Annotated in this window: 49 protein-coding genes, 1 tRNA gene and 1 pseudogene (1 of these 51 running past the window's edge); 39 read left to right on the forward strand and 12 right to left on the reverse strand. The window is 40.1% G+C overall.

Annotated elements, in window-relative coordinates; genetic code table 11:
* From G574_RS0107645 to G574_RS0107710, 14 genes are all read left to right on the forward strand, one after another.
* A partial coding sequence (locus tag G574_RS0107645; protein ID WP_051130554.1) for an LPXTG cell wall anchor domain-containing protein occupies positions 1-318 on the forward strand: 318 nt, incomplete at its 5' end.
* A 122-nt stretch (positions 319-440) separates the two neighbouring features.
* A complete protein-coding gene (secY2, locus tag G574_RS0107650) occupies positions 441-1,697 on the forward strand; it encodes an accessory Sec system protein translocase subunit SecY2 (RefSeq protein WP_029691681.1) in 1,257 nt (418 codons plus the stop codon).
* A gap of 9 nt (positions 1,698-1,706) precedes the next feature.
* The gene (gene asp1, locus G574_RS0107655) at positions 1,707-3,302 is read left to right on the forward strand and encodes an accessory Sec system protein Asp1 (RefSeq protein WP_051130556.1); all 1,596 of its coding nucleotides are present in this window, start codon (positions 1,707-1,709) and stop codon (positions 3,300-3,302) included.
* Positions 3,268-4,848: an accessory Sec system protein Asp2 gene (gene asp2 / locus G574_RS0107660; protein ID WP_029691683.1), complete on the forward strand. Its 1,581-nt coding sequence runs from the start codon at positions 3,268-3,270 to the stop codon at positions 4,846-4,848. Before asp1 ends, asp2 begins: the two co-directional genes overlap by 35 nt.
* Before the next feature lie 9 nt (positions 4,849-4,857).
* Positions 4,858-5,424 (forward strand): accessory Sec system protein Asp3, encoded by a 567-nt coding sequence (gene asp3 / locus G574_RS0107665; protein WP_156828120.1) that lies wholly within the window; start codon positions 4,858-4,860, stop codon positions 5,422-5,424.
* The gene (gene secA2, locus G574_RS0107670) at positions 5,393-7,768 is read left to right on the forward strand and encodes an accessory Sec system translocase SecA2 (RefSeq protein WP_029691685.1); all 2,376 of its coding nucleotides are present in this window, start codon (positions 5,393-5,395) and stop codon (positions 7,766-7,768) included. The genes asp3 and secA2 overlap by 32 nt, the downstream gene beginning before the upstream one ends.
* A 10-nt stretch (positions 7,769-7,778) precedes the next feature.
* Entirely contained in the window at positions 7,779-9,296 is a 1,518-nt protein-coding gene (gene gtfA, locus G574_RS0107675) for an accessory Sec system glycosyltransferase GtfA (RefSeq protein WP_029691686.1), read from the forward strand.
* Positions 9,280-10,608, forward strand: coding sequence for an accessory Sec system glycosylation chaperone GtfB (gtfB, locus tag G574_RS0107680; RefSeq protein WP_029691687.1), 1,329 nt, complete (start codon positions 9,280-9,282; stop codon positions 10,606-10,608). The genes gtfA and gtfB overlap by 17 nt, the downstream gene beginning before the upstream one ends.
* Positions 10,601-10,768, forward strand: a complete 168-nt coding sequence (locus tag G574_RS11660; protein ID WP_169343466.1) for a hypothetical protein — start codon at positions 10,601-10,603, stop codon at positions 10,766-10,768. The genes gtfB and G574_RS11660 overlap by 8 nt, the downstream gene beginning before the upstream one ends.
* Positions 10,769-11,305: 537 nt before the next feature.
* The gene (locus tag G574_RS0107690; protein ID WP_029691688.1) at positions 11,306-11,920 is read left to right on the forward strand and encodes an HAD-IA family hydrolase; all 615 of its coding nucleotides are present in this window, start codon (positions 11,306-11,308) and stop codon (positions 11,918-11,920) included.
* A gap of 76 nt (positions 11,921-11,996) precedes the next feature.
* Positions 11,997-12,704 (forward strand): O-methyltransferase, encoded by a 708-nt coding sequence (locus G574_RS0107695; protein WP_029691689.1) that lies wholly within the window; start codon positions 11,997-11,999, stop codon positions 12,702-12,704.
* 108 nt (positions 12,705-12,812) lie between these two features.
* Positions 12,813-13,748 carry a peptidylprolyl isomerase PrsA gene (prsA, locus tag G574_RS0107700; protein ID WP_029691690.1) on the forward strand — a complete coding sequence of 312 codons (936 nt, stop codon included), beginning with the start codon at positions 12,813-12,815 and terminating at the stop codon, positions 13,746-13,748.
* Positions 13,749-14,384: 636 nt separating this feature from the next.
* Positions 14,385-17,003 carry an alanine--tRNA ligase gene (alaS, locus tag G574_RS0107705; RefSeq protein WP_029691691.1) on the forward strand — a complete coding sequence of 873 codons (2,619 nt, stop codon included), beginning with the start codon at positions 14,385-14,387 and terminating at the stop codon, positions 17,001-17,003.
* 130 nt (positions 17,004-17,133) lie between these two features.
* Complete coding sequence (locus tag G574_RS0107710) at positions 17,134-18,555, forward strand: amino acid permease (protein ID WP_029691692.1); 1,422 nt, start codon at positions 17,134-17,136, stop codon at positions 18,553-18,555.
* A 195-nt stretch (positions 18,556-18,750) separates the two neighbouring features.
* On the opposite strand, the gene G574_RS0107715 is transcribed toward G574_RS0107710, so the two are convergent.
* From G574_RS0107715 to nrdH, 5 genes are all read right to left on the reverse strand, one after another.
* Positions 18,751-19,653, reverse strand: a complete 903-nt coding sequence (locus G574_RS0107715) for a cation transporter (protein ID WP_029691693.1) — start codon at positions 19,651-19,653, stop codon at positions 18,751-18,753.
* 295 nt (positions 19,654-19,948) lie between these two features.
* On the reverse strand, positions 19,949-20,914 hold the full coding sequence (gene nrdF / locus G574_RS0107720) for a class 1b ribonucleoside-diphosphate reductase subunit beta (protein WP_029691694.1): 966 nt from the start codon (positions 20,912-20,914) through the stop codon (positions 19,949-19,951).
* A gap of 166 nt (positions 20,915-21,080) precedes the next feature.
* Positions 21,081-23,243 carry a class 1b ribonucleoside-diphosphate reductase subunit alpha gene (gene nrdE / locus G574_RS0107725; RefSeq protein ID WP_029691695.1) on the reverse strand — a complete coding sequence of 721 codons (2,163 nt, stop codon included), beginning with the start codon at positions 23,241-23,243 and terminating at the stop codon, positions 21,081-21,083.
* Positions 23,233-23,598 (reverse strand): class Ib ribonucleoside-diphosphate reductase assembly flavoprotein NrdI, encoded by a 366-nt coding sequence (gene nrdI / locus G574_RS0107730; RefSeq protein WP_029691696.1) that lies wholly within the window; start codon positions 23,596-23,598, stop codon positions 23,233-23,235. The genes nrdE and nrdI overlap by 11 nt, the downstream gene beginning before the upstream one ends.
* Positions 23,599-23,611: 13 nt before the next feature.
* Positions 23,612-23,836 carry a glutaredoxin-like protein NrdH gene (nrdH, locus tag G574_RS0107735; protein WP_029691697.1) on the reverse strand — a complete coding sequence of 75 codons (225 nt, stop codon included), beginning with the start codon at positions 23,834-23,836 and terminating at the stop codon, positions 23,612-23,614.
* A gap of 413 nt (positions 23,837-24,249) precedes the next feature.
* Between nrdH and G574_RS0107740 the strand changes: the two genes are divergently transcribed.
* The 4 genes from G574_RS0107740 (at position 24,250) to G574_RS0107755 (ending at position 29,240) form a co-directional block, all read left to right on the forward strand.
* Entirely contained in the window at positions 24,250-24,513 is a 264-nt protein-coding gene (locus G574_RS0107740) for a phosphocarrier protein HPr (RefSeq protein ID WP_003064009.1), read from the forward strand.
* Between the two features lie 2 nt (positions 24,514-24,515).
* The gene (ptsP, locus tag G574_RS0107745) at positions 24,516-26,240 is read left to right on the forward strand and encodes a phosphoenolpyruvate--protein phosphotransferase (RefSeq protein ID WP_029691698.1); all 1,725 of its coding nucleotides are present in this window, start codon (positions 24,516-24,518) and stop codon (positions 26,238-26,240) included.
* 151 nt (positions 26,241-26,391) lie between these two features.
* Positions 26,392-27,819: an NADP-dependent glyceraldehyde-3-phosphate dehydrogenase gene (locus G574_RS0107750; protein WP_029691699.1), complete on the forward strand. Its 1,428-nt coding sequence runs from the start codon at positions 26,392-26,394 to the stop codon at positions 27,817-27,819.
* 116 nt (positions 27,820-27,935) lie between these two features.
* Positions 27,936-29,240 carry a polysaccharide deacetylase family protein gene (locus tag G574_RS0107755; RefSeq protein WP_029691700.1) on the forward strand — a complete coding sequence of 435 codons (1,305 nt, stop codon included), beginning with the start codon at positions 27,936-27,938 and terminating at the stop codon, positions 29,238-29,240.
* A 332-nt stretch (positions 29,241-29,572) separates the two neighbouring features.
* On the opposite strand, the gene G574_RS0107760 is transcribed toward G574_RS0107755, so the two are convergent.
* Positions 29,573-30,655, reverse strand: a complete 1,083-nt coding sequence (locus G574_RS0107760; protein ID WP_029691701.1) for a DEAD/DEAH box helicase — start codon at positions 30,653-30,655, stop codon at positions 29,573-29,575.
* Positions 30,656-30,745: 90 nt separating this feature from the next.
* Here G574_RS0107760 and udk point away from each other — a divergent pair, with 90 nt between their 5' ends.
* The 5 genes from udk to G574_RS0107785 all read left to right on the forward strand — a co-directional run bounded on the left by udk (position 30,746) and on the right by G574_RS0107785 (position 34,500).
* Entirely contained in the window at positions 30,746-31,378 is a 633-nt protein-coding gene (udk, locus tag G574_RS0107765) for a uridine kinase (protein ID WP_029691702.1), read from the forward strand.
* A gap of 78 nt (positions 31,379-31,456) precedes the next feature.
* Positions 31,457-31,738: a DUF1294 domain-containing protein gene (locus tag G574_RS0107770; protein ID WP_029691703.1), complete on the forward strand. Its 282-nt coding sequence runs from the start codon at positions 31,457-31,459 to the stop codon at positions 31,736-31,738.
* Between the two features lie 90 nt (positions 31,739-31,828).
* Positions 31,829-32,326 (forward strand): GAF domain-containing protein, encoded by a 498-nt coding sequence (locus tag G574_RS0107775; protein WP_029691704.1) that lies wholly within the window; start codon positions 31,829-31,831, stop codon positions 32,324-32,326.
* Positions 32,326-33,993: a DNA polymerase III subunit gamma/tau gene (gene dnaX / locus G574_RS0107780; protein ID WP_029691705.1), complete on the forward strand. Its 1,668-nt coding sequence runs from the start codon at positions 32,326-32,328 to the stop codon at positions 33,991-33,993. Before G574_RS0107775 ends, dnaX begins: the two co-directional genes overlap by 1 nt.
* Positions 33,994-34,302: 309 nt before the next feature.
* Complete coding sequence (locus tag G574_RS0107785; protein WP_029691706.1) at positions 34,303-34,500, forward strand: DUF3272 family protein; 198 nt, start codon at positions 34,303-34,305, stop codon at positions 34,498-34,500.
* Here the strand turns inward: G574_RS0107785 and birA are convergent.
* Positions 34,481-35,413 (reverse strand): bifunctional biotin--[acetyl-CoA-carboxylase] ligase/biotin operon repressor BirA, encoded by a 933-nt coding sequence (birA, locus tag G574_RS0107790; protein ID WP_029691707.1) that lies wholly within the window; start codon positions 35,411-35,413, stop codon positions 34,481-34,483. The genes G574_RS0107785 and birA overlap by 20 nt on opposite strands.
* 222 nt (positions 35,414-35,635) lie before the next feature.
* On the opposite strand from birA, the gene metK reads away from it, so the two are divergent.
* From metK to G574_RS0107820, 6 genes are all read left to right on the forward strand, one after another.
* Entirely contained in the window at positions 35,636-36,826 is a 1,191-nt protein-coding gene (gene metK, locus G574_RS0107795; RefSeq protein WP_029691708.1) for a methionine adenosyltransferase, read from the forward strand.
* 327 nt (positions 36,827-37,153) lie between these two features.
* Positions 37,154-38,416, forward strand: a complete 1,263-nt coding sequence (locus G574_RS0107800) for a UDP-N-acetylglucosamine 1-carboxyvinyltransferase (RefSeq protein WP_029691709.1) — start codon at positions 37,154-37,156, stop codon at positions 38,414-38,416.
* A gap of 814 nt (positions 38,417-39,230) precedes the next feature.
* Positions 39,231-39,785 (forward strand): GNAT family N-acetyltransferase, encoded by a 555-nt coding sequence (locus tag G574_RS0107805; RefSeq protein WP_029691710.1) that lies wholly within the window; start codon positions 39,231-39,233, stop codon positions 39,783-39,785.
* Positions 39,778-41,064 (forward strand): CBS-HotDog domain-containing transcription factor SpxR, encoded by a 1,287-nt coding sequence (gene spxR, locus G574_RS0107810; RefSeq protein WP_029691711.1) that lies wholly within the window; start codon positions 39,778-39,780, stop codon positions 41,062-41,064. Before G574_RS0107805 ends, spxR begins: the two co-directional genes overlap by 8 nt.
* Positions 41,065-41,122: 58 nt before the next feature.
* A complete protein-coding gene (locus G574_RS0107815; RefSeq protein ID WP_029691712.1) occupies positions 41,123-41,983 on the forward strand; it encodes a methionyl aminopeptidase in 861 nt (286 codons plus the stop codon).
* Between the two features lie 11 nt (positions 41,984-41,994).
* Positions 41,995-42,918 (forward strand): YihY/virulence factor BrkB family protein, encoded by a 924-nt coding sequence (locus G574_RS0107820; protein WP_029691713.1) that lies wholly within the window; start codon positions 41,995-41,997, stop codon positions 42,916-42,918.
* Positions 42,919-42,922: 4 nt separating this feature from the next.
* Here G574_RS0107820 and G574_RS0107825 read toward each other — a convergent pair whose 3' ends face one another.
* The 3 genes from G574_RS0107825 to yghU form a co-directional block, all read right to left on the reverse strand.
* Complete coding sequence (locus G574_RS0107825) at positions 42,923-43,354, reverse strand: GtrA family protein (RefSeq protein ID WP_029691714.1); 432 nt, start codon at positions 43,352-43,354, stop codon at positions 42,923-42,925.
* Between the two features lie 5 nt (positions 43,355-43,359).
* A complete protein-coding gene (locus tag G574_RS0107830) occupies positions 43,360-44,307 on the reverse strand; it encodes a DHH family phosphoesterase (protein ID WP_029691715.1) in 948 nt (315 codons plus the stop codon).
* A 333-nt stretch (positions 44,308-44,640) separates the two neighbouring features.
* Positions 44,641-45,432: a glutathione-dependent disulfide-bond oxidoreductase gene (gene yghU, locus G574_RS0107835; protein WP_029691716.1), complete on the reverse strand. Its 792-nt coding sequence runs from the start codon at positions 45,430-45,432 to the stop codon at positions 44,641-44,643.
* A gap of 156 nt (positions 45,433-45,588) precedes the next feature.
* Between yghU and G574_RS0107840 the strand changes: the two genes are divergently transcribed.
* The 8 genes and pseudogenes from G574_RS0107840 (at position 45,589) to ezrA (ending at position 54,237) form a co-directional block, all read left to right on the forward strand.
* Positions 45,589-46,032 carry a flavodoxin gene (locus G574_RS0107840; protein WP_029691717.1) on the forward strand — a complete coding sequence of 148 codons (444 nt, stop codon included), beginning with the start codon at positions 45,589-45,591 and terminating at the stop codon, positions 46,030-46,032.
* 96 nt (positions 46,033-46,128) lie between these two features.
* On the forward strand, positions 46,129-47,346 hold the full coding sequence (locus G574_RS0107845) for a chloride channel protein (protein ID WP_029691718.1): 1,218 nt from the start codon (positions 46,129-46,131) through the stop codon (positions 47,344-47,346).
* 121 nt (positions 47,347-47,467) lie between these two features.
* On the forward strand, positions 47,468-47,815 hold the full coding sequence (gene rplS, locus G574_RS0107850) for a 50S ribosomal protein L19 (protein ID WP_017770116.1): 348 nt from the start codon (positions 47,468-47,470) through the stop codon (positions 47,813-47,815).
* Between the two features lie 173 nt (positions 47,816-47,988).
* Positions 47,989-48,700, forward strand: a pseudogene (locus G574_RS10920) (hydrolase).
* A gap of 10 nt (positions 48,701-48,710) precedes the next feature.
* A tRNA-Arg gene (locus tag G574_RS0107860) sits at positions 48,711-48,782 on the forward strand.
* A 301-nt stretch (positions 48,783-49,083) separates the two neighbouring features.
* The gene (locus G574_RS0107870) at positions 49,084-50,283 is read left to right on the forward strand and encodes an FtsW/RodA/SpoVE family cell cycle protein (protein ID WP_029691719.1); all 1,200 of its coding nucleotides are present in this window, start codon (positions 49,084-49,086) and stop codon (positions 50,281-50,283) included.
* Positions 50,284-50,463: 180 nt separating this feature from the next.
* Entirely contained in the window at positions 50,464-52,416 is a 1,953-nt protein-coding gene (gene gyrB, locus G574_RS0107875; RefSeq protein ID WP_029691720.1) for a DNA topoisomerase (ATP-hydrolyzing) subunit B, read from the forward strand.
* 96 nt (positions 52,417-52,512) lie between these two features.
* Entirely contained in the window at positions 52,513-54,237 is a 1,725-nt protein-coding gene (gene ezrA / locus G574_RS0107880; RefSeq protein ID WP_029691721.1) for a septation ring formation regulator EzrA, read from the forward strand.
* A 26-nt stretch (positions 54,238-54,263) separates the two neighbouring features.
* Here ezrA and G574_RS0107885 read toward each other — a convergent pair whose 3' ends face one another.
* On the reverse strand, positions 54,264-54,782 hold the full coding sequence (locus G574_RS0107885; RefSeq protein WP_029691722.1) for an NUDIX hydrolase: 519 nt from the start codon (positions 54,780-54,782) through the stop codon (positions 54,264-54,266).
* 55 nt (positions 54,783-54,837) lie between these two features.
* Between G574_RS0107885 and G574_RS0107890 the strand changes: the two genes are divergently transcribed.
* Complete coding sequence (locus G574_RS0107890) at positions 54,838-55,941, forward strand: glycerate kinase (RefSeq protein WP_029691723.1); 1,104 nt, start codon at positions 54,838-54,840, stop codon at positions 55,939-55,941.
* 24 nt (positions 55,942-55,965) lie between these two features.
* On the opposite strand, the gene G574_RS0107895 is transcribed toward G574_RS0107890, so the two are convergent.
* Complete coding sequence (locus G574_RS0107895) at positions 55,966-56,412, reverse strand: DUF1694 domain-containing protein (protein ID WP_029691724.1); 447 nt, start codon at positions 56,410-56,412, stop codon at positions 55,966-55,968.
* A 145-nt stretch (positions 56,413-56,557) separates the two neighbouring features.
* Here G574_RS0107895 and eno point away from each other — a divergent pair, with 145 nt between their 5' ends.
* A protein-coding gene (gene eno / locus G574_RS0107900; protein ID WP_017770184.1) for a surface-displayed alpha-enolase crosses the window boundary here: on the forward strand, positions 56,558-57,671 show its 5' portion. Its footprint extends 188 nt past the window's final position; the window shows 1,114 of its 1,302 coding nt (coding positions 1-1,114); it begins with the start codon at positions 56,558-56,560; the stop codon falls past the right edge of the window.

Genomic DNA, 57,671 nt, shown 5'->3' on the forward strand with positions numbered 1-57,671 from the left:
TCAGTATCTGCATCAGAGTCAGTATCTGTATCTGAGTCAGTTAGCGAATCCATCTCAGAGTCGGTAAGCGAGTCTGTCTCTGAATCAATTTCTGAATCAGTTAGCGAATTCGTCTTAGAATCGGTTAGTGAGTCCGTGTCAGAATCAATTTCTGAATCGGTAAGTGAGCCTACTTCTGAATTGGCGAGCGAGTCTGGTCAGGCAACCTTGCCGAATACTGGGGAAACTAACGGTCTCTCTGGCTTAGCAAGCCTTCTTGGTTCCGGCTTCTTATTTGCAGCATTCGCCCGCAAGAAGAAAAAGAAGAATGACGAATAGGTTTTCAATAGCTAGTTTGAAATGAAGATGATAATATCGAGATTAGAGTTTATCTAATCTCGGTTTATCATGTGTGGCGGTAGTGCATCTACCGCTAGACGTGATAATAAATGAGGAAAAACATGTTAAACAAATACAATTCTTATGTGGGTAGGAGTCTACTAGGGCGAAAAATCATGTGGACACTTGGGACAATATTTCTCTACATGATAGGGCGATACCTACCTATTGCGACCATCCCCCTAAACCAATCCCTCACCTCCCAATCAGCAATGTCTGATTTGATAAATAACCTGGCCCTGGTTACTGGAGGACAATTTTCCAACCTCACCCTATTTTCTCTAGGACTAAGCCCTTGGATGACAAGTATGATTATCTGGCGCTTTTTGACGCTTTTTAAGTGGGTTAAAGTAAGGACAAAGCGACAGGAGCACTTTTATCAGATGTGGTTAATGTTGGCGGTGGCCCTTATTCAGGCTTTTGGGATTAGCGCTTTGGGAAATTACTATTATCTACCAGACTTAGGACCTAATAGTCAAGGCTTGCTACGGCTAGCAAGTATGGTTATCTTAGTTGCTGGAGCTTATGTCTTGATGTGGATTGGTCAACTGAATGCCCAAAAAGGACTGGGGAGTTCCACAGTTATTATTATCACCAATATTATTATTAGTTTTTTATTAAATACAGGCAGTTATTTCCAAGATGTGACATTATTTAGTGGTATGTGGTGGATAAGTATATTGTTGATGATGGTAGCGTCGAGTTTCCTGGTCTTAGTGACTGTTATTGTCTATCGAGCTGAGTATCGCATTCCTTTGAAGCGAATTATGCTAACTCATACCTATTCCGAAGAATCTTATATTCCAATCCGCTTAACTCCAGCTGGAGGCTTGCCCTTTATGTATGCCATGACACTTATGTCTTTACCTCCCATAGTATTTAGAGGGCTATTACAAATTTTTCCAGAGAACGGTCCCTTACGATTTTTGGCAGATAATAGCAATTTGACAGAATTATCAGGTATTCTTATCTATATTGCCGTATTGTTCTTCCTAGCTATTGGATTTGCTTACTTTAATTTAGATCCTACCGAAGTGGCCAAACAGTTACAGAAATCAGGAGATTATATCGAGCATGTGCGACCAGGGGAAGCAACAAGAGTCTACATTGCACGTTATCTGAAATACTTAGCTCTTATTGGGGCCCTTTATACAGCGCTAGTTGGAGGTTTGCCTATCTTGTTGGTTTGGAAGCAATCTGGAGAAGTCGGGCTAGCACTGATAGTCAACAATATCTACATCGTGACAACGCTTTTGTTAGGTCTGGTTGAGCAGGTCGACATCATTAGGTCTTGGAAGCGCTATGGAAACCTGTTATAAAGGAGAGATATGTTTTATTTTATACCTGCTTGGTACTCACAAGAGAACCCTTGGCAAATGGATAGACCTCATTGGTACCGAGTGATGAATCGACTCGTTTTTGATGATACCATCAGTCAAATGAAACTTTTCCATGACGCAGGTGAGGACAGTCGTCCCCTATTTTTAGCTTATCAACCGCAACTTCGCTACTTTTTGCATAAACATGGGATTTTAGGCATCTCTTACTGGTCATTCTTTGATGATATTCAAAACATAGCGGACGAATCCAGCCGTTCCATTGATTTTAAGGAATTAAAATGGCCAAAGGGTGCCTCATTTATTTATAGTCCTTTCTATGTGCATGTCCGAGTCAAAGATGAGGTGATTGCGACCGTTCAGTTTGCTGAAAATGGAAATATCCACAGCATTGATTGGTATCAAGCTGGCTTAAGAAACTATTGCTATATTTTTGATGATCGTGGCTTTTTATCTAGCTATCTGGTATTTAAGGATGATAAGCCTCTGTATCAAGATTTTTTAAACGCTCAGGGGATTTGGCAGGTCAGGGAACACTTCAGCCCTGATACAGTTAAATTAGAGATTAATCCCGCAGCAGATACCTATTTTTCGAAGATAAGTTACTCGAGCTGGGAAGACTTGATGAGCGAGAGATTGCACCGTTTTAAAAGGGCTTCTGTAACAAGTGGTGATGTAGTAATCATCGCAGCTCATAAGCAACACAATGTTTTTTTAGGCAGACTATTCTCTGAAAACACAAAAGCCTATTCGTTTTATGATGATCGGACTTTAACAGATGATGATTTAAAGGCACTCTGCCAGTACGCACAGCTTCTCTTGGTTCAAGGTGACGACCAGATAGATCACTTAAATAATTTTTCCAAAGCTAATCAGCTGACCTTACCAAAGGTTAGTAAAATACCCTTGTTTGACACACGTCTACGCCTAGGCAGAAGCCAGACGGTAGCAGAGATGCGTCTTTATTTTGTAATTGATGGGCTAAGCCATCAGGAGTTAGAAGCTGTTCTCGAAAAGGTATGGCCTCTCTTAGCCGAAAATCATCTGCTGGGACTGGAACTTGTGACCTATGAGTCGACCAGAAATATGACCTTACTTGAGGAGGATTTATTGGACCATATATTAGCCAGTCGGTGGGCTATGGACCTTACCATTCCAGTGGAAGAGGGTGAAAACCAACTTGTCAGCGAGGAAAAACGGACTTGGCGGTCAGTTTATTTTGTGACAGTTACCGATGAAAACCAAATTATTGCTGCTTTAGACACTGCTAGAGTGGTTATAGATTTGGCTAAAAAACCCCATCACTACACTCAAATTGCCAGCTTAAGCGCTGGCTTGCCACAAATTAATAAGGTAGTCACGCCATTTGTTGAAAACAAAGAAAATGGTTGGATTATCACGGATTGGGAAGACTTAGCTAAGGCTATCGTTTACTACACAGATGGTCTTGCTAATTGGAATAAAGCTTTGGTTAGAACGGTCCAAAAAATGGCAGACTATACGAGTGGTCGTTTGATGACACAATGGAAGGATACACTAAGAGAAATAGAAGATGGCAAAGATAAAAATCTTACAGGTAGGAGATGATGATTGGAGTGGGCAAATATCTCTTTCGGAAGACATGCAATGGTATTATGCCGCCCCAGATCAACTAGCATCCTGGATCTATCAACATGAGGAAGAGCACAATGCTAAGTTAGCTTTAGTCACGCCAGCTGGCCAGGATGTGGAGCGTCAGCAAGTATCCTTTACCGCATTACTAATCACCTCTGTTTTTGATTTGATGCATTTAGATACCTTATCTAATCGCATAGAGGCTCATGCAGCTTTTTATATCCCTGAACTATCATCCCAGTTGTCCCAAGAGACAAGTTGGAGCCGTCAAAAAGTGTTGAGATCACTACCTGTTGGTGGTGAGCCACAGAAAATAGCAGATTTTTTAGGCTTGACTCTTTTTTCTGGACAGTATGGTGATAAGCTAAAGTTGCCTGACCTAGTAGTTTCGCCACAATTTACAGGGACAGTGACAAATGAAGGGAATCTTGCGACGCACTTTGAAGGTATCTTTGGGGAAACATTTGAGCCTCTATACACCTATCGTTATAATCTCCCTAGCTTTCCTATGGCCTTAGAGATTTGGTTAGAATACCAAAAAGAGGGGGATTGCCAACTTCTTGTGGAGATAGTTAGCATGGAAAGAGGCTCCTTGGGAAACATAAAAGAGTCCGTTTATCTGACAGAAGAGCAACTTCAGACTCCCTATGTTTTGGCACAAGATGATAGCGTTGGGTTTTACGCTATTTCCGTACTGGCTAAAGGTCGGGGACGGATCAGTGTTGGCTCACTTCATTGGCGCTATTCTCGTCAAGGTTTAGGACAGTTTGTCCTGGGTGGTAGGCGACATCAGGATTATAAAAGGCAAGAGCTCTTTACCTACTTTAATCCAGGAGATTTAAAGCCACCTTTGACAGTTTATTTCTCTGGCTTTAGGGATGCAGAGGGATTTGAAGGATTTTATATGATGAAATCACTAGGAACACCTTTTTTGTTGGTGGCGGATCCTCGACTGGAAGGTGGTTGCTTTTATTCTGGAAGCCAAGAATTGGAAAATCAAGTAGTAGGGGCAATTCAAGAAGCATTGGATTATCTTGGATTTAGCCATCAAGAACTGATATTATCTGGCCTTTCTATGGGAGCATTTGGTAGCCTATATTATGCTGCAGATTTGGAGCCTTACGCGGTTATTGTCGGTAAGCCTTTTACCAACCTTGGTGATACAACAGCCGCTTTAAAACTAAAACGGCCTGGGGAGTTTGAAACTAGCGCTGATATGCTCCGAAATGTGGGAGGTGGCTCTGACCAAGAGGCGATCGACCGGTGGAATGCCCGTTTTTGGGATAAGTTTGGGAAAAAAGAGTTTGCTAAAACTGACTTTGCCATAGCTTATATGGAGCAGGATGATTATGATGGTTTAGCCATTCAGCGCTTGATTCCTCACTTAGCCAATACGCAGGCGACTCTCTATGCAAAAGGCTATGAAGGTCGTCATAATGATAATAGCCGATCAATTAATAAATGGTTTATGACCCAGTATCATAAATTACTGGAAATTGGGTTTGAAAGGAAGTTTTAGGTGTTGACCATGCATTTTGAGAGAGATATCTACTGGGGAAACTTTGAAAATAATCAGACGTATTATTATGGTTCCTTGATAAGGCGTCAGGGACAGGATATTTTCTTTGAGAACTTACGCTATCCGTCGGGTGTCATTATAAAATCTTGGAGTTCGCGAACCAACTACCAATCAGAGCGTAGAGTGCCTGAATTGCCTCTCCTACTACCTGGTGCCACCTATCATCTGAAACAAGATGTGATAGCAGAGCCGGCCGCTACTGTTTACTTTCTGATTCAGTTTTTTAATCGTCAAGATGACGAAATTGCTTGGATCGTCTTGAAGAATGGCCAAGAAAGCTTTTGTTACCCTGAGGAGGCATTCGCCTACACCATTAAAATGATGAACGCTGGCTGTGATCGCTTGCATTTTTCAAAATTAACTTTGTCTGGAAGTGCACCAGCCACTAACCTTGTTAATCAGAAGGAATCGGTGAGAACAGTAGTATTGCCTAAGGAGCTAGAACTGATTAGTCCACTTTTACCAAGATATATTAGGAATTTAAATGAAAGAACAGATTCGTCCCTCGATAGCTAATCGTTGGCGCCTTCGAGAGATCAAAAAACAAACGCAAAAAATACTTGCTTTAGAAAAGACCTATCGCCATTACTCTGATGAAACTTTACAAGCCAAGTCTTTGAAATTGAGAAATCGGCATCAGGCAGGAGAGAGTTTAGATGATCTTTTGGTTGAAGCTTTTGCCCTTGTACGTGAGACTTGTTACCGTATTTTAGGGAAATTCCCCTATCCTGTACAACTCATGGGGGCTATTGCCCTTCATCAAGGAGCAGTTGCTGAGATGCGAACAGGTGAGGGTAAGACATTGACAGCTACTTTGGCCCTTTACCTCAATGCTTTATCGGGCAAGGGAACCATTCTTGTGACGCCAAATGGCTACTTAGCTAAGCGAGATATGGAAGAGATGGCGCCTCTCTACCACTTTTTAGGCTTATCAACGGGTCTAGGAGTCTATGATGAGGATGAAGATGTTTCTGTTGAGACAAAGCGGGATGTCTATGCCTCAGATGTTGTTTACACAACTTCTTCTATTTTGGGGTTTGATTATTTAACCCACCATTTAGCTTCTTCTTTATCTGATCAATTTATGCGATCTTTTCATTACGCCATTATAGATGAAGCAGACGCTATTTTGTTAGACAATGCCCAAACCCCCTTGGTTATTTCCGGAGCGCCTCGTGTACAGTCTAACCTTTTTGATATTTGTAATCAATTTGTCCTGACTCTGGAAGAAGGGCAAGATTTCTATTTAAATAAAGAAAAAAAAGAAGTCTACTTAAAAACCTCAGGTATCGATGAAGCGGAGCGCTTCTTTGCTATTTCAGATTTGTATGATAATGCTTATTGGGAGATTAATCGACATATTAATTTGGCTCTGCGTGCCCATACGCTTTATCGAAAAAACATTGATTATCTGGTGCAAGAAGATGAAGTCATCTTGCTAGACCAACAAACAGGACGTACCCTAGAGGGCATGCGCATGCAGTCGGGAATTCACCAGGCTTTGGAAACCAAGGAGAAGGTAAAAAAGACCAAAGAAAGTAGAGCCATGGGTTCTATCACTTACCAAAGTTTATTTAATCAGTTCCCAAAACTATCAGGGATGACCGGGACAGCCAGTATGTCCGAAGATGAGTTGCTGAGAACTTATCACTTACCTGTCGTTACTATTCCGACGAATCAACCCATTCGACGCAAGGACTACCCAGATAAAATCTATGCTAGTTTACCGGAGAAACTCTATGCGACCCTTGATCTCATTAAGACATTACATGCGACCGGGCAGCCTATACTCTTGATTTCAGGAACCGTAGAAATAACGGAAATTTATTCTAAATTATTGCTACAAGAAGGCATTGCTCACAATACCCTAACGGCTTACAATGTAGCAAAAGAAGCCCTCATCATTCAAGAAGCAGGACAAAAGGGAGCAGTAACTTGTGCCACTATTTTAGCGGGGCGAGGAACAGATATAAAGTTAGGAGAAGGTGTTTCTGAGTTGGGAGGCCTTGCGGTCATTGGTACAGAGCGGATGGCCAATCGACGAATGGACTGGCAACTGCGTGGTAGATCCGGGCGTCAGGGGCAAGTAGGAATGAGCCAATTTTTCGTATCATTAGAAGATGATTTGCTTACCAGTTATGGACCTGACTGGGTCAAAAAATATTTTAAAAAATATGGTGATGGGTCTAGTGGACTGTTAAAAGGTCGCCGATTTTACCGTGCCATAGAGCATGCTCAAGAAAAGAGCGAGGAACAGGGTGAAAAAGCACGTCAAACCACCATTCAGTATGATGAGCCTATGCGGATTCAACGCAACAAGATTTACCGTTTAAGGCAGGATTTGTTAAGCGCCAGTACCAATCTATCTGAAAAAATCAATCAAATCGCTGAAGCTGTGATTGATCGCTACCTTGAGGACAATCCTAGGAGAGACGAAGCTGCTGTCAAACGCTACATCTTAGATGCTTATAGTTATCGATTTAAGTCCTTTCCTGAGGAATTGGACATTACTAAGGATGAGGCTTTACGCTCTTTTCTCTTGGCCTTAGTGCAGGATGAATTGAAACAAAAACAAGCTCTTCTAAGTACGGAGGAAGCCACTGAGGAATTTTATAGATTGTCTGTTTTAAAGGCGATTGACCAGTGTTGGATACAAGAAGTAGATAGCTTGCAGCAATTAAAAGGTGTTGTTTCTATGCGAGGCATTGCCCAACGGGATGGAATGTATGAATATTATAAAGAAGCTCTAACTTCCTATCAAAAAATGACAGCCGTCATCCAGGAACAGGTGCTTCAGAATCTCATGCTGAGTACCATTGAGCGTGATTCAAGTGGCAAGCAATCAATTTACTTTGTTTAAAGGGGAGAAGATGACAGTATACAGTATCAATAAAGGGATTGGCTGGGCCAGCAGTGGTGTTGAATATGCACAAGCTTACCGAGCAAGCATTTTTAGGGAAATGGGGATTTCTGCTCAGTTTATTTTCACTGATATGTTTCAAGCGGAAAACTTAGCACATTATACGCAAAATATTGGTTTTTTGGACCACGAAATTATGTGGCTGTATGGCTTTTTTACAGATATCCCAGTAGCACCAACCACTTTTAAGCAGAGTCAGCTGGAGGATATCTTGGGTTCTGAATTTGAAAAAGAAAACGATACAGAAACAGCTCTAAGCTATAAATCTAAAACACAAGATGTCACTATCGCAGCATTTAAGCGAAAGGGGCATACTCAGATTATACAACGCGTGGAGTATCTCTCAAGAGGAATCTTAATTCGTAAGGATTACTATAGTTTCTGTAAAGTGTTTTCAGAATTCTACACGCCAAAAGATGGCAAGCCCCAACTCTATCTTCGTCACTTTTATAATCAAGATGGAAGCATCGCCTATACCGAGCAGGTACAAGGCGACAAGAGTTATTTTCGGTTTCCAGACGCCATCATCCCATCGAAAGAGCAGCTACTGGAGCGCTTGCTTGAGGAGCTTCACTTACGAGACAATGACTGGCTATTAGTGGACCGTGCGACAGGAACTGGTCAAGCTATTTTACGCCAAAAAGGTCTTGCAAAAGTGGGAGTTGTTGTCCATGCAGAGCACTACAGCCCCTCATCAGAAACGGAGGAGACCATTTTATGGAATAACTATTATGAATATCAGTTTACCAATGCTGATAAGATAGATGCTTTTATCACTTCCACAGACCAACAAAGCCTAACTTTAGCAAGACAATTTGAGCAGTATACCTCTTTCTCTCCTAAAATTGTGACGATACCTGTAGGAAGTATTGATCATTTGCATTATCCAAATAGTCCTAGAAAACCTCTATCACTGTTGACCTGTTCGCGACTTGCTGCAGAGAAACATATTGACTGGTTAATAGAAGGGGTGGCAATAGCTTGTCAAGTGCTGCCGGATTTATCTTTTGATATCTACGGTGAAGGCGGACAAAGTGGTAAGTTACGAGATCTTATAGAGAGGTATAACTTGCAAAATCATATTCGCCTTTGTGGGCATCAGGATCTAACAAGTGTCTATCAAAAGTATCAGGTCTACTTGACAGCTTCTACCAGTGAAGGTTTTGGTCTAACGCTTCTAGAGGCAATCAGCTCAGGTCTTCCCATTATTGGGCTCGATGTTCCTTATGGCAACCAAACCTTTGTTGAAGACGGTAAGAATGGCTACCTCATCCCTCGTGCTAAACGAGATGATGCGACTCACTACGCAGAGCTTTTTGCAGAAAAAATAGTAAAGTTATTTAGTCAGGATGATATTTCACAAATGCATGAAAACTCTTATCGAAAAGCCAATGCATTTTTGAGTCATCACTTGCAAGAAGCTTGGGCCTTATTGCTAAAGGAGGATACCAATGATTTTATTAGTTGATTACTACCATCAAAAAAGTCAGGATCTCCACTATTCTTTGAAACAGGTTGGATTTCAAGGTGAATGTGTAAGTCTTTCTGAAAATGGCTTTCTACCCAAAGGTGTGGAATCACCTTATGGTTATTTCTGTCAGATGATTTCTGACGAAGGCCATTCTCTTTACTTCAATCAACTGGAGGTTCCTGATTTTTGGGAAATCACGGGAACTAATAGTCAAGGAGAGGTTTGGGAATACCAGGATAAGAAGGCTACTATACATTATAGTCAGTCAGGACCAGCTAGAAGAATCCAGTCGGTTGATTGGTTGGATAAGCAAGAGAAACCTCTGTTAACGGAGCATTACAATCAATATGGTTGGCTCTATTCACGGACATTTTATGATGATGAAGGCCACCCCACCATACGAACTTACCAAAATAAGTCGGGCTTAGAAGTGATGACAGAGAACCTTCAGACGGGTGATTTGCTATTAGAATGGAAAGGTCAGATCCATGTTTTTACAAATCGTTTAGATTTTTATCGCTTTTATCTAGATGAGCGACAATTTGATTTATCCAACATATGCTACAACTCCCTTTCGCAACCCTTCTTTTTATCTTATTATATGAATCAGCCAGGGCAAGACATTCTCTTTTGGCAAGAAAGTATCAGTGATGATCTGCCAGGTAATATGAAGGCCTTGTTAGCCAATAATCATACTCGAACTCAGCACATTGTTTTTCAAGATTTGCAGGCTTATCAAACTGCTCAAAGCTTGGTTGCAGCTGATCAGTTGAAGAAAATGTCTTATCTAGGCTATCTTTACCCTGAAAAATCTGACAAGGTCACTCAAAAAACTATATTGATAATGACCAACTCAGATCAGATTAACCAGCTCGATTTCTTAAGTCGAAAATTACCTGATTATCAATTTCATATTGGTGCCTACACGGAGATGTCTCAACATTTAATGGCCAAAGCTGAGTTGGATAATGTTTTTCTATACCCTAACATTAGCGCCAAACAGTTAGAGGAACTTATCTCAACTTGTGGTTTTTACTTTGATATTAATGGCGGTAATCAAGTGGATCAGATAGTTAGACGAGCTTTTGAGCAGAATTTGCTCCTGTTTGCTTTCGAGGAAACGGTGCATGATCGGTATTTTATTCCTAAATCACATCTTTTTCTCTCATCAGATCCTGATAAATTAATTGAGACCATAAGGGAAGTGGAAAAGGATTTTCCAAGGGCTATTGTTAATCAGCGTGCTCAGACGTCTCAAGATAGCTCAGAGCACTATCATAAACTGCTAAAAGGAGTTCTAAATGGCTAAAAAAAATCCTTTGCTGGAAGAGGATATTAACAAACGTATTGATCAAGTGCGTTATGAAGAACCAGATAACGAAGACCGCTCGGTATCCTTATTTTACAAAATCATCGTGACATTAGTAACATTGGCAGTGCTGTTTTCTTTGATACGGTATTTGTTTTAAATATTGCTCTGTCAAAATACCAGAGCAGATTTTGGACGGTTCTCTTGATATGGTTTAAGAGGGAATATTATGTTAGTATGATACATATTCTGACCTGTTTTTTACAAATCTAACGAATGGTCCTTGTTTAATCTATTGTGATATCAGTCGTTGTTTTGGGACGGGGATATTTCTTAACTAGTTTATTATCACTAAGACTTTTCAATAGTTTAAAATAGGGAGAGACTGCTAAAAAGGAGCTATCATTGGGGATTGGCTAGAGAAGCAAAGAAAAGGGGGTGCCTCTAGCTCAGAGGTTCATCAGATGTCCTTAGTTCTGGAAACCAAAAGTGGCTGTAGAGAAAGTATCGAGATGAAGGTTACCCAAGATGCCGCTATCAAAATGGCTCGATTTTTTAAAGAGTGATGTCGTTAGCAGAAACAAAGGATTAAATAAAATGATGGCAGCATCTAAATAGGCATCGTATTTGACTTGTTAAGGTCAAAAAGAGGTGTCTGGAAAGACACAAACGTCTGAGATCGTTTTGGAGGTATTTTATGACAAAACCGACTTTTATCTGGGATTTTGACGGCACCCTTGTTGATTCCTATCCAGCTATTTTAGAATCGCTTGAAGCAACTTATCAACACTTTCAAATACCATTTGATAGAGTTGCTGTGGAAAACTATATTTTGGAAAAATCAACAGGCGATTTATTATTGGACTTGGAGAAAAGTTACGGTGTTTCTTTTGAGGAATTAAAGAAAAAACAATCCGTGGAGAAGGCGGCTCGTGATGATAGTATTGTCCTCATGCCAAGGGCCAAAGAGGTGTTGGAATGGACAAAGCAAGAAGGGGTGCAAAACTTTATTTATACCCACAAGGGAGCAACAACTGAGTCTGTTCTACAACGGTTAGGAATCTCTGACTACTTCACGGAAGTCATCACTTCTGCCGATGGGTTTAAACGAAAACCTCATCCAGAAGCCATAGATTTTCTGATATCAACCTATGGTTTAGCCCCTCAATCGACGGTTTACATCGGCGATCGTTATTTGGATATGGCTTTAGCCAAAAAAGCGGGTATTCAGTCACTTAATCTCAATCAGCCGTCAGATTCCTTCAATCGCAAGATTGAGCATTTAGAGGAGATTATCTCTTTATTTTCTTAACCTTATTTGATAGGCCGTAGTTGACCAATCTGCCGGTATTCTTGACATTTTCAGAGGCTTAAAATATACTAAAGCCATGGTTGAAAGTTACTCGAAAAATGCAAATCACAACATGCGTCGCCCTGTTGTTAAGGAAGACGTCGTTTCTTACATGCGAACGCATCTATTGGAAAATCAAGGACATCTAGCAGAAATAGCCAACTTTGCTCATCACGAAAATATTCCCATTATCCAGCATGAGGTAGTGGCTTATTTTCGTTTTTTGATGGCATCATTAGCGCCAAAGTCTATTTTGGAGATTGGAACCGCTATTGGCTTTTCTGCTTTGCTTATGGCAGAGTACGCCCCTGAGGCACAAATCACGACAATTGATCGCAATCCAGAGATGATCGCATTGGCAAAAGACAATTTTGCGAAGTATGATAGCCGTCACCAAATCACGCTCTTGGAAGGAGAGGCGGCGGATCAACTAAATCAATTGGATCAAGAATATGATTTTGTTTTTGTGGATTCTGCTAAATCAAAATACATTGTTTTCTTACCGGATATTATTAAGCATGTAAAAAAAGGAGGCATCATTGTTTTTGATGATGTCTTCCAAGGAGGCGATATTGCTAAGCCGATTGAAGAGGTTCGAAGAGGCCAACGCACCATTTATCGTGGCTTGCATCGCCTATTTGATGCGACTTTAAAGCATCCTGATTTAACAGCTAGCTTAATTCCCATGAGTGATGGTCTTTTACTCTTGCGAAAGGATGCAGATCAGGTGATTTTAGAGGATTAAGCCAAGTTTAAGCCATTTATGATATAATGGTAAAGTTAATGAACGTGAGAGTGGCCGTCGCAAATAGCGGTGCCTCGCTAATTCATCAGATTTAAGGAGTTCCTAAACATGACAAAACAACGTAAACGATTGCTTGGTATGCTGACCTTGGTATCAGCCGTTACACTAGCAGCCTGCTCATCACAGACAAGTACTGATGACAAGCTTGTTACTATGAAAGGTGACACCATTACGGTTTCTGACTTTTATACCCAAGCCAAAGATACAACAGCTGGCCAACAAGCCATGTTAACCTTAGTGTTAGATCGGGTCTTTGAAGATCAATTCGGCGATAAAGTAAGCGATAAAGAAGTGACAAAAGCCTATAATGATCAGGTGGATGCTTACGGGTCTAATTTCTCAGCAGCTTTGACATCAGCCGGGATGACCGAAGAAACGTATAAGCAACAAATTCGCGTCGAAAAATTAATTGAGTATGCTGTTGAACAAGAGGCTAAAAAAGAATTAACAGATGCCAATTACAAAAAAGCTTACGATAGCTATACACCGGATACGACAGTTGAAGTGATCAAGCTTGATGACGAAGAAAAGGCCAAATCAACGCTTGAAAAAGCTAAAGCAGATGGCGCTGATTTTGCAAAAATAGCCAAAGATAATTCTACAGAAGATAAGGTAGAATACACGTTTGATTCTTCTGATACGACGCTTCCGACAGAAGTACAAGATGCAGCCTTTAAACTTAATGAAGGTGATGTTTCAGATGTTATTAATGTTGTTGACACTACAACTTATCAACCAAGTTATTATATTGTTAAAACAACAAAAAAATCTGAAAAAGATGCTGATTGGAAGACGTATCAAAAACGTTTGAAAGAAACGATTTTAAACGAGAAGAAATCGGATACCAACTTCCAAAATCAAGTTATTGCCAAAGCCCTTGAAAAAGCCAATGTCAAAATCAAAGATCAAAGTTTTAGCAATATTTTGTCCAACTATAATACAACCGACTCAAGTTCATCAACTTCAGAATCGAGTTCTAACTAGCTAGATCCTTGACTCCATCTTTAAAAATAAGTATAATAAAACCAGTGAGAATAACTTTTCAGAAGTCTTCTTCAGAAAGCTGATGGTCGTTGCGAATCAGTGAAACTTGAAAAGTTTGCTACTTGCTGTTACCAAATGAAATATAAAGAGAATGACAAGTTCATTGAATGAAGGTGGTACCGCGGTTTTTCGCCCTTCGTTTGGTTTCTTGTCATTTTTTAATTTGGTATGAAAGAATATTGTGTCAAACAGCGCTTTATGTTTGGTGGAGAAAAGTTAACTATGGTCACAATCAAGGCAATCTTACTTATCAAGTGTAGGTCTCCTGTGGTGTGCTCCTCTAGCGATTACCATCATAAGCTACTAGGGCCAGAAAATTAGCCTGATAACCACGAAAATGATGATTTGGTGATTTTCCAGGTCGTCGCCATTGACTATATGGAGATGTTGGAATCTGTGTCTAATTAACTCTAAACTAAACAAACGAAAGGAACGGTTCGGTTAGTTAGTTTAACTGAACCCGGGACTAATCTCTTAGAAAAAGATAACTGTCCTAGGCGTCTGTCGCCTATGTCAGATTTCCTATTTTTCTACAGAAATTTTCGGAAAGCCGAAAGGTCCCTTGGTATCTTGATTATGAAAAATCTTACTTCTGCACAAATTCGTCAAATGTGGCTGGATTTTTGGAAATCAAAAGGCCACTCTGTTGAGCCTTCTGCTAATCTTGTCCCAGTCAACGATCCAACGCTTCTTTGGATTAACTCTGGAGTGGCGACTTTGAAAAAATATTTCGACGGATCTGTTATTCCTGAAAATCCACGGATTACCAATGCACAAAAATCAATCCGTACCAACGACATTGAAAATGTTGGCAAGACAGCCCGCCACCATACCATGTTTGAGATGTTAGGAAACTTCTCTATCGGTGATTACTTCCGTGATGAGGCTATTGAGTGGGGATACGAGCTTTTAACCAGCCCAGAATGGTTTGCTTTTCCTAAGGACAAATTGTATATCACTTATTATCCAGAAGACAAGGATTCCTACAACCGTTGGCTTGCCTTGGGTGTTGACGCTGATCATTTGATTCCACTAGAAGAAAACTTCTGGGAAATCGGTGCGGGTCCTTCTGGTCCAGACACGGAAATTTTCTTTGACCGTGGGGAATCCTTTGACCCCGAAAATATCGGTATTCGTTTGCTTGAAGAAGATCTTGAAAATGACCGTTACATCGAGATTTGGAACATCGTTCTTTCTCAGTTTAACGCTGATCCAGAAGTGCCACGTTCTGAGTACAAGGAATTGCCAAACAAAAACATTGATACGGGCGCAGGTTTGGAGCGTTTGGCAGCTATTTTCCAAGGGGCTAAAACCAATTTTGAAACCGACCTTTTCTTACCAATCATCCGTGAAGTGGAGAAATTGTCTGGTAAGACCTACGACCAAGATGGCGACAACATGAGCTTCAAGGTCATCGCAGACCACATCCGTGCTTTGTCATTTGCGATTGGTGATGGGGCTCTTCCAGGTAATGAGGGTCGTGGTTATGTCCTTCGTCGCTTGCTTCGTCGTGCTTCTATGCATGGCCAACGTTTGGGCATTACAGAGCCATTTTTGTACAAATTGGTGGAGACAGTTGGCGATATCATGGAAAGCTACTATCCAGAAGTACTGGAAAAACGTGCTTTCATTGAGAAGATTGTTAAGAGTGAAGAAGAGTCATTTGCTCGTACCATCCACACAGGCTCACAATTTGCGGAGCAGTTGATGGACAAATTGGCAACAGAAGGCAAGTCTGAAATTGATGGTCGTGACATTTTCAAACTCTATGATACCTACGGTTTCCAAGTGGAACTGACTGAGGAATTGGCCGAGCACCGTGGCATGACTCTTGACATTGCCGGCTTTGAAGCCGCTATGAAAGAGCAACAAGACCGTGCGCGTGCTTCCGTTGTCAAAGGTGGTTCAATGGGTATGCAAAATGAAACCCTTGCTGGCATCACAGAAGCTTCTAGCTTTGTCTATGATGTGACAGCTCTGGATGCCAATCTGTCTGTTATCGTAGCTGATAATGAACGGACCGAGACGGTGTCAGAAGGTCAAGCTCTCCTAGTATTTGACCAAACACCATTCTATGCAGAAATGGGTGGTCAGGTTGCAGACCATGGTGTTATCAAAAATGTCAATGGTGATGTGGTTGCCAAGGTCGTTGACGTTCAGAAAGCGCCAAATGGTCAACCACTTCACACAGTTGAAGTATTGGCAAGTCTATCTGCTGGTACAAGCTACACTCTTGAAATCGACAGCACCCGTCGTTATAAAATTGAGAAAAACCACACGGCAACTCACTTGCTCCACGCAGCCCTTCACAATGTCATCGGTGAACACGCTACTCAGGCTGGCTCCCTCAATGAAGAAGGTTTCCTCCGCTTTGACTTTACCCACTTCGAGGCAGTGACAGCTGAAGAACTCCGTCGCATTGAAAATGAAGTCAATGAGAAAATCTGGGAGGCTATCGACGTCGTGACTGTTGAAACAGATGTAGACACGGCTAAGGAAATGGGAGCTATGGCTCTTTTCGGTGAGAAATACGGTAAGGTTGTTCGTGTCGTGACCATCAGTGATTATTCTATTGAGCTTTGTGGTGGTACACACGTATCAAACACAGCTGAGATCGGTCTCTTCAAGATTGTTAAAGAAGAAGGTATCGGTTCTGGTACCCGTCGTATTTTAGCGGTGACAGGTAAGGAAGCCTTCCTAGCTCTTCGTGACCGTGAGGATGCTCTCAAGACTGTGGCGCAGACCCTTAAGGTGCCACAAATCGACCAAGTGCCGACGAAAGTAGAGGCACTGGCTGCGGAGCTCCGCGATTTGCAAAAAGAAAATGCCACCCTTAAAGAAAAAGCTGCCGCTGCAGCGGCGGGCGATGTCTTTAAGGACGTGAAGGAGGCAAATGGCGTGCGCTACATCGCTAGCCAAGTGCAAGTCTCTGATGCGGGTGCCCTTCGGACCTTTGCGGACAACTGGAAGCAGAAAGACTATTCTGATGTGCTAGTACTTGTGGCGGCTATCGGTGACAAGGTCAATGTCCTTGTGGCAAGCAAGTCAGCGGACGTTCATGCTGGCAACCTCATCAAGGTGCTGGCGCCAATCGTAGCTGGTCGTGGTGGTGGTAAGCCCGACATGGCAATGGCAGGAGGTTCAGATGCGTCTAAGATTGCAGACTTGTTGAAGACTGTCGCTAAAAATTTGTAACATTCTCAAACTCTCTTATCTCTGGATAGGGGAGTTTTTGTATGTTTGATGCTAGGATGGTCATTTTTATGATAGAATAGATAGGTTGGATTTCTAATAGATAAATACTTATGATTAAGAAGGAGAACCTGTGTCAATTTTTCGTCAAAAAAATACCAGTTTAGACAAAACTGAAATGAAGCGCCATTTAAAACTAGTTGATCTGATCTTTCTAGGGCTAGGCTCAATGGTAGGAACAGGCATTTTTACCATTACTGGAATTGGTGCAGCACAATATGCTGGACCTGCACTAACACTATCCATTATCTTTTCTGCCATTGCTATCGGTATTTTTGCGCTCTTTTATGCTGAGTTTGCGTCTCGCATTCCTGCTAACGGTGGTGCTTATTCCTACATTTATGCAACGCTTGGTGAATTTCCTGCCTGGCTTGCTGGTTGGATGATTATTTTAGAATTTTTATTTGCAGTTTCCAGTGTGGCTTCCGGATGGGGCGCCTACCTGAAAGGACTGTTATTAACATACGGTATCACTCTCCCTGGAGCTATTAATGGGACCTTTAACCCTGAAAAAGGACACTATATTGATTTACTACCTGTGTTAGTGATGGTCTTGGTGACAGCGATTGTTTTAATGGATTCGAAAAAAGCCATGCGATTCAATAGTGTACTGGTAATACTTAAATTTTCAGCCTTAGCACTATTTATCATCCTGGGAGTTTTCTTTTTAAAGCCTAGCAATTGGACTCCTTTTTCCCCTTTTGGCTGGGGAAGTCCGATTGGAGGACAATCAGGGATTTTAGCAGGAGCATCGATTATGTTTTTTGCTTTCTTAGGATTTGAATCTATTTCAACTGCTGTAGATGAGGTGAGAGAGCCTCAAAAGACCGTTCCTAGAGGTATTACTCTATCATTGATGATCGTTACTGCTATCTATATGTTGGTGACGCTTGTCTTGACTGGCATGGTGCAATATTCAAAACTTAATGTCTCTGATGCGGTGGCTTTTGCCCTACGTTCGGTCGGTCTGGGATGGGCAGGAGATTATGTCTCAATTGTTGCGATTTTAACGCTTATTACAGTTTGTATTTCAATGACATACGGCTTATCGCGCATGATATACAGTATCAGTAGAGATGGCCTTCTTCCTCAAATGTTTAGCCAAGTCACACCAAAATCACGTGTTCCTCGAAATGCCACGCTCTTATCTGGATTTGGAGCGATGATTTTTGCTGGTATGGTTCCTTTAGCAAGTCTGGCAGAATTTGTTAATATCACCACTCTTTCTTATTTAATGTTGTTGGCTGTCGCCATAATCGTTCTCCGTCATCAAAAAGGCTTACCTAAGGAAGGGGAATTCAGAATGCCACTGGTGCCAATACTTCCTATTGTGGCAATAGTAGTTTGTTTTATTTTTATGATTCAATACCAATGGCAAACCTGGATAGCTTTTCTGATAGCCCTGTTGGTAGGCATTCTGATTTACTTTGTTTATGGTTATCGTCATTCAACGCTCCATAAAGGTGATAAAAATAACCCTAGCAGTACAACATAATGCTATCTATCGTAGCTTAAAAATGAGTTAGTCTAGCCTAACTAAAGCGGTGAAAAACATAGTGAATTGATCTTATATCATTTAGAATAGCGTGTAAGAGAGTTTTGAAATGTCATCTATTCAAAACTATAAACGAACAGCCCTGTACCTTTTTTAAAGGACAGGGCTGTTATATTATCAATTCATTACTCATGCTTAAAAGGCAAATTCAATCGTAACGTGCTCGAAAGTATCTTGTAAATCTGCCATCAAAACAGGCTTAAGCGTCACAGCTTGGGCTATTAAGTCTGAATCAGATGGATCAAGAATATGAACCCGAATCGTAATATGTGTCCCCTGTTTATAAATGAAGATATCTAACTCGTGATACTGCTTATTAAAATGAGATTGGAAAATATCGTGAGTTGCAGGGACGATCTGCTTATGCTGGATCGGTGACTGGGTAAACTCCTTGAAGGAATCTGTTAGCACTTTCAGTGGCTCCTTGTAAGAAAATAACACCAAGACCAGTGTGATAAAAAAGTCAGCAGTATAATGCAAGAATCCAAGAGAGCTGTGGATAGGGATTAATTTTAAGAATAAAATAGCGATACCAACACCAGCCGAGATAAAGCCATCTATAAAATTCCCTTTACTTTCTGCAGCGATGATTGTCGAGAGGTCATTAATTTGACGATTTTTTTGAAGGTTATAAAAACCCAATCCAAAACAAAGCACCACCATGGTGATAGTATAGGGTAAAATTAGCCCAGTTTCAGCGACATCTCCCTTTCCCTCAGCAAAATAAGCGTAAGCAGAAGCACTTGTCTCCAAAAGGGTGATGATAAGTAGCATGAGTGTTGCAATAGACTTTAAAATACCATAGAGGGGTTCTAAAAAGTACATGCCATTTGGAAAGGTTTCTGTTTTTCGGTGACTATTTTTAGAAATAAAAACCGCAGAAAGTGTTGAAATAAAGGCGATTAGTGAAAAAACACCATCAAGCAACAAGGCATTCAAATCGGTGATGATATAAACAATTAGACCAGCAAGCCCAATAATAAAATTACCAATGGTTGATACAATTAATGATTGCCGTTCAACACGTTTTTGATTCATAAGCCCTCCTCGAAAATAGTATCACACTTATTATAACAACAGAGGAAAGTGATTTCAATACCAATCTAGCTAGTCATGGTAAAGGCACTACAAGAGACTTACAGCTAAATTTGGTTAGTTTTGATGATAAAGATTATGTTGGAACTTCGTCCTTATCATTTGGCTAGTGTGTGATGAATAGTGTCTACAGTTATATCTGACTCCTTATAGTCAAAGTGGGAGTTTCCTGTATTTTATGGCGATACCTTACTAAGACATCAAAAAAACCAAGCGATTAGACTTGGTTTTGGGGAAGTTAACATCCCATATTATAATCATCATCCTGCATGGCTTCAACAGTTCCAAGGAGGTAGCCATTACCAACCTGACTAAAGAAGTCATGGTTAGATGTTCCTGTTGAGATACCATTCATGACAATTGGGTTGACATCGTTAGCAGTATCTGGGAAAAGAGGGTCTTGTCCCAAGTTCATGAGGGCCTTGTTGGCATTGTAACGTAGGAAAGTCATGACTTCCTCGGTCCATCCGACACTATCATAAAGCGTCTCGGTATACTTTTCTTCATTCTCGTAAAGGGTGTAGAGAAGATCATACATCCACTCACGGAATTCCTCTTGCTTGTCTTCAGACAATTCGTTAAAGCCTAATTGAAATTTGTAACCAATATAAGTACCGTGAACAGACTCGTCGCGAATAATTAATTTGATAATCTCAGCTACATTAGGTAGTTTATTATTCCCTAAATAATAAAGAGGCGTGAAGAAACCAGAATAAAAGAGGAAGGTTTCAAGGAAGGTAGAAGCGACTTTCTTTTGGAGAGCATCACCATTTTTGTAGATTTCATTAATGATTTCAGCTTTTTTCTGGAGGTATTGGTTGGTATTGGTCCATTCAAAGATATCTTCAATCTCTTTTTTGGTATTCAATGTTGAGAAAATGGAAGAGTAAGATTTAGCATGGACTGATTCCATAAACTGAATGTTATTGAGGACAGCTTCTTCGTGAGGTGTACGAACATCAGCACGAATGGCCTCAACGCCAGATTCAGATTGAAGGGTATCAAGTAAGGTAAGACCTCCGAAAACTTTACCAACCAAGTCTTTTTCTTGTGCAGATAATTTGCGCCAGTCATCGAGGTCGTTTGATAGTGGGATGCGGGTATCTAGCCAAAACTGTTCGGTCAACTTTTCCCAAGTGGATTTGTCAATAATATCTTCAATTTCATTCCAGTTAATGGCTGCGTAATAAGTGTTGTTAGACATGGAGACTCCTTAAAACAGATAATAAAACATTACCCTTATAGTTTAACATAAACAAGCAGCCAACTTCAAAATAAGTTGGCTGAAAGTGAGTAAGATTTAAAAATCATTTATTAATGCGGTAATGGTATTAATGAATGGTAACTAATCGTAACATGTGATCATTTTACTAGATGACACAAGATTCACATTGGTTGGCTCCAACTTCATCACCGTCGTCTGTGTAAGTACGGACATAGTAGATTGATTTTACGCCTTTGTTGAAAGCATAGTTACGTAGGATAGAAAGGTCACGAGTTGTTTGTTTGGTGTCAGTACCTTTCCATTCGTAGAGCCCAGTTGGTATTTCACTACGCATGAATAGCGTTAATGACAAGCCTTGGTCAACGTGCTCGGTCGCAGCAGCGTAGACATCGATGACTTTACGCATATCCATATCATAGGCAGACTTGTAGTAGGGGATAGTGTCTGTTGACAATCCAGCCGCTGGGTAATAGATTTTACCAATTTTTTTCTCTTGACGCTCTTCGATACGTTGTGTAATCGGATGGATAGAAGCAGAAACATCGTTAATGTAAGAGATAGAGCCATTAGGTGCAACAGCTAAGCGGTTTTGGTGGTAAAGGCCATCAGCCATAACAGCTTGACGTAACGCTTCCCAATCTTCAGCTTGAGGAATGAAATGGTCTTTAAAGAGGTCTTTGACAAGATCTGATTTTGGCACAAAGTTACCAGTCACATATTTATCAAAATAGGTACCATCAGCATATTTTGATTTTTCAAAACCAACAAAAGTTGTCTGGCGCTCACGAGCGATCTCATTGGAGGCTACAAGAGTCCAGTAGTTAAGCAACATGAAGTAAATATCCGTAAACTCGATTGATTCTGGGCTACCGTATTCAATGTGTTGTTGTGCAAGGAAAGAGTGGAGTCCCATAGCACCAAGACCAAAGGTATGTGCTTGATCGTTACCGTTTTTGATCGATGGAACAGCCTCAATACTTGATGAATCAGTGACAAAGGTAAGCGCACGTGTCATGGCTTTAATAGAACGACCGAAGTCAGGTGAGGTCATCATATTAACAACATTGGTTGATCCAAGGTTACATGAGATATCTGTTCCCATAGAAAGATAGTTTTGCCCGTCGTCAATCAGACTTGGTTTTTGAACTTGAAGAATTTCTGAACACAAGTTGGACATGATGATTTTACCATCAATTGGATTTGAGCGATTGGCTGTGTCGACATTGACGATATAAGGGTAGCCTGATTCTTGCTGTAATTTAGAAATTTCTGTCTCCAAATCGCGAGCTTTGATTTTGGTTTTATCAATCTTAGGATTAGCAACTAACTCATCGTATTTTTCTGTAATGTCAATATAGTTAAACGGAATGCCGTACTCTTTTTCAACACTATACGGGCTGAAGAGGTACATGTCTTCATTTTTGCGTGCTAATTCGTAGAATTTATCCGGAACGGTCACACCCAGTGAGAGGGTTTTGACACGAACTTTTTCATCGGCATTTTCTTTTTTAGTGGATAGAAAGGCGATGATATCTGGATGAAAGACGTTTAGGTAAACGACACCAGCTCCCTGACGTTGTCCTAACTGGTTAGAGTAAGAAAAACTGTCTTCGAAGAGTTTCATGACAGGAACCACACCAGAAGCTGCACCAGCAAATCCTTTGATTGGAGCGCCTGCTTCACGAAGGTTTGAAAGGGAAATCCCGACACCACCACCGATACGAGAAAGTTGAAGAGCGGAATTGATAGAACGACCAATCGAGTTCATATCATCAGTCACTTGGATCAAGAAACACGATACCAATTCTCCACGACGGCTACGACCAGCATTTAAGAACGAAGGTGTTGCTGGTTGGTAACGTTGATTGATCATTTCCTTGGCCAAATCACGAGCTAGTTCTTCATTTCCATCGGCAAAATAGAGAGCATTGAAAAGGACGCGGTCTTCCATGCTTTCCAAATAAAACTCGCCATCATTTGTTTTAAGGGCGTATTGTTGATGGAATTTATAAGCAGCCATAAATGACTTGAATTGGAAGTTTTCGTTTTTTAACTCCTGAGCTAATGACTCGATAAATGCTTGGCTATATTTTTGGATAAAACCAGTCTCGATATAGTCATTTTCAATTAAGAAATTAATTTTCTCAGTGATAGAAGAAAAAGGCATCATATTAGGTTTGACATTTTCTTCAAAGAAGGCAGCAAGAGCTTCCTTATCCTTGTGTAAAGGAATTTGACCATTAACAGGACGATTAATTTCGTTATTTAAACGAAAGTAGGTGACATTTCCTAAATCTTTAAGACTCATTTCTTAGTATTCCTTTTACTGTATTAATATCTGCCTCAGTTCCGTTAAATTCTAGCTCATATAATAGCGGCAAGTGATATTCTTGCGATAGCTCTCGGGCTTCACGACAAAAGTCGGTACCAAAATTACGATTGCCGATACCAATAATGCCTCGACAGAATGTTTGGTTTTCTACTAAAAAATCTTCGACAAAATCAAAGTTGTCGTTGTAAGTAGGCAGAATTAAAATAAACGGCTCTGATAACAGAGGACTTTGCCCAACTGGGGATAACTCTACGATAACCTCTGATGGTAGATCAAGTTTTTGAATAAACCGTTTGGTTTGACCAGTCAGAGTATGAAAAGCAACTTTCATAAGTAGAATAAGGTTAGACGATTTCTTTTAGTTTTGCAGGTTGAAAACCAGAAAAAACCATATCTCCAGCTTGGATAACAGGTGCTGCTGCGAAACCTAAACTTTTGACGTATTCCACTTGTTCTGGTTGCTCGTCAATATTGATCTCCACAAATTCAACCCCTTCTTTTTCAAGGAATTTTTTAGTCATTTTGCATTGCATACAATTGTTTTTTGAAAAAATAGTGATGTTACTCATTGTTGTCTCTCCTTTTTTAATACCTACATAGCATACCCAAAATTGATCTAAAAAGCAATAAATTTTGACCAAAAAACACAAAATATAGTTATAAGATTTTACGATACCCCAATATATTGTGTTACTATTGCTAGGTGATAAACCGCAGAGAGACTCAGTTTGAGTGACTTTTAATTGGAGAAATGCCCAATTTTAGAATAGGCATGAGTAAGATTATTTTAGATTTTATAAAATACTTTAATCAGAGGTTCCTTCATAGATAGAATGCAAAACCCATAGAAAAAATCTTGGAAATTTTCTTATAGGAGACTATAAAATATTGAAAAATAAATAGGCTTGTGTTATAATCAAAAATTGTAAGGGTTATCATAGGTGACTCAAAAAATTAATATAGAGAAAAAAGGAGAACCATCATGGCTTCTAAAGATTTTCACATTGTAGCAGAAACAGGTATTCATGCTCGTCCAGCAACTTTGCTTGTACAAACAGCTAGCAAATTTGCTTCAGATATCACTCTTGATTACAAAGGAAAAGCTGTTAACCTTAAATCAATCATGGGTGTTATGAGTCTTGGTGTAGGTCAAGGTGCTGACGTTACTATTTCTGCTGAAGGTGCAGATGCTGACGACGCTCTTGCAGCAATCGAAGAAACAATGACAAAAGAAGGATTGGCATAAAAATGACAGAAATGCTTAAAGGAATTGCAGCATCTGACGGTGTTGCCGTTGCAAAAGCATATCTATTGGTTCAACCGGATTTGTCATTTGAAACGGTTTCAGTTTCAGATACAGATGCAGAAGAAGCTCGTCTGGATGCAGCTCTAGCGGCGTCACAAGACGAGCTTTCTGTTATCCGCGAAAAAGCCGTAGATACGCTTGGCGAAGAAGCCGCAGCCGTATTTGATGCTCACTTGATGGTTCTTGCTGACCCAGAAATGATTGGTCAAATCAAAGAAACCATTCGTGCAAAACAGTTCAATGCTGAGGCAGGATTAAAAGAAGTTACAGATATGTTTGTAACCCTCTTTGAAGGTATGGAAGACAACCCATACATGCAAGAACGTGCGGCAGATATTCGTGACGTTGCAAAACGTGTTTTGGCTCACCTTCTTGGTGTTAAGTTGCCAAACCCAGCAACCATCAATGAAGAGTCAATCGTTATTGCGCATGACTTGACACCATCAGATACAGCTCAATTGAACAAACAGTTTGTAAAAGCTTTTGTTACAAACATTGGTGGTCGTACAAGTCACTCAGCCATTATGGCACGTACGCTTGAAATTGCAGCGGTTCTTGGTACAAATAATATTACTGAGCTTGTCAAAGATGGTGATGTCTTGGCCGTTAACGGTATCACTGGTGAAGTGATCATTAACCCAAGTCAAGAAGAAATTGCTGCCTTCAAAGAAGCTGGTGAAGCTTACGCTAAGCAAAAAGCTGAATGGGTACTTCTCAAAGATGCGCAAACAGTAACTGCTGATGGTAAACACTTTGAGTTAGCTGCTAACATCGGTACACCAAAAGACGTTGAAGGTGTTAACGATAATGGTGCTGAGGCTGTTGGTCTCTACCGTACAGAATTCCTCTATATGGATTCTCAAGATTTCCCTACTGAGGATGAGCAGTATGAAGCTTATAAAGCAGTACTTGAAGGTATGAATGGTAAGCCAGTTGTGGTTCGTACGATGGATATCGGTGGTGATAAGGAACTTCCTTACTTCGATCTTCCACATGAAATGAACCCATTCCTTGGTTTCCGTGCGCTTCGTATCTCTATTTCTGAGACTGGTGACCAAATGTTCCGTACACAGATTCGTGCCCTTCTTCGTGCATCTGTACATGGACAATTGCGTATCATGTTCCCTATGGTTGCTCTTCTTAAAGAGTTCCGTGCAGCGAAAGCAGTCTTTGATGAAGAAAAAGCTAATTTGCTCTCTGAAGGTGTAGCGGTAGCTGATGATATCCAAGTTGGTATCATGATTGAGATTCCAGCAGCGGCTATGCTTGCTGATCAGTTCGCGAAAGAAGTTGATTTCTTCTCAATTGGAACAAACGATCTTATCCAATACACAATGGCAGCAGATCGTATGAACGAACAAGTGTCGTACCTTTACCAACCTTACAACCCATCTATCCTTCGCTTGATTAACAACGTTATTAAGGCTGCACACGCAGAAGGCAAGTGGGCTGGTATGTGTGGTGAAATGGCTGGTGACCAACAAGCTGTACCACTTCTAGTTGGTATGGGTCTGGATGAGTTCTCAATGAGTGCAACATCTGTTCTTCGTACACGTAGCCTTATGAAAACACTTGACACAGCTAAAATGGCAGAATATGCTAATCGTGCATTGACAGAATGTTCTACAGCTGAAGAAGTTCTTGAACTTCAAAAAGAGTACTTATAAGATAAGTAACTAAGAAGAGGGCGACCTCTTTTTAGTTTATGTGAATGATGAAATAAAATACGAATTTTCTGACATTTTACGTACCAAATAATTGAATTCCCAAAATAAAGTGCTAGAATAGAGATTATACTAATGAAAAGGAGGCAAGAATTTGCCTAAACAATATAAAAATTATGTGAATGGAGAATGGAAACTCTCTGATAATGAGATTACTATTTATGCTCCAGCAGATGGCGAGGAATTAGGATCTGTACCCGCTATGAGTCAAGAGGAGGTTGACGCTGTTTATGCTTCATCTAAAGCAGCACTTCCAGCATGGCGTGCCTTATCTTATGTGGAACGTGCTTCCTACCTTCATAAGGTAGCTGATATTTTAGTACGTGATGCTGAGAAGATCGGTGCGATACTCTCTAAAGAGGTAGCAAAAGGCTATAAAGCAGCTGTTTCTGAAGTTGTACGTACAGCAGACATCGTTCGTTTTGCAGCCGAAGAAGGTGTTCGCATGCAAGGTGAAGTTCTTGAGGGTGGTAGTTTTGAAGCGGCTAGCAAGAAAAAGATTGCGGTTGTTCGTCGTGAGCCAGTTGGTTTGGTCTTAGCGATTTCACCATTTAACTACCCTGTCAATTTAGCGGCATCTAAAATTGCCCCAGCTTTGATTGCAGGTAACGTTGTTGCCTTTAAACCACCAACGCAAGGATCAATTTCAGGCTTACTCTTGGCTGAAGTCTTTGTTGAAGCTGGTTTACCTGCTGGTGTCTTCAATACGATTACTGGTCGAGGATCTGTTATTGGCGATTACATCGTTGAGCATGAGGCTGTTAATTTCATCAACTTCACAGGATCAACACCTGTTGGTGAGCGTATTGGTAAAATGGCAGGTATGCGTCCAATCATGCTTGAACTTGGTGGTAAGGATTCGGCAATCGTTCTTGAAGATGCTGATCTTGAGAAAGCTGCCAAAGATATCGTTGCTGGTGGTTTGAGCTACTCAGGTCAACGTTGTACAGCTGTTAAACGCGTTCTTGTTGTCGATTCAGTTGCAGACGAGTTAGTTGGTCTTGTTAAGAAAAATATCGAAGCATTGACTGTTGGTATGCCAGAAGAGGATGCTGATATTACTCCTGTTATTGATGATAACTCAGCAGACTATATTGAAGGACTTGTTAAGGATGCCCAAGAAAAAGGTGCGACTGAAGTAACACCTTTCAAACGTGATGGTAAGTTGCTTACGCCAACTCTCTTTGATAAGGTGACAACTGATATGCGTCTTGCCTGGGAAGAGCCATTTGGCCCCGTACTTCCAATCATCCGTGTGTCTTCAGTAGAAGAAGCGATTGAGATTTCTAACAAATCGGAATATGGCCTTCAAGCTTCTGTATTCACAAATGATTTCCCACTTGCTTTCTCCATTGCGGAAAAACTGGAAGTTGGTACTGTTCACATCAACAATAAAACACAACGTGGTACAGATAATTTCCCATTCTTGGGAGCTAAGAAATCTGGTGCTGGTACACAAGGCGTTAAATACTCTATTGAAGCCATGACCACTGTTAAATCTGTAGTTTTTGATATTAAATAATAGGCTGTAAAAGTCGTTCTCATTAAAGAGACGGCTTTTTTATGTTAAATGACTCTTGTATTTTCAAGGACTTTCCGTATAATGATAAATGATAGTAGAGTTAGAGGAGATGTGACATGAGGAAAGTTCTTTTTAGTATTAGTCTTTTGGGTTTGCTATTATCGATACTATGGCTTTTTGGAAAACCACTTTACTTACAAAGCCGCCAGGACAAGCTAGTAACCTTTGTTAGCCAGGCGCAGAAAAAAATTGCTGGTGATGAAGCTATAACTAATGGACGAGAGGTTTGGCAGCGTAAAGGTTCGTGGATTTACTTTAATAAAGACGGTGAGGGGAGTAAGATTCATCAAGCCTTGGAAGCATTAATGCCTGCTCCTGAAAAAAAACAAACCACGAACTTGCAAAATATTGAGAGTCTTCATTTAATTTATCCCCAAAAGGTGCATTGTGATTTGAATGCCGTAAAAGCTGTTCGATTGCAGGAAGATGCTTATTCTGTTAGTTGGATGCGTATTGGTGATCCGAAGGTTATCTATCATGATCATCTGTATTTTAAGGATGATGCCTATAAAGAGCCTTTTACACTTAATGATCTGATCCGCGATAAGTCTACCTTTAGAGACACTCTGAAAAAGACGGTAGAATCAACAGATCAAGCTGAACAAACTGCTTTTTTAAAACGTTTTGAAGCAAATGACTGGTCTGATATCCCTTTTTATTACGAAAAGAGCACCTTACATCTGAGTAGTCATGTGAAACTGCCTCTTAAGGCATTTGTTGGTGCTGTTCAAGGCCGTTACTTAAAAGAAAATGATTTGAAGGTTTATCAAAATTACCTGAATCAGAACAAGGAAAATCTTAAACGGGTAGCTTTGACTTTTGATGATGGTCCCAGTCCAGTGACGACTCCTAAAGTTTTAGATATTTTGGCAAAGTACCATGCGAAAGCAACATTCTTTAGTATTGGCTCAAAAGTTGAGGATCAGGCGGAGCTTGTTAAGAGAATGGTTGCTGATGGTCATGAAATTGGCAATCATACCTGGAGTCATCCTAATTTAACACACTTATCAGAAGCAGCGGTGAGGCAAGAATTGACGTTGACTAATGAAGCCATCAAAAAAGTCACTGGAAGCCTACCTCACCTCATGCGTCCACCTTTTGGCTCTACCAATGCCACGGTAAAAGCAGTCTCAGAAATGACAGAAGTCCTTTGGACCGTTGATACATTGGATTGGCAAAGTCGTTCATCTACAGCGATTTTAGATCATGTTAAAGCGCAATTGAAACCGGGTGGTATTATTCTCATGCATGATATTCACCAAAGTTCAGTTGATGCTTTACCAGCCGTTTTGGACTATTTACAATCACAAGGTTACGAAGTGGTTACCGTTAGCGAACTCAATGGCTACTCAGGAGTATAAAAGAGTAGTGAAAAAAACTCGAGCAATAAATCAGAAGCTCATGGGTTGGTTTTAAGGGCGTATTCCGGGAGAGACAAGTCTCTTCCGACGGATACTAGAAACATGTACGAAAAATGAAAGGACTAAATCGTAGTGCTAAGCGCGATTTAGTCCTTTTTAATGATGATATTACAATATATAATTCTTTTCTGAGACGATTTTCGATTATCTTGCAAGAAGTAAAGGTGTAGATTAGGAGTTGAAGTGTCCATCTTTTGTGACTGGAAAGCTAGGGAAGATCCTATAAAGCGACATCACTAATACAATACTTATGGTTTGACTTGTGCTGTCATTTATTTAAGATGGAGTTGTTGATTTTTGAGTCTCAGTTCTTGGACATCAGCCATTTTTTTCAACTTTTTAAGCTCTTCCTTATGACTGACAAAGGTAATAACCTGTCCTTGTTTACCCATGCGACCTGTCCTACCAGCTCTGTGGGTATAAGACTCTTGATTGTGGGGAATATCAACATTGATAACGGTATCGAGGTTTTCAATATCAATTCCTCGTGCCACTAAATCCGTAGCTAATAGTAAGGTGAGTTCATGGTTTTTAAATTTTTCTAAGATAACCTTACGCATCTTGATGTTAATATCACTAGCCAAGGAAACAGCTAGACACCCTTTGAACTGTAGCCTTTCTTCAGTAGCTCCTAAATCTGAGAGGTTATTAAAGAAAGTCAATGCTCGAAAGTCAGGGATATTGCTGAGTTTACGAAGCAGCTCTAAACGGTCACGTTTTTCAACAGTAATATAATAATGATGAATGGTCTCAGGTGTCTGTTTAGAGACAGTAATCATTTTGGTATTTTCCGCAAGGAAATCATTGCTTTTTTTTTGCGTTGCTGATAGGTAGATCATCTGATGATCTCGCGCGACGTGATTGGTAATTTTAGAAACGAACGGAAGTTGTGAATCGCTGAGAAGCTCGTCGTATTCGTCTAAAACGATTGTATTGATGGCCATCATTTTAATTTTTTTGAGCTTAACTAACTCAAACACACGCCCGGGGGTGCCAATAATGATTTCGGGAGCTTTTTTTAAACGCTCAATTTGTCGCTTCTGGCTAGATCCTGATAAAAGAAGTTGCGCACTTAATCCCAGAGGCTCTCCCCAGTCTTTAGCGACTTCAAACAGTTGTCCAGCTAGTTCGCTATTAGGTGCTAAAATGAGTAATTGTTGCCCTTTTTTTGGTGTTAATTGTAATAAAATTGGCCACATATAAGCCAGGGTTTTACCAGTCCCAGTAGGACTGATTCCAAGAATATTATCGCCATCAGAAATGGGCTTAAATAGAGCTTCTTGGATTGGCGTTGTTGTTGAAAAGTGGCGTTCTTGGCATTTTGTTTGCCATTGTTCTGGAAATTGTGAGATCATATGGGTTCCTTTATTTTTCTCCATTTGAATTATATTATAGCATGATTTGTGTTATAATAGTGGGCGATATTGTAAAAGATGGAGCAACTAATGCGTAAAAAACCTATTATTATTGGTGTAACTGGTGGATCTGGTGGTGGCAAAACCAGTGTTTCTCGTGCTATTTTAGCTAATTTTACAGATGAAAAAATTGCCATGATTGAGCATGATTCTTACTATAAAGATCAGGCACATTTGACCTTTGAGGAGCGTGTTAAGACCAATTACGATCACCCGCTTGCTTTTGATACGGATCTGATGATAGAACAACTCAATGAACTCATCGAGGGCCGTCCTGTGGATATTCCAGTATACGACTACACCCAGCATACACGAAGCCATAAGACTTACCGTCAGGAACCTCAAGATGTTTTTATTGTTGAGGGGATCTTAGTTCTTGAGGACAAGCGTCTCAGAGATTTGATGGATATTAAGCTATTTGTAGATACTGATGACGATATTCGCATTATTCGCCGGATTAAGCGGGATATGGAAGAACGCGGTAGAAGTTTGGACAGTATTATTGACCAGTATACTAGTGTGGTTAAGCCCATGTATCATCAATTCATTGAACCGACAAAACGTTATGCCGATATTGTGATTCCTGAAGGGGTTTCCAATACCGTAGCGATTGATTTGATTAATACTAAGGTTGCTAGCATTCTTGGTGATAGTCATTCCTAGCCTTTTGTTTTTATAGTAAACATGCCATCAGTGATTGATCTTGAAGATGATCCACTGATTTTTTAATAAGGAGACAAATTGGTAATTCTATTCGTTGGCATCGGTCTTATTTTTTGGAATGGTTTTGTATTTCTTTGTTATGGTTATGATAAATGGCAAGCAATCAGGGGCAACTGGCGCGTATCAGAACGTTTTTTATTAACCATTACTCTTTTGTGTGGTGGAATTGGCGCTTTTTTGGGAGGGCAGTTATTTCACCATAAGACACAAAAATGGTATTTTAGATGGTCGTGGTGGCTAGGCATGATGATACTAGCTAGCATGGTCAGTATTTATCTTTTTCTGGTTTCGATTACATGATGATTTGAGATAAAACTGTATTCTAAAAGAGTTGTAATGCCCTTATCAGAAACTATTAAGCTGGATGGGATTTGTGATATAATAATGACTATGAATAAAAGTACAAAAAAAGATAATTATGATATTCTCTTAGCGCAAGCACAGGCGCTTTTTGCTAACGAAACGAATGCTTTGGCCAATCTTTCAAATGCTTCGGCAATGCTTAATACAACGCTGCCGAATACTGTTTTTTCTGGCTTCTATCTTTTTGATGGTCAGGAACTGATTTTAGGCCCTTTTCAAGGAAAAGTCTCCTGTGTTCACATTGCTCTAGGTAAGGGTGTTTGTGGTGAGTCTGCAGAAAGAAACGAGACGTTGATCGTCGAAGATGTGACCAATCATGCCAATTATATTTCCTGTGATTCAGCAGCTATGAGTGAAATCGTTGTTCCTATGGTGAAAAATGGCAAGCTTATTGGTGTCTTGGACTTGGATTCACATGTTGTTGGCGATTATGATGCCATTGACCAAGAACACTTGGAAAAATTTGTAGCGATCCTTCTTGAAAAAACCCGTTTTGATTTCCAGATGTTTGGAGTTGAGGAGTAATGTATCAAGCCCTTTATCGAAAGTACCGGAGTCAACGCTTTGGTGATATGGTTGGTCAATCTGTCATTTCAACTACTTTAAAGAAAGCAGTTGCCACAGGAAAAATTAGCCATGCTTATTTGTTTTCTGGTCCACGTGGAACTGGTAAAACAAGTGCTGCTAAGATTTTTGCTAAGGCTATGAACTGTCCTAATCAAGTAGATGGCGAACCCTGTAATCAATGTGATATTTGCCAAGATATTACCAAAGGTAACTTGGAAGATGTGATCGAGATCGATGCCGCTTCTAATAACGGAGTTGATGAGATTCGTGACATTCGTGATAAATCGACCTATGCTCCCAGCCGTGCGATTTACAAAGTTTACATCATTGATGAAGTGCATATGTTATCTACAGGAGCCTTCAATGCCTTGTTGAAAACTCTAGAAGAACCGACGGCTAATGTGGTCTTTATTTTAGCGACAACAGAACTTCATAAAATTCCAGCAACGATCTTATCACGTGTGCAGCGTTTCGAGTTCAAAGCGATCAAGTTAGGACAGATTCGCGACCATTTGATCACAATTTTGGAGCAAGAGCAGGTGACCTATGACGAGGATGCCTTAACTCTAATTGCCCGTCGAGCTGAAGGTGGGATGCGTGATGCTTTATCTATTTTAGATCAGGCCCTCTCCTTATCCACTGGTAATGGAATTTCAAGAGAGATTGCAGAAGAGATCACAGGTTCGATTAGTTTGGCTAGTCTAGATGCTTATGTGGAAAGCCTGTTGATAAGTGATACTAAGGCAGCTCTTCAGCATTTAGATGTTATTTTTGATCAAGGAAAGAGCATGAGTCGTTTTGTGACTGATTTGCTTCAATATTTGAGAGATCTGTTGATTGTGCAGTCAGGCGGTGAGAATACGCATACGAGCCCCATTTTCGAAGCTAATCTAGCCTTATCCAGTCCGGTTATTTTTGAAATGATCGATGCGATATCAGAGGGACTGCAGCAAATAAAAGGTAGCTCTCATCCCAAAATTTACGCCGAAATGTTGACTATTCGTCTATCAGAAAAGGTCACACGAAATCCTGCTGAAACAGTTATTCCAGAAACTGTTATGAAAGAACTCTCTGATTTAAAAGCTGAAGTGGAGCAGTTAAAAGATGCCTTAGTGCAACAAAAAGATCTAGGCACAGCTTCTCGGACTCCTTCTGCGCCGAAACGTTCGTCTCGCTTCAAGGTTGATCGTGAAAAAATAATGACCATCATGCAAGAAACAGTAGAGGATTCCGAAAAATCACGTCGTTATCTAGAGGACTTAAAGGCTGCTTGGAACGAAATTTTAGACTCACTTACCCCACAAAACCGTGCACTATTATTAGGGTCAGAACCTGTTTTAGCTAACAGTGAGAATGCTATCTTAGCGTTTGACGCGGCCTTTAATGCCGAACAGGTCATGAAACGTTCTGATCTGAATGATATCTTTGGGAATATCATGAGTAAGGCAGCTGGCTTTTCACCTAATATCATGGCAGTCGCTAAATCCGATTTCAATAGCATTCGGAGTGAATTTGCTAGGCGGATGAGAAGCTCTAAAGAAACGGCGCCAGTCGAGGATAAAGAAAAAGCTATCCCAGAGGATTTCGCTTTTCTAGCTGAAAAGATCCAAACTGTTGAAGATTGATAATCAGATGATAATTTAATAATCTCCTTGGACATTTCCGAGGAGATTTTTTGTTGTATTAGATGTCTAGAGGAAATCGTGTTTTAAATTAGGGATCGTTTTTGCTAGTAGAGATTAGGGCTACTCGGCCCCTATCTGGCTACCTAAAAAACAAGCATTCAAAATGAGCTTTAAATTATAATTTCGAAAAAAGGTACTGAGGCTAAGTAAGTAATTTGATTGTGAATCGTTGATTACCAAAAAAGAAGGTGAAAAAAAGAAGGAATGATAAAAATGTTCATCATTCCTTCTTTTTGGTATAATATCTCTATGCCTTATTCACAATTTGTTATAGTGGCACTAATTTGTGCTCTTGAAACTTATTTTTTTAATCAAGCCATGATGAATGGAAACTATTTGCTTGCCTTTTTCTGGGGATTGATGCTGTTAAGGAATCTTCGTCGTGTCCAGTTAGTCTCACGTTTTACCAAACGTTTGATTGATCAAATTACCAAGAAGAAAGACTGACTTCACCGCTGGCTAAGGTTAGAATACCTCCGTCATCGGTTTGTAGTAGTAAGTGTCCTTGATCCGTAATATCAATGGCTTTAGCTGAAATGAGTTTATTATCCTGATGATAAGTCACTTGTTTGTCAAGAACAAGTGATTTTTCTTTGTAGACTTTGATGTGGTCATGCTCTGGAATGTCAAAGAAGAGTTTCCAAATTTCGATAATCAACTGATTTCGGGTAATTGGCGGTTCTTGCGTAAATAACGAGCTAGCAATGTCTTTGAGGTCATCGGGAAAATGGGTAACGTGAAAATTGAGTCCAATACCAATAAAGACATCCGTCACCTGGCCGGTTTCTACCGATGTGATCGCCTCTGATAAAATACCAGCCATTTTTTTACCATTGATAAAGATGTCGTTGACCCATTTAATATCGGGAAATATGCCTGTTAAACGTGAAATGGCTTTTACAATGCTTGAAGCAGCTAATACGGTGTATGGGGGCAGTTCTTGATAGGCTAACTGTGGCTGCAAGTGGAGGGTCATATAAATGCCTCCGTAAGGGTCAGCGTAAAAATGCCTTCCTAGGCGACCGCGAGCAGCTGTCTGTGTAGAAGCAAGATAGAGGTGTGGTCCAGTTGCTCCATTTAAAGCAGCCGTCTTTGCATCTTGCTGGGTGGACTGGCTAGAAGAGAGATAAGTGACGGGGATTTCTAAGGCATCAGCAATGACTTCAGGCAAAAGCAAATCACCTGAAAAGATTCGGTAGCCCTTTTTTTTGACAGCTTCAATGTGAACGCCCTTTTCTTCAAGGGTTTTGATGCCTTTCCAGATGGCAGAGCGAGAGACATTGAGCGTTTGAGCGAGCTGTTCTCCAGTGGTAAAGTGCTCTCGAGACAGGTGTTGGTAGATGTGTTCGTAAGTTTTCATAGTTTTAGTATAGTACACTTCAGAAAGCTTGTCAGTGATTTTTCAGCTTTTTTAGATAAAATGAAAAAAATCCGTCCAATTCATGTTACAATAGTAACTGTTACTGAGTCCCGATAAGACGATTTTCTTCTCTGGGAAAGTCGGATTCTTTGTAACTCACTAGCGCTGTCGACTGATTATCTTGATTAGTTCGACAAGATTATATTTTTGGGGGGACATACAATGTCAGAACGTAAACTTTTCACGTCTGAATCGGTTTCGGAGGGACATCCGGATAAAATTGCAGACCAGATCTCAGATGCTATTTTGGACGCGCTATTAGAGCAAGATCCAGATGCTCATGTAGCGGCAGAAACGGTTGTTTATACAGGATCTGTTCATGTTTTTGGGGAGATCTCAACATCAGCTTATGTAGATATTAATCGTGTGGTACGTGATACCATTGCTGAAATTGGCTATACAAACGCGGAATATGGCTTTGCAGCTGAATCAGTTGGCGTTCATCCATCCTTGGTCGAACAATCAGCTGATATTGCTCAGGGAGTCAATGAGGCACTTGAGGTTCGCGAAGGAGATAAGGACGACTTGAGTCTTATTGGAGCAGGTGACCAAGGGTTGATGTTTGGTTTTGCTATTGATGAAACACCTGAACTCATGCCCTTGCCTATTTCATTATCACATCAATTAGTCCGAAAATTAGCGGAATTGCGTAAATCTGGGACAATCTCTTATCTTCGTCCCGACGCTAAATCGCAAGTGACGGTCGAGTATGATGAGAATGATCAGCCAGTTCGTGTAGATACTGTGGTTATCTCCACGCAACATGACCCAGAAGTAACCAACGAGCAAATTCGAGAAGATGTCATCAATCAGGTCATTAAAGCTGTTATTCCAACAGAATACTTGGATGATAAAACCAAATTCTTTATCAATCCAACAGGCCGATTTGTCATTGGTGGTCCTCAAGGGGACTCTGGTTTGACCGGACGAAAGATTATTGTTGATACCTATGGTGGTTATAGTCGTCATGGCGGTGGGGCATTCTCCGGAAAAGATGCTACTAAGGTAGACCGCTCAGCCTCTTACGCAGCCCGCTATATTGCCAAAAACATCGTGGCTGCAGGCTTGGCTAAAAAAGCAGAAGTGCAGCTAGCTTATGCTATTGGTGTGGCTCAGCCTGTCTCTGTTCGTGTCGATACTTTTGGCACATCCACCGTTTCGGAGCCAAATTTAGAAAAAGCTGTTCGTCAGATTTTTGACTTACGACCAGCTGGTATCATCAAAATGCTTGACCTCAAACGTCCGATTTACAAACAAACGGCGGCTTATGGTCACATGGGACGCACAGATATCGACTTGCCTTGGGAAAAAACAGACAAGGTTGATGCTTTAAAAGCTGCTCTATCGCTATAAGTAGCATTTTAACAAACGGTATTTTTATAAGACTGGAGAAGGTGTTGGATTCAAGCCTATTCTCCAGTCTTTTTCGTTCTCTTGTATTGAAACAAAGTCATTCTGCAACTATTTTGAGAGTCAGAGTATCATGTGGGGATGAGTTTAGCTTTCTCTAGCTCTCTCTAGCTCTTTTTGGTAACTTGTTATTAGAAAAATACGGAAAAATTTTGCAAAGTGTTTGAAAAGTATTGAAATACTAATACATGTTGTTGATTTGGCAAAAGGGCTAATATGTGTTAGAATAATGGGGTTGAATTCATGTATTAGTAAAGAAAGTATTAGAATATGCGAAAAATTGTAATAAATGGTGGCAAGGCACTTCGAGGCGAAGTAGCGGTATCGGGTGCTAAGAATAGTGTCGTCGCTCTGATTCCTGCAATCATTTTATCAGATGATATTGTTATTTTAGACGGTGTTCCAGCTATTTCAGATGTTGATAGTCTCATCGACATTATGGAAATTATGGGAGCTAAAGTTTCTTATCAGGATGAAACGTTAGAAATCGATCCAAGAGGGATTCAAAATATCCCTATGCCTTACGGTAAGATTAACAGTCTACGGGCTTCATATTATTTTTATGGGAGTCTTTTAGGTAGATTTGGTGAGGCAACAGTGGGGCTACCTGGTGGTTGTGATTTGGGACCAAGACCAATTGATCTGCATTTAAAAGCTTTTGAAGCTATGGGAGCAACCGTTTCTTACGAGGGTGAGTCTATGCGTCTCGCAACTTCAGATGGTGAGAAACTGCATGGGACGCATATTTATTTCGATACTGTAACTGTCGGTGCTACTATTAATACGATGCTTGCAGCGGTTAAAGCCAAAGGGCGAACGGTCATTGAAAATGCTGCACGTGAACCTGAAATTATTGATGTAGCTACCTTGCTGAATAATATGGGTGCTCACATACGAGGAGCAGGAACGGATATTATCACTATTGAAGGTGTTGAACAACTAAAAGGAACCAGACACCAAGTTATTCCAGATCGTATTGAAGCAGGAACGTATATTGCTTTAGCTGCAGCAGCAGGTGAAGGTATCAAAATTACAAATGTTTTATATGAACACTTAGAGTCTTTCATTGCAAAATTGGAAGAAATGGGTGTTCGGATGACAATCGAAGAAGATGCTATTTTCGTCGAAAAACAGGAGAATTTGAAGGCTGTTTCCATAAAAACAGCGCCCTATCCGGGCTTTGCAACGGATTTACAGCAACCATTAACCCCTCTTCTCTTGACTGCTAATGGTCGCGGTACGATAAGCGATACGATCTATGAGAAACGTGTTAATCATGTGCCAGAACTTGTGCGTATGGGGGCTGACATGTCAGTTCTCGGAGGGCGGGTGATCTATCAGGGATCAACATCGCTTACGGGGGCTCAAGTTAAGGCGACAGATTTACGTGCTGGAGCAGCACTGGTGATAGCCGGGTTAATGGCAGAAGGACGGACTGAAATTACCAATATTGAGTTTATTTTACGGGGTTATTCTAATATTATCACCAAATTGAGGGCGCTAGGGGCAGACATTAGCTTGGTTGAAGATTAGAAATGATTGATTGGTGGATGAGAAAAAGTGGTCCAGGTAGACTTCTCCTACTTATCTTTTGACTTTCTTTACTTCGTTTCGATGATTGTGACGGTTACAAATAGCAACATGAGCAGTAGTCGTGTAGGCTAAGGTTTAATTAAGAAATGGTCTAGAAATCATCAGTATGAACTTGCATGATATAGTTAGAAGCTTTAGGACTGTTGGTTTTTAGGAGAAAGTCTATGGAGTTACTTGCTGACTCTGAACGGCATCTCTCATGGTAATGTCATTGGCGTAGAAGAGGCTGAGTTATTGACGCACCTTTGTCAAATAAGGGAATAAAGGGTGAGTTAGTAGCTTAACCTTTTTCTTTAAGTATAGGAATGTAATTTGGCACGAGATAGTTTGTACATTTTTGTGAGGAAGGTGTCAATGAGTCATTCTTAAGAAAAGATTGCCGTTTAGATGTGAGATCTTTTGGACTAATCAGAAGATATAGACAAGTGGTTAATAAGAGACATCATTACTACTAGTTAGCTAGCCCCTGATATTCTTTCTTTTACAAGGTTTCTTCGATCTGATGGTACATCGCTTTGATAATTGTATTGCATTGGTTTGGACTTAATAAATCCGTAATAGCTGCATCCGTAGAGAAATGCGATTCCTAAACAAACGGAGACTCGTTGTTTTTGGGGTATAAAAACTGTGTGACCTTCTTTAATCTAAGCAACTATTTTCCTCCTTTTTATTATAGGTTGTATGAATTGGCTTCTCATCTTCCTCGGTGATATCGCATATAGCATCAGATTAACTGTTATGCTATAATTTTAGTATGTTATTTTGGGAAAAATTGGCAGAATTCTCAGTTTTTGAGACCGATCGTCTTCTTCTAAGGCCTTTTCAATTTCAAGATTTAGAGCAATTTTCAGAAATTGTTCTAGATCAGCAAGTTATGGCTTTTATTCATCCTGGTATTAAGGATAGAGAAGGTGCTAAGACCTTATTGGTTTCGCAATTTATGATGAACCCACTGGGAAAGTGGGCGATTGTGGATAAGGTGACTGAAAAGCTTATAGGCGCTATTCGTTTTGAAAATACAGAAAACCGTCATCTCAAAGCTGAGATTGGATATTTTTTGCATAAAGACTACTGGCGTCAAGGTATTATGACCGAATGCGTCAAGACGTTAACTTTCTTAGCTTTTCAAGAATTTGGTTTACGCACCTTGAAGGTCCTTGTTCACGAAGAGAATATCGCTAGCCGTAAACTGGCCGAGTCTTGTCACTTTAAACTGAAAGAGATATTCAAGGGAAGTGACCGCTACTCCCATAAGATGAGACGCTATTGTCGCTTAGAACTAAATATTGAGGATTATCATTATGAGTAAGCACCAAGAAATTCTGGACTATTTAGAAAACTTAAGGATTGGGAAACGTGTTAGTGTGCGCAGCATTTCCAATCATTTAAATGTTAGTGATGGAACAGCCTATCGTGCGATTAAAGAAGCAGAAAATCGCGGTATTGTTGAAACGCGACCAAGAAGTGGAACAGTTCGAGTAGAAAATAAGAAAAAAATTAGTTTAGAAAAACTAACCTTTGCTGAAATTGCTCGTATCAGTGATTCCGAAGTGGTCGCGGGATTTGAGGGCCTATCTCATGAGTTTAGCAAGTTTTCAATAGGTGCCATGACACGTGAGCATATTCTAGACTATCTGGTGACTGGTGGCCTACTGATCGTTGGGGATCGTGATGACATTCAAATGTTAGCTTTAGAGAATCATAATGCGATCTTAGTTACTGGTGGCTTTGACGTTTCTGAAAAAGTTAAGAAGGAAGCTAATAAACAGCATATTCCGGTTATGGTGACGCATTACGATACCTTTACTGTTGCCACATTGATCAACAAAGCTATCGCCAACATTCGAATAAAGACCGATATTAAGACTGTTGAGCATATCTATATCGCTAAAGAATCCTATGGTTTTTTGCAAGAGTCAGAGACTATTGAAAACTATCATACTTTGGTAACAGAAACGAATCATGTGCGATTCCCAGTCGTTAATGGCAAGAATAAGGTTGTGGGGATTGTCAGCATGCGCGATGTTATTGGTAAAAATCATGCTCTCTTGCTTAAGAAGGTCATGTCAAAGGCGCCTGTGTCGACCTTTCCGAATATCAGTTTAGCGACAGTAAGTCAAAAGATGATCTTTGAAGATTTTGATATGTTACCAGTGGTTGATAAAAGCAATTATTTACTAGGCAGCATTACGCGAAAGCATGTCATGGAGACTCTAAAAGAGATTTCGAAAACGCATGTGCATAGCTATAGTGAACAATTTATATCTCACTTAACTTCGTTGAAAGATGGGCGCTTTCAATTTGTTGTAGAACCCCATATGATTGATCATTCGGATAGTCTAGCCTACGGTGTCCTTACGGAGTGCCTAAAAGAAGTAACATTAGCGACTTTGCGAAAACACTATCAGAAAAATGTCATCATTGAGCAAATGGTGGTATACTTTTTACAAGCTGTACAAATTGATGATGTTTTAATGATTCAGCCGCAAATTATTACAGAAGGACGCCGAAGCATGACTCTGGACATTAACATTTTTTCTGGTGAAGAGCTGGTAGTCAAAGGCATTGTGACAACGAGGATGAATTAAGCCTAAAAAGGTTGTTAGGTTTGAATTTTAGAAAATGAAATAATAGGAGAATATTAACATGATTACTTTGAAATCTGCGCGTGAAATTGAAGCGATGGATCGTGCTGGAGACTTTTTAGCCAGTATTCACATTGGGCTAAGAGATATTATCAAGCCGGGTGTAGATATGTGGGAAGTTGAAGAGTATGTCCGTCGTCGTTGCAAGGAAGCCAATGTTCTTCCCTTACAGATTGGTGTAGATGGCCATCTCATGGACTATCCTTATGCGACGTGTTGTGGGTTAAATGATGAAGTGGCCCATGCCTTTCCACGCCATTACCTTTTGCAAGAAGGAGATTTGCTTAAGGTTGATATGGTCTTAAGTGAGCCACTGGATAAATCGGTCTTAGATGTTTCAAAATTGGATTTCGACAACGTTGTCGAAATGAAAAAATATACAGAGCCTTACTCAGGTGGCTTAGCGGATTCTTGCTGGGCATATGCTGTGGGAAATGTTTCAGAAGAAGTTCACAATTTGATGGCTGTCACTAAGGAAGCTATGTATATTGGGATTGAAAAGGCTGTTATTGGTAATCGTATCGGAGACATTGGTGCGGCGATTCAAGAATACGCTGAGAGTCATGGTTATGGTGTCGTTCGTGATTTGGTAGGACATGGTGTTGGTCCAACGATGCACGAAGCGCCAAATGTGCCACATTACGGAACTGCTGGGAAAGGTTTGCGTCTCAAAGAAGGCATGGTGTTGACCATCGAACCAATGATTAATACAGGAACCTGGGAAATTGACACGGATATGAAAACTGGATGGGCGCATAAAACCTTGGATGGTGGTCTATCATGTCAGTATGAACATCAATTTGTCATTACTAAAGATGGCCCTGTGATTTTAACCAGTCAAGGTGAAGAGAGAACATACTAGAGAGAGACAAAGTGAAAAAACTCATTTCAAAAATACAAAACAGCGAATTTGTAACTTCTTTTCTGGAGTTATTTAAATCAGCTGAAATGGACTTATCAAGTATTGCAGTAGCTTACTACCTTTTGATTACCATATTCCCATTTTTTGTCTTGATCGCCAACCTCTTTCCTTATATTAATATTAATACAAATCAAATTTTAAGCTTTCTTCAGGATAATCTTCCCAAAGAATTGTATAGCACGACGGCAGGCATTGTGATTAGTATTTTTAATAATCCCAATACCGGTTTGGTCTGGATTTCGGTCGTGACCAGTCTATGGACGATGTCACGAAGTATGACCTTTCTGCAAAAATCGATTAACAAGGCTTATGGTGTTCAGGATCATCGGGGAATTGTTCTAGGCTATCTTTTTGGTTTTTTGTCTAGCATTGTTGTCGTATTTTTCCTGGCGGTAGCCATATTGCTGTCAACGTTTGGTAAGGCAGTTTTGCAGTTGATCTATAACAATTTTCCATTTGACCGTCAACTCTATAATCTGTTGCTTAATTTAGCTCAGCCGGTTACAGCTCTGGTATTTGTTGTTGCCTTGGGCATTCTCTACTACATTTTACCCAATGTCCATATCCGAAAGATTAAGTACATTTTACCAGGTACCTTTTTCACAGCTTTTGTTTTCATGACGATGACCAGTTTATTTGGGCGTTATGTGACAGGAACAATGGCGCGTTTGGAAAATTTACGGATATTTGGTTCTTTGGCAATATTGGCTTTAATGCTCTGGTTTACCGTGTTTGCTAAGGTGATTATTTTTGGAGCCATCTTGAACGCCTCTTATCAAAAAAAATACATGGATGAATTTGAAACCCGAGATGGAAATGTGATAAATTTGATCAAAAGCACACTTACAAACGAAGATAAAGAAAAAACCAGCTGATTTCTCAGCTGGTTTTTCTGTCTTTAAAAACAAGGAATTTACTAATAATATAGTTCAGCAGAATGATAAGCACTTGGGCAATTAGGGACTCAATGACATTAACTTTGTTAAGGTCTTGGTTGACAAATTGTCCGATGATTTGTGGGTACTGCTCGACAAGAAAGAAAGCGAGAGCTAGATCGATTACAAGTGTTAGAAGCCTAGCACCAAAAAAGGAAACCAATCGTTTGGGCCAGCCCTGAGGCCTTTGCTTAAAGACGAAACGATCATTGGTAAAGAAAGCAAATAAAATGGCGATAATACTAGCAATAACGGCAGAAATCGTGGCTTCTTGGCTGATTGCAAAGATTAGCATACGCGCAATCAGATAAACGACTGTCGTTAAAACACCAAAAATAAGGTAACTAATCACTTCGTTATTAATGAGTTTTTTAATGAGGGTCACACGTCTCTCCTATTTTCTTTTATAGCAGCATTGATTTCTTGAAAGATTTGGTCGTTTTCTTCAACACTGTATGAATTTGCACCACTGGCAAAAGGATGACCGCCTCCCTCATGATTTTGGGCAATGGTGTTGATGACGGTATTTTTGCTACGCAGTCTCACTCGGTAGGATTCTTTATCCGCTTGCTCTACAAAGATAGCCCAAGCTTCAATGGTGTCGATTTTTCCTGGCAGTCCGACGATGGCTGAGCTCTCGGCTTCTGTCACATCAAATGCTTTTAAAGCTTCTTGCGTCAAAGTGACACGGGCCGCACCGGCATCAGAAATCTCTAAGTTATCGAAAATGTATCCTTGTAATTTAGCTATTTTAAGCGGAAATGAGTCCATCTGGCGAGCTAACTTGGCAAAATCTACTGGAAACTCTCGCAACTCAGCAGCTAAACGCATTGTCTTAGCGCTTGTTGCTGGGTAGAGGAAGCGCCCAGTATCGCCGACAATGCCTGCGTACAAGAGTCTAGCAGCTTCATCTGTCAATTTCAGGTTAGTAGATAGGGCGAATTCTGAGATGATTTCACTAGCGCTAGCAGCAGAAGTGTCAACGTAGGTGATATCACCGTAACCATCATTATTAGGATGGTGGTCAATTTTGATTAAAAAAGCCCCTTTTGTATAGCGTGAATCATCGATTCTTTCCTGATTAGCTGTATCTGTCACGATGACAAGAGCTCCTGCGTAATGAATATCCTCGACTGCATCCATCTCAGCCATCCAAGAAAGACTAGGTTCACTGAATCCTGTCGCTAAAACCGTTTTATCGGGAAAATTATGGCGAATAATCTCCCTCAGACCTAATTGTGACCCCAAAGCATCGGGATCGGGCCTTTGATGGCGATGGATAATAATGGTTTGATAATCTTGGATTTTAGCTAAAATATCCTTAAACATGTTTGTCGATTTCCTTATTGTTATTTTTTATTTCCGATGAGACTTGCTCTTATCCTGTTGGATGTATGTGGACGTTTGTTGGTTTCTTTGGTGTTATAGTCATTTTGGTAGATAGGGTCAGTATAGTCACTTGGTTTTCTGAAAGTGTTTTATTTTGAACGACCTCGTAATAGACTAAGGTGAGCTATCTCGTATATCCTTTTGAGAGATGATATGAGTTAAGGATGTCATACCACCTCAGCGACTTGATTGTCATCTTTAGAGGACAAGTGTTCAAAAAAGAGGTGTGAGAATTTAAAAATAGTGTTTCTACAATGCGGCTATTGCTTCGTCTTACCTATCAGCAGTATCCGAAAGAGGTTGATAAGTTTTGTCTAGGGCACGTTTAACCGCTGGACGGTCTGCAACTGTCCTTGCCCATCGTCCTAAATGAGTATAAGCATTGACGTCTAGAAAGACATCGGAACCTTCATATAGCTTACCTTCTACGAGGCGTCCATACCAAGACCAAATTGCAATGTCTGCGATAGTATACTGATCACCAGAAATATAGGTCTTATGAGCAAGCTCCTTATCCAAAACATCCAATTGTCTTTTAGCTTCCATAGTATATCGGTCAATAGCATATGGGATTTTTTCCGGGGCATAGTGGAAGAAGTGGCCAAAACCACCACCTAGGAAGGGAGCGGCACCTGTTTGCCAGAAGAGCCAATTGAGCACTTCAGTTTTTTCGCTGAGTGTTTCTGGAAGAAATGCGTGGTATTTGTCAGCTAAATAAAGCAGAATATTGGCAGATTCAAAAACTCTTATTTCTTTACCGTCAGAAAGATCTAGTAGGGCTGGGATTTTTGAGTTTGGATTAATGGCAACGAAGTCAGAACCAAACTGATTGCCCTCGCTAATATCAATCTTGAAAAGGTCATAGTGGATAGCTATGCCAAGCTCTTTTAACTCTTCAAACATAATGGTTACTTTGATGCCATTCGGTGTTCCTAGTGAGTAGAGTTGGTAAATGGCTTCTCCACGAGGTAAAGTTTGCTGGAAGCGGCTGCCGGCAGTAGGACGATTGAGACCGATCATTGTTTCTGGCGTTTTCCAAACACGAGGGAGTTGGTAATCTGACATAATAAGTTTCCTCCTTTAGTTATTTCATTGCCCTAAGACTAGCAAAAATAGGTCAGCATTTCAAGGGAAAATGATTTTATTAGCTTAATTTGCGACCCTTGGATTATTTATGATACAATATCCTGTGATATAGAACCTTTTAAAATGGAGGAATTTATGGCCTTAGCAAAAGTTGTTTATGCTAGTATGACTGGAAATAATGAGGAACTTGCGGACATTATTACCAACAAGTTGACTGAGTTGGGACACACTGTAGAGATGGACGAGTGTACGATGGTTGAAGCCAGTGATTTTGAGGCTGCGGATATTTGTATCGTTGTAACCTATACCTATGATGATGGTGAGTTGCCGGATGAAATTGTCGATTTTTATGAGGATCTGGCTGATTTGGATTTGACAGGGAAAATTTATGGCTGTGCAGGATCAGGGGATACTTTTTACGATGATTTTTGTACCTGTGTTGATGATTTTGATAATCAGTTTGCGCTTACGGGAGCAACTAAAGGTGCAGAGTCTGTCAAAGTTGATTTAGCTGCTGATGATGAAGATATTGAACGTTTGGAACAGTTTTGTGAAGCCTTATCTGAGCACGTCAGCTAATGGCATGTTGTTGGTCTAGGGAATTGAACTTAGAGAGACTATTTTAGACTAGTACCATTGATGCTAGTTATTGTAGTGTAGTTAGATAAGGAAAATATGCAGAAGCAAGATAGTAAGATCGGGCATCTTTTGAAACTTGAGGGCTGCTCTATTCTAGTGGGTTTGAGTGCAGGTCTTTTAGATGTCGTTTTTGGAAGAGGTTTACTCTATGTTTCCGAAGTGAGGGCATCCTTTCCCTATCTCACGATCCCTTTTCTGGGATTAGTAGGGCTTATCATTACTTATGGCTATCAGCGCTTCGGTGGGGAAAGTCGTAAAGGTATGGGGCTGGTATTTGAGGTCGGTCATGGTCAGCGGAAAAGTATTCCTATGCGGCTTATCCCTTTAGTGATTGTATCAACTTGGTTAACTCATCTTTTTGGTGGATCAGCTGGTCGGGAAGGCGTTGCTGTGCAACTTGGTGCCACCTTAGCAAGTTCACTAAGTCGGTTTAAGTTTCTTAAGCTGTATGCAAGAGAGCTCCTTATTATTGGAATAGCTGCAGGTTTCGGAGGTCTTTTTCAAACTCCAATGGCTGCAACGTTATTTGCTATTGAACTGCTTATTGTTGGCAGGTTGTCCCTCCATCTTCTGTTCCCAGCTTTTACGGCAGCCTATCTTGCTAGCAGTATCAGTTATTTTTTAGGATTGGAAAAATTTGGTTACTTGATTAAGAGTGACCTCCCTTTTACTATTACAAACATAACCAAGTTATTGCTAGTAGGCGTTTTATTTGCTTTGGTGGGAAAACTATTTGCATTAGGATTAGGGCATTTGAAGTCACGTCTGTCCTATATCATCGCCAATCCTTACTTAAAGATTTTTCTGGGTGGCATACTGCTATCAGTGGTTCTTTTAACCCTGGATCAAGGTCGCTATTCTGGTTTAGGAACTAACCTGATCGAAGCTAGTTTTTTAGGCCGAGAGATCTCTCCTTACGACTGGCTTTTGAAACTAATGATAACAATTTTTACAATAGCTATTGGCTTTCAAGGTGGCGAAGTAACACCTTTGTTTGCTATCGGAGCCAGCTTTGGTGTTGTAATAGCTCCTTTATTTGGCTTGCCAGTTGATTTAGTAGCTGGACTAGGTTATGTGGCGGTATTTGCGGCAGCTACTAACACGATTTTAGGGCCATTGATGGTCATGGGAGAAGTTTTTGGTTTTGCCAATATTCCCTATGCTTTTGTTGTGCTGGTTGTCGTGAGTTTGTGGCAGAAGGCACCATCGATTTATAGTTTGCAACAATCTGATGATACAATGGGATTCTCATGAGAGAAATCTCTTTACAAAATACGTGTAGCATGTTAAGATAGGTTCTGTGTGTGATGGACGCACGAAATACCGCTAATCCGCTGAGACAGGTACTTAAGATTAGTAAGAGAAGGAGAAAAAAATGAATCCATTAATTCAAAGTTTGACTGAAAGTCAACTACGTACTGATATCCCTGAGTTCCGCGCTGGTGACACTGTTCGCGTTCATGCGAAAGTTGTTGAAGGAAGCCGCGAACGTGTTCAGATCTTTGAAGGTGTTGTTATTTCACGTAAAGGTCAAGGCATTTCAGAAATGTACACTGTACGTAAAATGTCAGGTGGTATCGGAGTTGAGCGTACATTCCCAATTCATACACCACGTGTTGAAAAAATCGAAGTAACACGTCATGGTCGTGTTCGTCGTGCGAAACTTTACTACCTACGCGCATTGCAAGGTAAAGCTGCACGTATTAAAGAAATTCGTCGTTAATTTAGGAGACTTATCGGAAAGACTAGTGACAGAAATATCGGTATTGATTTGAGTCATTAATGCTTGAATTAACTTGATCTGCTGCTAGGTCTTTCGATGCTTTCTTTTGAGACGTATTTCAACTCTTCCTTTTGGGAAGGGTTTTTTTCGTAGAGTAGCTAGAAAGGGTCCCTATGAATCAAGTTGTACCTTCTGTAAAATCAGAGTTGAGACAAGAAATTTTAGCTGGACCACGAGTGATTAAGTAATGTTCTGGTATTGAAATTTATGGACGGAAAATTAAGTCAATTATTTTTACCACAGATGTCTCAATTATTGCTAATAACAATGCCGATGCAGTTCTTGCAGTCTATCCCTTTACCCCTACACCGGCAATTTTAAAAAGTATTATGTTAGTCGCTTCGGTTCCTGTATTTGCAGGTGTTGGAGATGGCTTAACGACAGGTCAAAGAGCTGCAAATATGAGTTTGTTTTCGGAATCATAGGGGCTTTTTCAGTTGTGGTTAATGGACCTACATCGGCACAAACAATCGAGGAAATCAACAGACTTGTTGACGTTCCAATCATCTATACTGTTGTCACTGAGACAGCTGATATTGCTTCGAGAATAGCGGCTGGAGTTGACATTTTAAATGTTAGTGGGGGAGCAAAAACAGTTGACATGGTGCGTAAGATTCGTCGAGAATTTCCGGATTTTCCAATCATGGCGACAGGCGGTCTTACGAAGGAGAGTATCATGAATGTGATTGAAGCTGGGGCTAATGCGATCACTTATACACCACCAACAAATGGGGAAATATTTAAGAAAAAATGGGAAAATATCGTAAAGAAGTCAAGCAATATTACCTCAAAACTTGCAAGACTAGGAAGACTAATGTACAATGAATAGTGTTGAGTCCTCTTAGTTAAATGGATATAACAACTCCCTCCTAAGGAGTCGTTGCTGGTTCGATTCCGGCAGGGGACATGTCCCTAATAAGTATCTAACGGAGAGAAAAGGAGTATTTTTATGTTCAAACAATCAAGTGTAAAATCTAAAACAAATCAAAAATCTTTCAAATTGACAGATATGATCAAATTGATCGCATTGCTTATCCCAGTGATTCAATTATTACGTCAAATGAAAAATAGTCGAAAATAATAACGAAACAGTATTGTTCAATTAGCCAAGTGATGACATTTGGCTTTTTTGATGGTTAAAAACAAGGTGAGTATCACTGTAATCGTGGTATAATCATTATTAATTTAGTTTAGGGAGTAAAGGTTAGTTGAAAAACGCTATTAATAGACGGATTGACTTTATTTTAATTATTCCGGTCTTCTTTCTTTTAGTCATCGGATTTGTTGCAATCTACATTGCGGTGGTAAATGATTATCCTGACAGGGTAATGCAGATGATGTTGCAACAGGGAGCTTGGGTTACTTTGGGACTTTTTATAGCCTTTGTCGTTATGCTTTTTGATACGGCATTTTTGTGGAAGGCAACCCCTATATTATACCTATTAGGATTGGGGATAATGACCCTGCCACTTTTTTTCTACAGTCCAGCCTTGGTAGAGTCGACTGGTGCTAAAAATTGGATTACAATCGGTAATGTGACCCTTTTTCAACCTTCTGAGTTTATGAAGATTGCCTATATTTTAGCACTGGCCGAGGTAACCATATGGTTTCGCATACGTTTTGAAAAACTGAGTTTGGCAAATGACATTAAGCTTCTGGGCTTTTATAGTTTAGTTAGTCTACCTGTGCTTATTTTGTTGGGCTTACAGAAGGATTTAGGTACAGCCCTGGTTTTTGTTGCCATTTTAAGTGGTGTCAGTTTTATGTCAGGGATTCACTGGAAAATTGTGGTGACAATTGTGACCTTGCTCATCCTCTTCTTTTCGGTTTTTATGCTTGTTTTTCTATGGGAACCGGGGCGAGAATTTCTATATCATATGGGGATGGACACTTATCAAATTAATCGTATTTCAGCTTGGTTAAACCCTTTTGATTTTGCCTCTAGTATCGCTTATCAGCAAACCCAAGGCATGTTATCTATAGGTAGTGGCGGTGTTTTAGGGAAGGGCTTCTCTATCTTAGAACTATCTGTACCTGTTAGAGAAAGTGATATGATTTTCACAGTGATTGCTGAAGATTTTGGGTTTGTCGGAGGAGCCATTACTTTAGCCCTTTATTTAGTTTTAATCTATCGGATGGTTCTCATTACTCTAGAGTCTAACAATCAATTCTATACTTTCATATCTGCTGGTTTTATCATGATGATTTTGTTTCATATTTTTGAAAACATTGGTGCTGCAATCGGTATTTTACCACTAACAGGAATACCGTTACCGTTTATTTCACAAGGAGGAAGCTCCTTAATTTCTAACTTGATTGGGGTAGGTCTTGTCTTATCGATATCGTATCAAAATCGAATCCATCAAGAAGAGGCCAGAATGCAACGTTATGGTCGCGCAATACAATAGGATTGGCCATCAAGGACAGTCCTATTTTCTTACATAAAATAAGGTAAAATAAGAGAAATTATGATATAATATACCTTATGGTTGCTTGTCTATTTAACCTTGGAAAAGCTATTGTAGGACAGGCATAGTAATCTTAGAATAGACAACACAATTGTGTTGTTATTACAGAAAGAGTTGCAAATGACAGAAGAGTTAAAAGATTTGCTAGATAGAGCAAATGAATATGATGCTAGTCAAATTCAAGTGTTAGAAGGTTTAGAAGCCGTCCGTATGCGTCCAGGGATGTATATTGGTTCAACCTCAAAAGAGGGACTTCATCACCTGGTTTGGGAAATTGTGGATAATTCTATTGATGAGGCTTTAGCAGGATTTGCTAGTCATATCGAAGTTTTTATTGAACCGGATAACTCTATTACAGTTGTAGATGATGGTCGTGGGATTCCCGTTGATATTCAAGAAAAAACAGGCCGTCCCGCTGTTGAAACTGTCTTCACTGTTCTCCATGCCGGAGGAAAATTTGGTGGAGGCGGCTATAAGGTGTCGGGAGGTCTCCATGGTGTCGGTTCATCTGTTGTTAATGCCTTATCGACACAACTTGATGTTAAAGTGCATAAAAATGGTCAAATCTATTATCAAGAGTACCAAAGAGGTGTAGTCGTTGATGATTTGACAGTTATTGGTGAAACAGACTTGCAAGGGACAACAGTCCACTTTACTCCCGATCCTGATATCTTTACGGAAACGACAGAGTACGATTATGCGAAATTAGCTAAACGTGTACAGGAGTTGGCCTTCCTAAACAAAGGGTTGCGGATTTCGATCACAGATAAGCGCGAAGGGAAAGAAGTAAGTCAAGAGTTTCATTATGAAGGTGGTATTGCCAGTTACGTTGATTACATCAATGAGAATAAAGAAACCATCTTTGAGACCCCTATTTTTACTGATGGTGAAATGGAGGGAATTACTGTCGAAGTAGCTATGCAGTATACAACGGGTTATCACGAGACTATCATGAGTTTTGCGAATAACATCCATACTCATGAAGGAGGGACTCACGAACAAGGATTTAGGACAGCCCTTACCCGTGTCATTAATGATTATGCACGTCAAAATAATATCCTAAAAGAAAAAGATGACAACTTAACTGGAGATGATGTCCGAGAAGGCTTGACAGCGGTGATTTCTGTTAAGCACCCAAATCCTCAATTTGAAGGTCAAACAAAAACCAAGCTTGGTAATTCAGAAGTTGTTAAAATTACCAATCGCCTCTTTAGTGAAGCTTTCAGTCGCTTTTTACTTGAAAATCCTCAAATTGCACGTCGTATTGTTGAAAAAGGAATTTTAGCTTCTAAAGCACGTATTGCAGCTAAGCGTGCTCGAGAAGTGACACGCAAAAAGTCTGGTCTGGAGATTTCAAACCTCCCAGGAAAACTTGCTGATTGTTCATCGAATGACCCGAGTCAAAATGAATTGTTTATCGTAGAGGGAGATTCTGCCGGCGGTTCTGCTAAATCAGGTCGTAATCGTGAATTTCAAGCGATCTTACCGATTCGAGGCAAAATTTTGAACGTTGAAAAAGCAACGATGGATAAAATATTAGCCAATGAAGAAATTCGAAGTTTATTTACGGCTATGGGAACGGGGTTTGGAGCAGATTTTGATGTTTCTAAAGCGCGCTACCAAAAATTAGTTATCATGACAGATGCCGATGTCGATGGCGCCCATATTCGTACCTTGTTATTAACGCTGATTTATCGCTTTATGCGACCGGTTTTAGAAGCTGGTTATGTTTACATAGCGCAACCACCTATTTACGGTGTCAAAGTTGGCAGTGACATTAAAGCTTATATTCAACCAGGTGTCAACCAAGAAATGGAATTGAAGGTTGCCTTAGAAAAATACAGTCAAGGACGGTCGAAACCAAGTGTTCAACGGTACAAAGGTTTGGGAGAAATGGATGATCACCAACTGTGGGAGACAACCATGGATCCAGAGAACAGACTCATGGCACAAGTAACGGTAGACGATGCTGCAGAGGCTGATCGCATTTTCGATATGCTTATGGGGGATCGGGTTGAACCTCGTCGAGAATTTATCGAAGAAAATGCGGTATACAGTACACTGGATATTTAATCTTACTTGACAAAAAGGGGTGCGAGGCACTGACAAGTATGGTATAATCGTTATGCTATAAGACTTTAAAAAAGGAATATTACTAAGGAGATTTACATGTCGAGCGGAATTGTATTAGTGATAGTAGCAATTGTTTTATTAGTGATTGTTGCTTATCTTATCGCCGCGATCATACGAAAACGAAATGATTCGCTGATAGCTAATTTAGTAAACGAAAAGACAGAAATTGAACAGTTACCTGTGATTTCTGAGATTGAAGGTGTCAAATCCCTACATCTTATTGGGCAGAGTCAGGCTAATTTTAGAGAATGGCAACAGAAATGGGAAGATATTGCCAATAATTCATTAAAGGAAATCGAAAAGCAACTGTTTGATGCTGAGAATCTCAACGATACCTTCCATTTCATCAAAGCAAAGGCTGAAATTGACAATGTTGATAGTCAGTTAAAGTTGGTTCGAGAAGATATTGAAGCTATTCGTGAAGCTTTGGATATTTTAAAAGCTCAAGAAGAAAAAAATAGTGCACGTGTTAAACACGCTCTAGATCTTTATGAAGAATTGCAACATGCCATTAATGAGAATAGTGACAATTATGGTACAACGATGCCAGAAATTGAAAAGCAACTCAAGAATATTGAAAAAGAATTTTCGCAATTTGTGACCTTGAATTCTTCAGGTGACCCTGTGGAAGCCTCAGCGCTTTTGGATAAGGCTGAAGAACATACGATTGCTCTAGGACAAATCTCTGAAAAAATTCCGGCTATTGTGACTAAATTAGAAGATGATTTCCCTGATCAATTAGATGACCTCGAGACAGGATACGCTCGTCTCCTAGAAGAGAATTATCATTTTAAGGAAAAAAATATCGAAATTCGTTTCCAAACGATTCGTGATGCGATACGGTCAACCTCTAACAGTTTAGTCAGTCTAGATCTTGATAAGGCAAATGAAGATAACGAGGATATTCAGGAAAAGATCAATCAGCTTTATGACGTTTTCGAACGTGAGATTGAGGCACATGGTAAGGTTGTTAAAAATAGTAAAATTATCCCTGACTACTTAGCTCACGCCAAAGCTAATAATCTTCAGTTATCAAATGAATTAAATCGTCTATCTAAAAAATACATTTTGAATGATAGTGAAGCTGTTAATATCCGCCATTTCGATCAAGAATTAACAGCTATTGAAGAAAAAGTGCTTCCTGATATCCTTCATCTAGAAGAACAAGAAAAACCTTTTTCTGTTCTTGAGGGACGATTAGAGGAGACTTTAAAAACCTTGTCGCGTATTGAAAACTCACAACTTGAAGTTGCACAAGAGTTAGAAGCAGTAGAACAAACGGAAAATACAGCACGTGAGAAATTAGATACTTATATTACCAAACTTCATATGATCAAACGTTATATGGAGAAACGTCATTTACCAGGTATCCCGCAAGAATTCCTTAGCGTCTTTTTCACAGCTAGCGCACAGTTGGAAGCTTTGATGGATGAATTAAGCAGAGGTCGGATTCACGTTGAAACGGTTGCGAGAATGACGGAAGCTGCGACAGCTTCTTTGGAAAATTTGGAAGAAACAACTTACCGTGTCGTCCAGAATGCCTCATTAACTGAGCAACTCTTACAGTACTCAAATCGTTATCGTAGTTTTGAACCGGGAGTTCAGAGTAGCTTTGAACACTCTTTGAAGTTGTTTGAGCAAGACTATGATTACCAAGGATCATTTGAAGAAATTTCATACGCCTTAGAGACTGTTGAACCAGGAGTAACAGATCGCTTTGTCAACTCTTACGAAAAAACACGTGAAGAGATTCTACTCTAAGCAAAAAGAGAAGTAAGCCTAACAGCTTACTTCTCTTTTTTTATTTCCCATTGCTTTGTATGGAGGTAATGAGTTAATAGTTCCTTTTGTTTTGGGATGACGCGTTCAATATCTAGAAAATCAGGTAGTTCTTCTGGTGCAATCCATCTCCATTCAGTTGTCTCTCCTTCTTGAAGTGTGACGATCGATTTATCACCGTCATAAAAGGCATAATAATTATGATAGATTGAAAATTCTTCGGGTACAACTGTTTCGATTAGAAAAGTTACACTTTGTGGCGACAAACCCGTTTCCTCATGTATTTCTCTCTTGATAGCTGTAAGTGATGTCTCGTCTTTTAGAACAGAGCCACCTGCACTGGCTTCATAATAATTTGGGTAAATTGGCTTATGGCTATCTCGTTTCATAAATAAAACGCTACCATCTTGAGCCTGAATAATAGCCTCGGCGACAAGGTGGAAAAGACCGTTGGGGATTTGTTGACCTCTGATGAGAGTTTCTCCTGTTTTTTCAACCTTAGCAGTATAAGCATCCCAAAGTTCCATTTTTTAGCTCCTTTCAAGTATAATAAGTGTAAGTAAAACAATGTGGAGGAGTGTCATGCATATTTTAATTGCGCCAGATTCATTTAAAGAAAGTTTATCAGCATTAGAAGTTGCTAAAGCGATTCGGAATGGTCTTCAAGCCTCTCTGCCAAAAGCAACGTTTGATCTAATGCCTGTCGCTGATGGTGGTGAGGGGACTGCTCTCGCTCTAGCACAGAATAAAAGAATGACCTTAAAAAGGGTGAAGCTAGAGCACGCCTATAATCAATCTAAGGAAGTTTCTTATGCTCTTGACCATGAAATGGCCGTTTTTGATATGGCCGCTATCTGTGGCTTGGAACTTATCCCAGAGAATGAGCGTCATTCCTTAATGGTATCCACTGAAGGTGTCGGTGAAATGATCCGATTTTTGGTAAATGAAGGCGTAAAAAAGATCTTGATAGGCGTCGGAGGGTCCGCGACAAATGATGGTGGTATCGGAATGGCTAAAGCGCTAGGATATGATTTCAAAGATGAGTCATCACGTTCTGTAGAAGCATTGGCTAAGAATATTTCGGTGATTAAAACTATCCAGAGTGACAATCGATTGGACTTATCAGGTATAACCATCGTGGTTCTAGCAGATGTCACGAATCCATTATGTGGACCTGATGGAGCAGCATATACCTATGGGCCACAAAAAGGATTGACTACCTTCGAAATTGAGCAAGTTGACAGGGATCTTGAGCAATTCTATGAGGCTCATTTTCCTGATTTACTAGGTCAAATCTCCTTAGGAGCAGGAGGAGGGATGGCTGCAGGTTTAAGAGCTTTTGCGGGAGCTACAGTCACAAGTGGCATTTCCTATTTGCTAGATACTATTGATTTTGATTGGAGAGCTTCCGTTGCTGACCTCGTCATTGTAGGGGAAGGACGCTTAGATCGCCAGAGTTTATCAGGTAAGGCTCCGATAGGAGTTGCTAAACGTGTCCCGAGCGGGAAAAAAGTTATTGCAATCTGTGGCAGTGTATCGGATGATATTAGTGGATTTCCGATAAATGGTATTCATGCGGCATTTCCAATCATTCCAAATATACCTTATAGTAACGCGGCTTTATTTAATAAAACATCAGTTAACCTTGAGCGCACAGGAGCGGCAATAGGTCAGTTATTGCTATAACAAGCAATTGCTATTAGAGTATATCTATTTACCAAATAAACGCTTTAAAAAATTCTTCTTAGGAGCGTTTTCGGTTTGCTGATTTTCTAAATGGAAAACTTTAAAAAGATCGGTTTCCTCTCTATTCACAGCATGATCTGTGGCAAGGACAATTGCAAAAGGAGAGGTTGTGATTTTATTTTGGATAATGGACGAAGGGATATGATTTTCTTTAGCATTTTTCATATATGCCATCTGTTTTTCGAGAGGTATCTCAGAAGCAATCGTCATTTTGAGACTGTCATTTTGCTTGAGTTCGCTTTGAATAGCCTGATCCAATAAGGTTAGAGTATTTTCGTTGTTTAGGTCTTTCGTTTGTACAGTGACTAAGACACGCTCTTTAAATGTTCCTAAATAATAGCGCTGTTCACCGGGATTTAACACTTTATTTCCTGATGAACGTTCTAAAATGGTTTGATTAATATCAGTCATAATCTCCTCCAATACTATACTATGAGAAATATTGTACTATAATTTTCAATTTTTCTGAAAAGTTTGCCTTTTGAATTGATGAAACTAGCTTATTGTGGTATTATTAACATGTAAAATATTTAAAACTCATAAGGAGAGTATTATAATGTCAATTATTACTGATGTTTACGCTCGCGAAGTCCTTGACTCACGCGGTAACCCAACACTTGAGGTAGAAGTTTACACTGAATCAGGTGCATTCGGACGCGGTATGGTTCCTTCAGGAGCATCTACTGGTGAGCACGAAGCAGTAGAACTCCGTGATGGTGACAAATCTCGTTACCTTGGTTTAGGTACTCAAAAAGCTGTTGACAACGTAAACAATGTTATCGCAGAAGCGCTTATTGGTTATGATGTTCGTGATCAACAAGCTATTGACCGTGCGATGATTGCTCTTGACGGTACTCCAAATAAAGGTAAGCTTGGTGCTAACGCAATTCTTGGTGTTTCTATCGCTGTTGCACGTGCAGCTGCAGACTACCTTGAAATCCCACTTTACAGCTACCTTGGTGGTTTCAACACTAAAGTTCTCCCAACACCAATGATGAATATCATCAATGGTGGATCTCACTCTGATGCTCCTATCGCATTCCAAGAGTTTATGATCGTACCTGTTGGAGCTCCTACATTTAAAGAAGCTCTTCGTTGGGGTGCTGAAGTATTCCACGCCCTTAAGAAAATCCTTAAAGAACGTGGTCTTGTTACTGCTGTTGGTGACGAAGGTGGATTTGCTCCTAAGTTCGAAGGTACTGAAGATGGTGTAGAAACTATCCTTAAAGCTATCGAAGCTGCTGGTTATGAAGCTGGCGAGAACGGAATCATGATTGGTTTCGACTGTGCGTCATCTGAATTCTACGAAAACGGCATCTACGACTATACTAAATTCGAAGGTGAAGGTGCTGCTAAACGTACTTCAGCAGAACAAATTGATTACCTTGAAGAATTGGTAAACAAATACCCAATCATCACTATCGAAGATGGTATGGATGAAAATGACTGGGACGGTTGGAAAGCACTTACTCAACGCCTTGGTGGACGTGTACAACTTGTTGGTGACGACTTCTTCGTTACAAACACTGATTATCTTGCACGCGGTATCAAAGAAGAAGCTGCTAACTCAATCCTTATCAAAGTTAACCAAATCGGTACTTTGACAGAAACTTTTGAAGCTATTGAAATGGCTAAAGAAGCTGGTTACACTGCAGTTGTATCACACCGTT

It is taken from the genome of Streptococcus hyovaginalis DSM 12219 (genome assembly GCF_000420785.1).
GTDB classification, from domain to species: Bacteria; Bacillota; Bacilli; order Lactobacillales; family Streptococcaceae; genus Streptococcus; species Streptococcus hyovaginalis.

Excerpts from the sequence above, each read along its gene's own strand:
- G574_RS0107890 (WP_029691723.1), top strand. The coding sequence starts at position 54,838 with ATGCATATTTTAATTGCGCCAGATTCATTTAAAGAAAGTTTATCAGCA.
- asp2 (WP_029691683.1), top strand. The coding sequence starts at position 3,268 with ATGGCAAAGATAAAAATCTTACAGGTAGGAGATGATGATTGGAGTGGG.
- ptsP (WP_029691698.1), top strand. The coding sequence starts at position 24,516 with ATGACAGAAATGCTTAAAGGAATTGCAGCATCTGACGGTGTTGCCGTT.
- secY2 (WP_029691681.1), top strand. The coding sequence starts at position 441 with ATGTTAAACAAATACAATTCTTATGTGGGTAGGAGTCTACTAGGGCGA.
- G574_RS0107775 (WP_029691704.1), top strand. The coding sequence starts at position 31,829 with ATGAATAAAAGTACAAAAAAAGATAATTATGATATTCTCTTAGCGCAA.
- G574_RS0107740 (WP_003064009.1), top strand. The coding sequence starts at position 24,250 with ATGGCTTCTAAAGATTTTCACATTGTAGCAGAAACAGGTATTCATGCT.
- gtfB (WP_029691687.1), top strand. The coding sequence starts at position 9,280 with ATGATTTTATTAGTTGATTACTACCATCAAAAAAGTCAGGATCTCCAC.
- birA (WP_029691707.1), bottom strand. The coding sequence starts at position 35,413 with ATGAAAACTTACGAACACATCTACCAACACCTGTCTCGAGAGCACTTT.
- secA2 (WP_029691685.1), top strand. The coding sequence starts at position 5,393 with ATGAAAGAACAGATTCGTCCCTCGATAGCTAATCGTTGGCGCCTTCGA.
- G574_RS0107715 (WP_029691693.1), bottom strand. The coding sequence starts at position 19,653 with ATGAATCAAAAACGTGTTGAACGGCAATCATTAATTGTATCAACCATT.
- G574_RS0107805 (WP_029691710.1), top strand. The coding sequence starts at position 39,231 with ATGTTATTTTGGGAAAAATTGGCAGAATTCTCAGTTTTTGAGACCGAT.
- G574_RS0107695 (WP_029691689.1), top strand. The coding sequence starts at position 11,997 with ATGGTTGAAAGTTACTCGAAAAATGCAAATCACAACATGCGTCGCCCT.
- G574_RS0107690 (WP_029691688.1), top strand. The coding sequence starts at position 11,306 with ATGACAAAACCGACTTTTATCTGGGATTTTGACGGCACCCTTGTTGAT.
- G574_RS0107815 (WP_029691712.1), top strand. The coding sequence starts at position 41,123 with ATGATTACTTTGAAATCTGCGCGTGAAATTGAAGCGATGGATCGTGCT.
- G574_RS0107755 (WP_029691700.1), top strand. The coding sequence starts at position 27,936 with ATGAGGAAAGTTCTTTTTAGTATTAGTCTTTTGGGTTTGCTATTATCG.
- nrdI (WP_029691696.1), bottom strand. The coding sequence starts at position 23,598 with ATGAAAGTTGCTTTTCATACTCTGACTGGTCAAACCAAACGGTTTATT.
- G574_RS0107830 (WP_029691715.1), bottom strand. The coding sequence starts at position 44,307 with ATGTTTAAGGATATTTTAGCTAAAATCCAAGATTATCAAACCATTATT.
- gyrB (WP_029691720.1), top strand. The coding sequence starts at position 50,464 with ATGACAGAAGAGTTAAAAGATTTGCTAGATAGAGCAAATGAATATGAT.
- G574_RS0107840 (WP_029691717.1), top strand. The coding sequence starts at position 45,589 with ATGGCCTTAGCAAAAGTTGTTTATGCTAGTATGACTGGAAATAATGAG.
- G574_RS0107845 (WP_029691718.1), top strand. The coding sequence starts at position 46,129 with ATGCAGAAGCAAGATAGTAAGATCGGGCATCTTTTGAAACTTGAGGGC.
- G574_RS0107800 (WP_029691709.1), top strand. The coding sequence starts at position 37,154 with ATGCGAAAAATTGTAATAAATGGTGGCAAGGCACTTCGAGGCGAAGTA.
- G574_RS0107785 (WP_029691706.1), top strand. The coding sequence starts at position 34,303 with ATGCCTTATTCACAATTTGTTATAGTGGCACTAATTTGTGCTCTTGAA.
- G574_RS0107895 (WP_029691724.1), bottom strand. The coding sequence starts at position 56,412 with ATGACTGATATTAATCAAACCATTTTAGAACGTTCATCAGGAAATAAA.
- yghU (WP_029691716.1), bottom strand. The coding sequence starts at position 45,432 with ATGTCAGATTACCAACTCCCTCGTGTTTGGAAAACGCCAGAAACAATG.
- asp3 (WP_156828120.1), top strand. The coding sequence starts at position 4,858 with ATGCATTTTGAGAGAGATATCTACTGGGGAAACTTTGAAAATAATCAG.
- prsA (WP_029691690.1), top strand. The coding sequence starts at position 12,813 with ATGACAAAACAACGTAAACGATTGCTTGGTATGCTGACCTTGGTATCA.
- asp1 (WP_051130556.1), top strand. The coding sequence starts at position 1,707 with ATGTTTTATTTTATACCTGCTTGGTACTCACAAGAGAACCCTTGGCAA.
- ezrA (WP_029691721.1), top strand. The coding sequence starts at position 52,513 with ATGTCGAGCGGAATTGTATTAGTGATAGTAGCAATTGTTTTATTAGTG.
- nrdF (WP_029691694.1), bottom strand. The coding sequence starts at position 20,914 with ATGTCTAACAACACTTATTACGCAGCCATTAACTGGAATGAAATTGAA.
- metK (WP_029691708.1), top strand. The coding sequence starts at position 35,636 with ATGTCAGAACGTAAACTTTTCACGTCTGAATCGGTTTCGGAGGGACAT.
- udk (WP_029691702.1), top strand. The coding sequence starts at position 30,746 with ATGCGTAAAAAACCTATTATTATTGGTGTAACTGGTGGATCTGGTGGT.
- spxR (WP_029691711.1), top strand. The coding sequence starts at position 39,778 with ATGAGTAAGCACCAAGAAATTCTGGACTATTTAGAAAACTTAAGGATT.
- rplS (WP_017770116.1), top strand. The coding sequence starts at position 47,468 with ATGAATCCATTAATTCAAAGTTTGACTGAAAGTCAACTACGTACTGAT.
- G574_RS0107760 (WP_029691701.1), bottom strand. The coding sequence starts at position 30,655 with ATGATCTCACAATTTCCAGAACAATGGCAAACAAAATGCCAAGAACGC.
- dnaX (WP_029691705.1), top strand. The coding sequence starts at position 32,326 with ATGTATCAAGCCCTTTATCGAAAGTACCGGAGTCAACGCTTTGGTGAT.
- G574_RS11660 (WP_169343466.1), top strand. The coding sequence starts at position 10,601 with ATGGCTAAAAAAAATCCTTTGCTGGAAGAGGATATTAACAAACGTATT.
- nrdH (WP_029691697.1), bottom strand. The coding sequence starts at position 23,836 with ATGAGTAACATCACTATTTTTTCAAAAAACAATTGTATGCAATGCAAA.
- G574_RS0107885 (WP_029691722.1), bottom strand. The coding sequence starts at position 54,782 with ATGGAACTTTGGGATGCTTATACTGCTAAGGTTGAAAAAACAGGAGAA.
- gtfA (WP_029691686.1), top strand. The coding sequence starts at position 7,779 with ATGACAGTATACAGTATCAATAAAGGGATTGGCTGGGCCAGCAGTGGT.
- alaS (WP_029691691.1), top strand. The coding sequence starts at position 14,385 with ATGAAAAATCTTACTTCTGCACAAATTCGTCAAATGTGGCTGGATTTT.
- nrdE (WP_029691695.1), bottom strand. The coding sequence starts at position 23,243 with ATGAGTCTTAAAGATTTAGGAAATGTCACCTACTTTCGTTTAAATAAC.